The organism is Anaerococcus vaginalis ATCC 51170, from assembly GCF_000163295.1.
Taxonomy (GTDB): Bacteria; Bacillota; Clostridia; order Tissierellales; family Peptoniphilaceae; genus Anaerococcus; species Anaerococcus vaginalis.
In genome coordinates, this window is sequence record NZ_GG700527.1 from 376,343 (window position 1) to 434,013 (window position 57,671).

General features: G+C 30.3%; 51 protein-coding genes and 3 pseudogenes (2 of these 54 running past the window's edge). 53 read left to right on the top strand and 1 reads right to left on the bottom strand.

All coding sequences use genetic code 11. The annotated features are described in order from the left end of the window. From HMPREF0078_RS01870 to HMPREF0078_RS02040, 35 genes and pseudogenes are all read left to right on the top strand, one after another. Positions 1–1,459, top strand: partial view of an ABC transporter ATP-binding protein gene (locus HMPREF0078_RS01870; protein WP_004838399.1) — the 3' portion only. 251 nt of this gene lie to the left of the window's left edge; only the last 1,459 of its 1,710 coding nucleotides appear in the window; its start codon lies beyond the left edge, outside the window; its stop codon occupies positions 1,457–1,459. A gap of 2 nt (positions 1,460–1,461) precedes the next feature. Continuing rightward, positions 1,462–2,967: an ABC transporter ATP-binding protein gene (locus HMPREF0078_RS01875; RefSeq protein WP_002842626.1), complete on the top strand. Its 1,506-nt coding sequence runs from the start codon at positions 1,462–1,464 to the stop codon at positions 2,965–2,967. A 1-nt stretch (position 2,968) separates the two neighbouring features. Further along, entirely contained in the window at positions 2,969–3,673 is a 705-nt protein-coding gene (locus HMPREF0078_RS01880) for an energy-coupling factor transporter transmembrane component T (protein ID WP_025194627.1), read from the top strand. A 10-nt stretch (positions 3,674–3,683) separates the two neighbouring features. After that, positions 3,684–4,268, top strand: coding sequence for an MptD family putative ECF transporter S component (locus HMPREF0078_RS01885; RefSeq protein ID WP_000791747.1), 585 nt, complete (start codon positions 3,684–3,686; stop codon positions 4,266–4,268). Positions 4,269–4,533: 265 nt separating this feature from the next. Further along, positions 4,534–4,950 (top strand): sigma factor-like helix-turn-helix DNA-binding protein, encoded by a 417-nt coding sequence (locus HMPREF0078_RS01890; protein ID WP_001074477.1) that lies wholly within the window; start codon positions 4,534–4,536, stop codon positions 4,948–4,950. Between the two features lie 83 nt (positions 4,951–5,033). After that, positions 5,034–5,363, top strand: coding sequence for a DUF3847 domain-containing protein (locus HMPREF0078_RS01895; protein WP_009346081.1), 330 nt, complete (start codon positions 5,034–5,036; stop codon positions 5,361–5,363). A gap of 244 nt (positions 5,364–5,607) precedes the next feature. Next, positions 5,608–7,260: a MobQ family relaxase gene (gene mobQ, locus HMPREF0078_RS01900; RefSeq protein WP_004838400.1), complete on the top strand. Its 1,653-nt coding sequence runs from the start codon at positions 5,608–5,610 to the stop codon at positions 7,258–7,260. Between the two features lie 2 nt (positions 7,261–7,262). Further along, a complete protein-coding gene (locus HMPREF0078_RS01905; RefSeq protein WP_002843606.1) occupies positions 7,263–8,015 on the top strand; it encodes a phage replisome organizer N-terminal domain-containing protein in 753 nt (250 codons plus the stop codon). A gap of 173 nt (positions 8,016–8,188) precedes the next feature. Next, on the top strand, positions 8,189–8,512 hold the full coding sequence (locus tag HMPREF0078_RS01910) for a hypothetical protein (RefSeq protein ID WP_004830093.1): 324 nt from the start codon (positions 8,189–8,191) through the stop codon (positions 8,510–8,512). A 71-nt stretch (positions 8,513–8,583) separates the two neighbouring features. Beyond that, a complete protein-coding gene (locus HMPREF0078_RS01915; protein WP_002843613.1) occupies positions 8,584–9,591 on the top strand; it encodes an ORF6N domain-containing protein in 1,008 nt (335 codons plus the stop codon). A 109-nt stretch (positions 9,592–9,700) separates the two neighbouring features. Continuing rightward, positions 9,701–9,886, top strand: coding sequence for a transposon-encoded TnpW family protein (locus tag HMPREF0078_RS01920; RefSeq protein ID WP_002843609.1), 186 nt, complete (start codon positions 9,701–9,703; stop codon positions 9,884–9,886). Between the two features lie 11 nt (positions 9,887–9,897). Further along, a pseudogene (locus HMPREF0078_RS01925) lies at positions 9,898–10,713 on the top strand (VirD4-like conjugal transfer protein, CD1115 family); the annotation flags it as partial. 18 nt (positions 10,714–10,731) lie between these two features. Next, positions 10,732–11,007 carry a hypothetical protein gene (locus tag HMPREF0078_RS01930; RefSeq protein ID WP_004838402.1) on the top strand — a complete coding sequence of 92 codons (276 nt, stop codon included), beginning with the start codon at positions 10,732–10,734 and terminating at the stop codon, positions 11,005–11,007. 190 nt (positions 11,008–11,197) lie between these two features. After that, positions 11,198–11,509 carry a single-stranded DNA-binding protein gene (locus HMPREF0078_RS01935; protein ID WP_004838403.1) on the top strand — a complete coding sequence of 104 codons (312 nt, stop codon included), beginning with the start codon at positions 11,198–11,200 and terminating at the stop codon, positions 11,507–11,509. 1 nt (position 11,510) lies between these two features. Beyond that, complete coding sequence (locus HMPREF0078_RS01940) at positions 11,511–11,726, top strand: Maff2 family mobile element protein (protein ID WP_000394204.1); 216 nt, start codon at positions 11,511–11,513, stop codon at positions 11,724–11,726. A gap of 10 nt (positions 11,727–11,736) precedes the next feature. Next, positions 11,737–12,600, top strand: coding sequence for a VirB6/TrbL-like conjugal transfer protein, CD1112 family (locus HMPREF0078_RS01945; RefSeq protein ID WP_000466918.1), 864 nt, complete (start codon positions 11,737–11,739; stop codon positions 12,598–12,600). Between the two features lie 9 nt (positions 12,601–12,609). Beyond that, entirely contained in the window at positions 12,610–12,900 is a 291-nt protein-coding gene (locus tag HMPREF0078_RS01950) for a hypothetical protein (protein ID WP_004838404.1), read from the top strand. Between the two features lies 1 nt (position 12,901). Beyond that, entirely contained in the window at positions 12,902–13,312 is a 411-nt protein-coding gene (locus tag HMPREF0078_RS01955; protein WP_004838405.1) for a PrgI family protein, read from the top strand. After that, on the top strand, positions 13,203–15,626 hold the full coding sequence (locus HMPREF0078_RS01960) for a VirB4-like conjugal transfer ATPase, CD1110 family (protein ID WP_155811427.1): 2,424 nt from the start codon (positions 13,203–13,205) through the stop codon (positions 15,624–15,626). Before HMPREF0078_RS01955 ends, HMPREF0078_RS01960 begins: the two co-directional genes overlap by 110 nt. A 7-nt stretch (positions 15,627–15,633) precedes the next feature. After that, positions 15,634–18,213 carry a CD1108 family mobile element protein gene (locus HMPREF0078_RS01965; RefSeq protein WP_004838407.1) on the top strand — a complete coding sequence of 860 codons (2,580 nt, stop codon included), beginning with the start codon at positions 15,634–15,636 and terminating at the stop codon, positions 18,211–18,213. 14 nt (positions 18,214–18,227) lie between these two features. Continuing rightward, positions 18,228–18,467, top strand: coding sequence for a hypothetical protein (locus HMPREF0078_RS01970; protein WP_002839226.1), 240 nt, complete (start codon positions 18,228–18,230; stop codon positions 18,465–18,467). After that, positions 18,454–20,808: a leucine-rich repeat protein gene (locus HMPREF0078_RS01975; protein ID WP_004838408.1), complete on the top strand. Its 2,355-nt coding sequence runs from the start codon at positions 18,454–18,456 to the stop codon at positions 20,806–20,808. The genes HMPREF0078_RS01970 and HMPREF0078_RS01975 overlap by 14 nt, the downstream gene beginning before the upstream one ends. Positions 20,809–20,822: 14 nt before the next feature. Further along, the gene (locus HMPREF0078_RS01980; protein ID WP_004838409.1) at positions 20,823–21,689 is read left to right on the top strand and encodes a CD1107 family mobile element protein; all 867 of its coding nucleotides are present in this window, start codon (positions 20,823–20,825) and stop codon (positions 21,687–21,689) included. Between the two features lie 63 nt (positions 21,690–21,752). After that, positions 21,753–23,474, top strand: a complete 1,722-nt coding sequence (locus tag HMPREF0078_RS01985; protein ID WP_039920388.1) for a DNA topoisomerase 3 — start codon at positions 21,753–21,755, stop codon at positions 23,472–23,474. Continuing rightward, positions 23,467–24,429, top strand: coding sequence for a DNA cytosine methyltransferase (locus HMPREF0078_RS01990; protein WP_004838411.1), 963 nt, complete (start codon positions 23,467–23,469; stop codon positions 24,427–24,429). Before HMPREF0078_RS01985 ends, HMPREF0078_RS01990 begins: the two co-directional genes overlap by 8 nt. Positions 24,430–24,464: 35 nt before the next feature. Next, on the top strand, positions 24,465–26,678 hold the full coding sequence (locus HMPREF0078_RS01995) for an ATP-binding protein (RefSeq protein WP_004838412.1): 2,214 nt from the start codon (positions 24,465–24,467) through the stop codon (positions 26,676–26,678). Between the two features lie 1,876 nt (positions 26,679–28,554). Continuing rightward, positions 28,555–34,404 (top strand): annotated as a pseudogene (locus HMPREF0078_RS02000) (helicase-related protein); the annotation flags it as partial. A 43-nt stretch (positions 34,405–34,447) separates the two neighbouring features. Continuing rightward, positions 34,448–35,107 carry a hypothetical protein gene (locus tag HMPREF0078_RS02005; RefSeq protein ID WP_004838414.1) on the top strand — a complete coding sequence of 220 codons (660 nt, stop codon included), beginning with the start codon at positions 34,448–34,450 and terminating at the stop codon, positions 35,105–35,107. 323 nt (positions 35,108–35,430) lie between these two features. Next, positions 35,431–35,643, top strand: a complete 213-nt coding sequence (locus HMPREF0078_RS02010) for a helix-turn-helix domain-containing protein (RefSeq protein WP_004838415.1) — start codon at positions 35,431–35,433, stop codon at positions 35,641–35,643. A gap of 20 nt (positions 35,644–35,663) precedes the next feature. Next, positions 35,664–36,362, top strand: a complete 699-nt coding sequence (locus HMPREF0078_RS02015; RefSeq protein ID WP_004835594.1) for a response regulator transcription factor — start codon at positions 35,664–35,666, stop codon at positions 36,360–36,362. 3 nt (positions 36,363–36,365) lie between these two features. Continuing rightward, positions 36,366–37,274 (top strand): sensor histidine kinase, encoded by a 909-nt coding sequence (locus HMPREF0078_RS02020; protein ID WP_004835597.1) that lies wholly within the window; start codon positions 36,366–36,368, stop codon positions 37,272–37,274. A 119-nt stretch (positions 37,275–37,393) separates the two neighbouring features. Next, positions 37,394–38,161: an ABC transporter permease gene (locus HMPREF0078_RS02025; RefSeq protein ID WP_004835628.1), complete on the top strand. Its 768-nt coding sequence runs from the start codon at positions 37,394–37,396 to the stop codon at positions 38,159–38,161. Positions 38,162–38,175: 14 nt separating this feature from the next. Beyond that, complete coding sequence (locus tag HMPREF0078_RS02030; protein WP_039920391.1) at positions 38,176–39,099, top strand: ABC transporter ATP-binding protein; 924 nt, start codon at positions 38,176–38,178, stop codon at positions 39,097–39,099. Beyond that, the gene (locus HMPREF0078_RS02035; RefSeq protein ID WP_004835604.1) at positions 39,092–39,823 is read left to right on the top strand and encodes an ABC transporter permease; all 732 of its coding nucleotides are present in this window, start codon (positions 39,092–39,094) and stop codon (positions 39,821–39,823) included. The genes HMPREF0078_RS02030 and HMPREF0078_RS02035 overlap by 8 nt, the downstream gene beginning before the upstream one ends. Then, positions 39,824–40,576, top strand: coding sequence for an ABC transporter permease (locus tag HMPREF0078_RS02040; RefSeq protein WP_004838417.1), 753 nt, complete (start codon positions 39,824–39,826; stop codon positions 40,574–40,576). It abuts the gene before it with no gap. Positions 40,577–40,620: 44 nt separating this feature from the next. Here the strand turns inward: HMPREF0078_RS02040 and HMPREF0078_RS02045 are convergent. Further along, positions 40,621–40,989 (bottom strand): annotated as a pseudogene (locus tag HMPREF0078_RS02045) (mobilization protein); the annotation flags it as partial. Between the two features lie 430 nt (positions 40,990–41,419). On the opposite strand from HMPREF0078_RS02045, the gene HMPREF0078_RS02050 reads away from it, so the two are divergent. The 18 genes from HMPREF0078_RS02050 to HMPREF0078_RS02135 form a co-directional block, all read left to right on the top strand. Next, the gene (locus tag HMPREF0078_RS02050; RefSeq protein WP_004838420.1) at positions 41,420–42,967 is read left to right on the top strand and encodes a sensor histidine kinase; all 1,548 of its coding nucleotides are present in this window, start codon (positions 41,420–41,422) and stop codon (positions 42,965–42,967) included. Further along, positions 42,939–43,544, top strand: a complete 606-nt coding sequence (locus HMPREF0078_RS02055) for a response regulator transcription factor (RefSeq protein ID WP_004838421.1) — start codon at positions 42,939–42,941, stop codon at positions 43,542–43,544. Before HMPREF0078_RS02050 ends, HMPREF0078_RS02055 begins: the two co-directional genes overlap by 29 nt. 330 nt (positions 43,545–43,874) lie before the next feature. After that, positions 43,875–44,126, top strand: a complete 252-nt coding sequence (locus HMPREF0078_RS02060; RefSeq protein ID WP_004838422.1) for a hypothetical protein — start codon at positions 43,875–43,877, stop codon at positions 44,124–44,126. Between the two features lie 43 nt (positions 44,127–44,169). Further along, positions 44,170–44,460 carry a CD1845 family protein gene (locus tag HMPREF0078_RS02065; RefSeq protein ID WP_004838423.1) on the top strand — a complete coding sequence of 97 codons (291 nt, stop codon included), beginning with the start codon at positions 44,170–44,172 and terminating at the stop codon, positions 44,458–44,460. 86 nt (positions 44,461–44,546) lie between these two features. After that, complete coding sequence (locus HMPREF0078_RS02070; RefSeq protein ID WP_039920393.1) at positions 44,547–45,524, top strand: replication initiator protein A; 978 nt, start codon at positions 44,547–44,549, stop codon at positions 45,522–45,524. A 14-nt stretch (positions 45,525–45,538) separates the two neighbouring features. Continuing rightward, complete coding sequence (locus HMPREF0078_RS02075; protein ID WP_050756650.1) at positions 45,539–46,396, top strand: ATP-binding protein; 858 nt, start codon at positions 45,539–45,541, stop codon at positions 46,394–46,396. A gap of 14 nt (positions 46,397–46,410) precedes the next feature. Next, positions 46,411–46,902: a PcfB family protein gene (locus HMPREF0078_RS02080; protein WP_004838426.1), complete on the top strand. Its 492-nt coding sequence runs from the start codon at positions 46,411–46,413 to the stop codon at positions 46,900–46,902. 226 nt (positions 46,903–47,128) lie between these two features. Further along, positions 47,129–47,296, top strand: a complete 168-nt coding sequence (locus tag HMPREF0078_RS02085) for a hypothetical protein (RefSeq protein WP_004837288.1) — start codon at positions 47,129–47,131, stop codon at positions 47,294–47,296. Between the two features lie 53 nt (positions 47,297–47,349). Then, the gene (locus HMPREF0078_RS02090; protein WP_004838428.1) at positions 47,350–49,152 is read left to right on the top strand and encodes a VirD4-like conjugal transfer protein, CD1115 family; all 1,803 of its coding nucleotides are present in this window, start codon (positions 47,350–47,352) and stop codon (positions 49,150–49,152) included. Positions 49,153–49,308: 156 nt separating this feature from the next. Continuing rightward, positions 49,309–50,175: an Abi family protein gene (locus tag HMPREF0078_RS02095; RefSeq protein WP_039920397.1), complete on the top strand. Its 867-nt coding sequence runs from the start codon at positions 49,309–49,311 to the stop codon at positions 50,173–50,175. A gap of 190 nt (positions 50,176–50,365) precedes the next feature. Beyond that, positions 50,366–50,689, top strand: coding sequence for a hypothetical protein (locus HMPREF0078_RS02100; protein ID WP_002838912.1), 324 nt, complete (start codon positions 50,366–50,368; stop codon positions 50,687–50,689). Then, positions 50,690–50,905 (top strand): Maff2 family mobile element protein, encoded by a 216-nt coding sequence (locus HMPREF0078_RS02105; RefSeq protein WP_002838961.1) that lies wholly within the window; start codon positions 50,690–50,692, stop codon positions 50,903–50,905. A gap of 1 nt (position 50,906) precedes the next feature. After that, a complete protein-coding gene (locus HMPREF0078_RS02110) occupies positions 50,907–51,770 on the top strand; it encodes a VirB6/TrbL-like conjugal transfer protein, CD1112 family (protein ID WP_004838430.1) in 864 nt (287 codons plus the stop codon). A 17-nt stretch (positions 51,771–51,787) separates the two neighbouring features. Then, positions 51,788–52,045: a hypothetical protein gene (locus HMPREF0078_RS02115; protein ID WP_000702456.1), complete on the top strand. Its 258-nt coding sequence runs from the start codon at positions 51,788–51,790 to the stop codon at positions 52,043–52,045. Then, positions 52,045–52,383: a PrgI family protein gene (locus HMPREF0078_RS02120; RefSeq protein WP_002838958.1), complete on the top strand. Its 339-nt coding sequence runs from the start codon at positions 52,045–52,047 to the stop codon at positions 52,381–52,383. Before HMPREF0078_RS02115 ends, HMPREF0078_RS02120 begins: the two co-directional genes overlap by 1 nt. Further along, positions 52,380–54,875 carry a VirB4-like conjugal transfer ATPase, CD1110 family gene (locus HMPREF0078_RS02125; protein WP_004838432.1) on the top strand — a complete coding sequence of 832 codons (2,496 nt, stop codon included), beginning with the start codon at positions 52,380–52,382 and terminating at the stop codon, positions 54,873–54,875. The genes HMPREF0078_RS02120 and HMPREF0078_RS02125 overlap by 4 nt, the downstream gene beginning before the upstream one ends. After that, entirely contained in the window at positions 54,847–55,812 is a 966-nt protein-coding gene (locus HMPREF0078_RS02130; RefSeq protein ID WP_004838433.1) for a DNA-methyltransferase, read from the top strand. Before HMPREF0078_RS02125 ends, HMPREF0078_RS02130 begins: the two co-directional genes overlap by 29 nt. A gap of 9 nt (positions 55,813–55,821) precedes the next feature. Beyond that, positions 55,822–57,671, top strand: partial view of a C40 family peptidase gene (locus HMPREF0078_RS02135; RefSeq protein WP_004838434.1) — the 5' portion only. 1,117 nt of this gene lie beyond the right edge of the window; the window shows 1,850 of its 2,967 coding nt (coding positions 1–1,850); its start codon is at positions 55,822–55,824; its stop codon lies beyond the right edge, outside the window.

Below are 57,671 nucleotides of genomic sequence, written 5' to 3' on the forward strand. Positions count from 1 at the left end.
TGATATTGTTCAGCAAATCAGAGAACGCATGATTATCAAATTAAAAAAATTCAGCTTAGGATTTTATACCAACGAAAGACTGGGCGAGATCAATACAATTTTACACAAAGATGTTGATAATATGTCCCTTGTTGTAGGACACATGTGGTCAAGAATGTTTGGTGATTTTTTGATAGGTGCAGTCGTATTTGTTGGTCTTGCAAGTATTGATTTCAAACTTGCTATTATTATGGCTGTATCTGTTCCGATTGCACTTATCTTTCTATATCTGACAATTAAGCAATCTGAAAAAATAGAAAATCAGAACAACTCAGCACTTCTTGATATGGTTAGCTTATTTGTTGAATATGTTAGAGGAATACCTGTACTAAAGAGTTTTTCAAACAATAAGAGCTTAGATAATGAGCTTATGAACAAAACGAAAAAGTTCGGAGAAACAAGTAAAGCAGCTTCAAGATTCAAGGCAAAACAGTTATCTATATTTGGTTTTTTACTGGATATTGGATATTTAGTTCTTTTAATTGCAGGAGCAATACTTGTTATAAAGGGAAATCTCGATGTGCTTAATTTTATTATCTTTGCGGTAATTTCAAAAGAGTTTTATAAGCCGTTCGCTTCTATGGAACAACACTATATGAACTATGTTTCGGCGGTAGATAGTTACGAAAGACTTTCAAGAATTTTATATGCAGATGTAATCCCGGATAAAGTGAATGGAATTGTTCCGAAAGATAATGATATAGCTTTTGATAACATTGGATTTTCCTATGAAAAAGATGAATTTAAAATGGAAAAATTGAGCTTTTCTATTGCTGAAAAAACAATGACAGCCTTAGTTGGAGAATCAGGTAGTGGAAAGACCACTATAACCAACTTACTTCTAAGATTTTATGATGTGCATAAAGGAAAAATTACACTCGGAGGAATTGATATAAGGGATATTCCTTATGATGAGCTTTTAGACCGTATTAGCATTGTCATGCAGAATGTTCAATTGTTTGATAACACGATTGAAGAAAATATCAGAGTAGGTAAAAAAGGAGCTACAAAAGAGGAAATCATTGAAGCTGCAAAGAAAGCAAGAATACATGATTTCATTATGAGTTTACCAAAAGGTTATGAAACTGATATTGGCGAAAATGGAGGAATTTTATCAGGTGGACAAAGACAAAGAATATCTATTGCAAGAGCTTTTCTAAAAGATGCACCGATTTTAATTCTTGATGAAATGACAAGTAATGTTGATCCTGTAAATGAATCTTTGATACAGGATGCTATTACAGAACTTGCAAAGAATAGAACTGTACTTGTAGTGGCTCATCATTTAAAAACAATTCAAAAAGCTGACCAAATTCTCGTATTTCAAAAAGGAAATTTACTTGAAAAAGGAAAGCATGGTGAACTTCTTGCAAAAAATGGTTACTACACAAAATTATGGAAAGCTCAGTATGAGGTATAACCATGATTTTGCTAAAAAATGTTTATTATGAATGGGAAGATGGACGAACTGCTTTAAAAAATGTCAATCTTGAAATTAGAAAAGGTGAATTTGTTTTAATTTCAGGGAAAAGTGGAAGTGGTAAAAGTACTCTTGGAAGTGTGATGAATGGTCTTATTCCACATTATTACAAAGGCAAAATGAAAGGGGAAGCCTTTGCGTCCGGAAAAGATATAAGCAAATTATCGCTTCATGAAATAGGGCGTATTGTAGGTACTGTATTTCAAGATCCAAGAAGTCAATTTTTCACGACAACGACAGATGAAGAAATAGCTTTTGGGCTTCAAACTATCTGCAAATCAAGATATGAAATCAAACAGAGAGTAGAAGAAGTATATGCAGAGCTGGATATTGAGGAACTGAAAGGAAAATCTGTTTTTGAATTATCAAGCGGGCAGAAACAAAAGATAGCTATTGCAAGCATCTATGCAATGAATCCGAAAGTTTTAATTTTAGATGAGCCTTCAGCAAATTTGGATATGAAAGCAACATTTGACCTATTTTTAATTTTGGAAAAATTAAAGAAAAAGGGAACAACTGTTGTTCTAATTGAACATCGTTTGTACTATGTAAAATCTTTATTTGACCGTTTTCTTTTGGTTAAAGATGGAGAGATTGCACAGGACTTGAGTCGGGAAGAAGTTATCCATCTTGAAGGGAAGTTTTGGGATGATAATGGACTAAGAACTCTTGAATTAAAAGAATACAGGATAAGTGAGAAGAAAGATTTATATCAATTAAATGATGAAAGTATCAGTGGGAAAGGCTTGAAATTTTGTTACCCAAGTGCAACTAAGGTTGGAAATAAGCAAAATCAATACATCTTAAATCATCTTGATTTCAATATGGAGTGCGGAATAGCCATTGGTCTTATCGGCTTAAATGGTACCGGAAAAACTACCTTTGCAAGAGTGATTTCAGGACTTGAGAAGATAAAAGAGGGGAAGATATGGACGGGGAAAGATAATTCGCTTAATCATAAAGATTTAATGGATATGTCATATTTTGTCTTTCAAGATTCAGACTATCAGTTGTTTTCGGAAAGTGTACTTGATGAAATGCTGCTTGGTATTTCAAGTAAAGATAAAAAAGAAAATACTCAAAAGGCAAAGTCTATTTTGAATGTACTTGGCTTAGATAAATACATTGATAAGCATCCGTTTGCTTTATCAAGAGGAGAAAAACAAAGACTCACAATAGCTTGTGGAATGATGAAACAGGCAAAAGTTTTTATCTATGATGAACCAACATCAGGTTGTGATAAAGACTCAATGCTTTCAGTGGCAAAATTAATTGAAGAACAATTAAAAAATGGAACAACAGTTTTGGTGATAAGTCATGATTTTGAGTTTTTAGCGAACACAGTGAGTAAGCTCTGGGTAATGGGAGATGGAAAAATAGAAAGTGTTTTGAATATGAGTGAAAGTAATAAAATTCTCATATTGGACAAGATGAGAGGAGGTAGATAACTTGATGGATAGAAAAACAGTCGATCCGAGAATAAAACTTACTCTACTTCCAATTGTTGGATTTACGAGCTTTTTTATAAGCGATACAATTCTACTTTTCGGACTGATTCTCTTTGCCTTTTTTCTGTATGTATACAGCAGTATGTGGAAAAGAGCATTACGCTTTATTTTGTTTTTTGTGATTTTATACTGCATAGAGTTATGGCTTGGAAAGTTTTGTGAAGCAAGTATCGTATTTGCAATATATATGTTTATTTACTTTGCATCAAGGATGACCTTAATTGCTATGTTTGGTGGATATATAACAAAGACTACAAGTGTAAGTGAAATGCTTGAAGCATTAAATAGAATGAAAGTACCAAGAAGCATTGGTATACCTTTTAGTGTTTTGCTTAGGTTTGTACCAACTATAAAAATAGAACTCAAGGCATTAAAAGAGAATATGAAGATTCGAGGAATCGTAACAAGTAGATTTTTTCCCTTGCTACATCCAATTAAATATATTGAATATACGCTTGTTCCGCTTTTAATGAGAATGATTAAGATTTCAGATGAACTGTCAGCTTCAGCACTCATTAGAGGACTTGATAGTGATGAGAACAGGGTTACATTAACAAAATTGAGGTTTAGAACAACGGATTTGTTGATTGGACTATTAGGAGCTTTGATGATTGCTCTTGTGATAGTAATACAGAAAATTTATTAGGAGGACTTTTATGAAAAACAAATTAAATGGTCGTGATTTTATTACAATCGGAATCTTTAATGCAATTGGAATTGTCATATACATGGCGGTTGCATTTGCTATGGCAACAACAGTGATTGGAGGATTTATTGCTTCAGGAGTTAGCTTTATGGTAGCTGCTACCGTTTATATCCTTATGGCTTTGAAAGTTAAAAAGAAGGGCGTATTTACAATATCAGGAACGCTTCTTGGTTTAATTGCATTGTCAGGAGGACATTTGCCTCATGCAGTCTTTGCTGTAATCGGTGGAATTATATGTGATTTGATTATAGGAAATTATGAGAGCAAGGGACGAATGATTATTGGATATGGGATATTTGCATTAGCGGATTTTTTAGGGACAGTAATTCCTGTGATTTTATTCGGAACAGCTTCTTTTGTGGAAAGAGCATCAAAATGGAAAATGAGTGAAGCACAAATAAATGAAGCATTATCTTATTTCAAAGTTTCATGGGCAGTAGGCTTTGCCTTGATAACATTTGTTCTTGCTTGCATAGGAGCATTCGTTGCAACAAAGATACTCAAAAAGCATTTTGAAAAAGCAGGAGTGATTTAATAATAAATTTACTTAGGAGGGAAAATAATGGAGGGATAATTATGTCAAAACTTATAGTTTCGGTTTTCACAGAACGATATAATTATCCTTTTTTATTCTTGGAATTGCTTACACATAGCAATAATACTTTACCAGAAACGACCAAATAGAAAATTATATAAAACATTAGTTTTTAAGCCGAGAGGACTTTTTACGCCAAAGTGTAGAAGTCCTCCTTTTTTATTCTCAAAACCAAAACAGAGAACTTAAAAAGGAGGATGACTAAGTGGCAAAGAAAGAATATTACCTTTATGTAAAAGGCAAAGCCGTACCTGTAAGTGAAGAAGTCTACAAAGCCTATTGGAAGATAACAGAGCATGAAAAGTATCTCCAAAGAAAAGATTGGAAGCATAATGTAATACCATTTTCGGCACTGGATCATGATGGACACTTTGTAGATAACATCATAGATGAAAAGATAGACTTAGAAAAAATTGTAGAAGTAAAAATGCGAATTGAAGAACTTCATAAAGCATTAAATACTCTTACAAAAGAAGAACGAGAACTAATGGAAGCCATCTTCTACAAAGAAGAAAGTCTAAGGTCAATCAGCAGAAGAGAGAAAGTTACACATCAAGCAATCAGTGGGAGGAGGGATAGGATTTTAGAAAAACTGAGAAAGATTTTAGAAGATAAAATCTAAAAACTTGGAAAGGTTAAGTGTCAAAAAAGGTGCTTAACCTTTCTTTATGGAAACAAGCAGATACCAAAACGGAGGAATTAAAAATGAAGAAAGAAAAAACATTACAGGAAGTACAGGAACAAATTTCTGAACTTCAGGAAGAAAGAGAAAAGTGCGATGTAAAGCTGAAACAATTACAAAATCAAGGCAAAAAATTAGAAAAACTGGCAAATGAAAAGGAACGAAAAAGAAGAAATCACAGGCTCATACAAAGGGGATTGATAGTAGAAAGGGTCATTAAAAATCCTCTAATATTTACCAATGAGGAGATAGAAAAACTGTTAAATATCTCTACTCACACAGAAGAATACAGACAAGCCTATGAAGAAATGATAAATGGGAAAGATATGGAAGATGAAACAGACATAGAGTAGATAAAATAAAAGACCTTAGTTTTTTCAGAAGCTCCCTGCAAGGGCAAAAAGCTTCGCAGAACGCAAAGCACCCTTTAGGGTGTATAATTGCGCCCTTAGAAAAACTAAGGGATTTTAGCAAGTCTTTAAAAATCCAAAACTTAATAAAAACATACGGATAAAGTAGATAGGAAAAGATACAAAAAATAACCTGTCTGCTTTTTCCTTTACCTGAAAACAAACAAAAAATGAAAGGAGCTTAAAAGTGGCAGAAACATTTCACTTTAATATTTCTATGATAAGCAGAGGAAAAAGTAAATCGGCAGTTGCAAGTGCAGCATATATCTCTTGTGAGAAAATCAAAAATGAATGGGACGGAGAAGTTCACGATTACCATAATAAAAAGGGACTTTTACATTCAGAAATCTTCTTGCCGGAGAATGTTCCCATAGCATTAAAAGATAGAACTACATTATGGAACAGCGTTGAACTAAATGAGAAAGCAAGCAATGCACAGCTTGCAAGAAATTTTATCATTGCTCTACCAAAAGAATTATCCTTTGAAGAAAACAAGAAACTCATTACCGACTTCATACAAGAACATTTTGTATCAAAAGGAATGATAGCAGACCTTGCAATCCATGATGAAAGTGATGAAGAAAATAATAATATCCATGCCCATATTATGACTACTCTTAGACCAATCAATGAAAAAGGAGAGTGGCAGGCAAAAAGCAAAAAAGAATATGTTCTTGATGAAAACGGAGAAAAGATAAAATTAAAAAGCGGTAACTACAAAACAAGAAAAGTAGAGCTGACAGACTGGAACAATAAAGGAAACGCAGAGAAATGGAGAGAGAATTTTGCAAGTCTTTGTAATCAGTATTTAGAAAAAAATCATCAGGAAAAGAGAGTGGATCATCGTTCCTACAAAAGACAAGGGATAGAAGAAATTCCAACCATTCATATGGGAGCAAGTGCAAGTGCCTTAGAAAGAAAAGGCATTGAAACGGATAAGGGAAATATCAATAGAGAAATTAAAAAGCATAACTCCTTAGTAAAAGCCATTAAGAACAAGATAAAAGAAATCACTTTTTGGATAGACTCTTTACTTGGAAATCTGCAAGCAAAATACGATGAGTATAAACAGACCAAAAAAGATGAACTGGAGAACAAAGCAGAACTCTTTAACCTCTATGAGTATATTTCTATCTACAACGAAATACAGGGAGAAAAAACAAAAAATCTATCCTACTATGGACAGATAAAAAAGGGAAATGCAGACCTAAAGAGATTTGTAAAAGCAATCTACTATTTGAAAGATAATCATCTTCAAACCATAGCAGACCTACAAGAAAAAGTCTTTGAACTGGCAAAGCAAAGTAAAAAAATAAGTGGTGATATTCAAGATAAAACACAAAGAATAAAAGACCTAAATCAATGTGTAAGTTGCATAGACTCTATCAAAGAAAATAAAGAAGTCTATCAGGAATACAAAAGCAAAACCATATTCAAAGACAGCTTTTACAATTCTCATAAAAAGGAAATAGATAAGTACCAAAGAGCAAGAAAGATTATAGAAAAATTTACCGGGACATCAGCCATAAAATTAAGTGATTGGCAAAAAGAAATATCAAGCCTTGAAAAAGAGATACAAGACTTAAGCGAAGATAAAGCTAAAGTACAAGATGAATTTAAGCAGATAGACCATATCAAATATGCAGTAAAGATTGTCAATGATGAGTATGGAATAGATTTATCCATAGAGATAGACAAGGCAATTAAGAGAGGAGATAAACCAAGCGTAATTGCACAACTGAAAAAATTCCAAGAGCAAGAGGAAATAAAGAGGCAGTACAAACAAAAAGCCAAGGAAAAGGCTAAAGAAAATTATAAAAATAAAGGGGAGGAAAGATAAAAATGGCAGACAACAGAAGATACTATTGGTTAAAATTGAAAGAAGATTTTTTTACAGATAAGAGAATCAAAAGGCTAAGAAAAATATCAGGAGGAGATACCTATACAATCATTTACCTCAAATTGCTTTTACTTAGCTTAAAAGATAGTGGGAAGCTGTATTATGACGGAGTAGAAACAGACTTTATCAAGGAGCTTGCATTAACGATTGATGAAACGGAAGATGATGTAATGGTTACAGTAAATTATCTTGTAGCACAAGGATTGATGGAGATAATCACAGAAAATGACGAGTATTTTTTAACAGAAATCCCAAGTCTTATAGGTTCAGAAACAGCTTCTACAAGGCGTTCAAGAAAATCGAGAGGACAAAAAGCGTTGCAATGCAACACCAGTGCAACACCTTGCAACCTTTTGCAACAAAACTGCAACGGAGATATAGAGATAGATAAAGAGATAGATATAGAGTTAGAGAAAGAGGGGGAGATAGAAAAAATATCCCCCTCCCTTTATGGAGAATATAAAAATGTTTCCTTAACCGATGAAGAATATGGGAAGTTAAAGGATAAAATGCAAGGTCATAGGGAAGAAATGATAGAGAAGCTGTCAACCTATATGCAAAGCACGGGAAGAAACTATAAAGATCATTATGCGACCTTAGTTCATTGGTATGAGCAAGATAAAGGTAAATTAAAAGAAAGCCATAAATCAAAAGTATATACCTTTGAAGATTATGACAAGGGGGAACACTTGTAGACCTCGTATAAGACGGTGGAAAGGTGTTTTTAGAGCGTTAATGATAAAATAGGTATCAGACTATAGCTAAGTGTAAAATAGGGCTTAAAATTGCAGTATGAAAAAAATATCGTATTTATGATAAAATGATAGTGATATGGTAATAAACTCAGTTATAAGGAGAGGATATATAAATGCGAATTCAATTTACTGTAACCGATGAAGAACTTGAAATTTTAACTAAAAAAGCAATAGAGGGAGGTTTCCCAAGCGTTACTGAATATTGTAAGTGTAGCAGTTTACAAGAAAATACAAGCTATGCTGACCTATATACTACCTTATTAAACAAAATTAGCTCTTTACCGAAGGGCAAAGAATTTGTTTTGAGAGAGTTAATCGCAACACCGCCGGCATTGATTGGCAGATGGTTTTATGAAAATGTAAATAAGGGACTTGTAAAAAATGTGGAACACATCGGAAAAGCTGAAGGCGGAGTAGAAAAATATAAAAGAATATAAGACTTATTCAAAAAGCTACGCAGTGCGTGGCGAATTGGAAAAGAATTTAGATAATGTTGGAGGTGCATTTCATGGCAGAAGAAAATAAAGAGATAGTTATTGTAGATGATAAAACTATACAAGAAAAAATATATCTTATTCGTGGGCAAAAAGTAATGCTTGATGCAGATTTAGCTGAAATATATGGTTATGAAACAAAAAACTTTAATAGACAGGTGAAAAACAACGCAGAAAAATTTGAAGGTGAAGACTTCATGTTCCAATTAACGGACGAAGAAATGGTAGAACTTTCAAGGTGCAAAAATTTCACCTTGAACAGAGGGACTGGTAGAGGAAGTAATATTAAATACAATCCTTATGCCTTTACAGAACAAGGTATTTATATGCTGATGACTGTATTAAGAGGTGAACTTGCTGTTAAGCAAAGCAGAGCTTTAGTTAGAACATTTAAGCAAATGAAAGATTTTATCATTGAAAACCAAGATTTTATCGGTTCAAAAGAATTAGTTCAAATAGCAGTACAGACAAATCAAAATACAAAGGATATAGCTGAAATAAAGTCGCAAATGGCTACAAAAGAAGATTTGAAAAAGGTGATGGATAATTTTATAGATCCAGACACTTACAAGCATTTCCTTTTAATGAATGGAGATAAGATTGAAGCAGATGTTGCTTATACAAAAATATATAAGTCTGCAAAGAAAAGCATTTATGTAATAGATAACTATATAGGCTTGAAAACCTTAGAATTATTAAGGGCTGCAAAAGACAATGTTGAAATTATAGTCTTTAGCGACAATGTGAAGAACAAGGATATGCTTACAAAAAATATCCTTAACGATTTTAGAAAAGATTACCCTAATATCAATCTTAAGATGAAAGTCGCAGGGGAAAAATATCACGATAGGTATATTGCTATTGACTATGGAACAGAAAATGAAGCCTTTTATCTTTGCGGAGCATCATCAAAAGATGCAGGAAATAAAATATCAAGTATTACAAAGATAGAGGAATCTTCCAAGGATATGTATCATACGATGTTTGGCGGAATGCTGAACAATAAGGATTTGAAAATTTAATATGTAAATGGTAAAGCGTTATTCAGTGAATAGCTATAAAACTTGTGAAAGGCGGTAGAAATAAAACTCTATCGTCTTTTTTAATTGCAACTAATAGGAGGAAAATAATATGCACGAAAATAGAAATGAACAAAATACTGGAACAAAGACCATAAAGAAGATAGGAAAGGCAACTTACGAGGTTGTAGTCCATTTTAATGAAAATGTGACTGAAACCATGCAAGATAAATTGAAAAGGATAATGCTTAGGGAAATGGAGCAAGAAAAAGATAAAAAAACCCATAAAAATGATTAGAAAGTCCTTGACAAGTTGTTACAGGAAAAACTGCTAAGTCAATTCTAATATCTTGTGGAGCAAGACTTGCACCTTTTGATATAAGAGAGCTTAGAGAACTAATGAGTGAAGACGAATTAGAGCTTGATAAAATTGGAGATAGGAAAACTGCTTTGTTCGTAATAATATCAGATACTGATGATACCTTTAACTTTGTAGTATCAATAATGTATTCCCAATTATTTAATCTACTATGTGATAAGGCAGATGATGTGTATGGTGGAAGACTTCCAGTTCATGTTAGGTGTCTACTTGATGAGTTTGCCAATATAGGATTAATTCCTAAATTTGAAAAATTGATTGCAACAATTCGTTCAAGAGAAATATCAGCAAGTATAATACTGCAAGCACAATCTCAATTAAAAGCAATTTACAAAGACCATGCAGATACAATAGTTGGTAACTGCGACTCTACACTCTTTTTAGGAGGAAAAGAAAAAACAACAGTAAAAGAATTATCAGAAACCCTAGGAAAAGAAACCATAGACCTATATAACACATCAGAAACAAGATCAAACCAGAAATCTTTTGGTCTAAATTATCAAAAGACTGGCAAGGAACTTATGAGCCAAGATGAAATAACTGTAATGGATGGCGGTAAGTGTATATACCAGCTAAGAGGAGTAAGACCTTTCTTATCAGATAAATTTGATATTACAAAGCATAAGAATTATAAGTTATTGGAAGATTATGATAAGAAAAACTTGTTTGATGTTGAAGAGTATCTAACAAATAGAGATAAGGTAAAGTTAAAATCAAGTTATAAAATAAATAGGTTAAACATTTGATTTTATGGAGAAAGCAAAATGTGTAAAAATAGAAAAACATCTTTAATTATATTAAATATAAATGGTGAGCAGTTTATTCTAGAAAGTGATACAGAACTCACTATGGATAAGAAAAATTATATTGAAGCAATATGCGAGACAATGTACGATGAAAGTAATGAATGGTATGAAGATATTTACGATATGTCACCATATGATATAGCTGAGCTATTCGAAAAAACAGTAAAAGAAGAAGTAGGAATAACTGTTACATTTAAAGCGATAGACCTTGAAGTATCGATTTTAGAAGACTAGAAATAAGGTATTAATAGGCGATAGAAATTAAAAACTCTATCGTCTTTTTTTATACTCAAAATTAGGAGGTTAAGATGGTAAGGATAAGAAGTCCCACTTAAAACAATTTAATAAATAAGACGTTTAGCGATTGAAATATAAGTTCAGTCGCTTTTTTAATTGAAATTTATAAACTAAGGAGAAAAAATTAATGGATAGAGAAATGATAAATATTAACGCAAATTTAGTTAAGGAAGCTGAATTTTCAGAATTTGAAAAAGATGGAGAAAATGTTCAAGTAACAAATTTTGCTCTTGTCAAAAAATATGGAAAAGGCAAAGAATATACAAATTGCTCAGTATATGGAGAAAAGGTAGAAATTGTAAAAGAATTTGAAAAAGGAGATCTAATCCATGTCTTTGGATATTTCAAAGAAAACAAAAAAGGAGATAAGGTCTACAAAAATTTTATAGTTAAATCACTAAACAAAATAGAAAATAAGAAAGAAAACGAGGAGGAATAATATGGAATTTTTTACAGCTGGAGTTGGAGTTTTAAAGACACTTGTAACTGCAATTGGTGCAGGTTTAGGAGCATGGGGAGTTATTAACTTAATGGAAGGTTATGGTAATGATAACCCTGGTGCTAAATCTCAAGGTATTAAGCAGCTTATGGCTGGTGGAGGAATTGTACTAATCGGTATTAAATTAATTCCACTACTTGCAAATGCTTTAAATTAGGAGAAAGTCTATGTTTGGTATCTTTGACAAGCTAACTGAATTTTTTAAGGATATGCTACTCGGAGGTATCAAAGCAAATCTTGAGTCCATGTTCTTAGATATAAATGACAAGGTAGGAGTTATTGCTACTGATGTTGGTAAAACACCAATGGGTTGGAATGGAGAAGTATATAACTTCATAAAAAACATTAATGATAATGTGATCGTTCCAATAGCAGGTCTTATCATAACAGCAGTATTATGTATCGAACTCATAAATATGGTTATGCAAAAGAATAATATGCATGATACAGATACTTTTGAGTTTTTCAAATATATTATAAAGATGTTTATAGCAGTCTACCTTGCAAGCCATGCCTTTGAATTTTCAATGGCAGTCTTTGATGTGGCACAAAATCTTGTAAACAAAGCGGCAGGGGTAATCACTACTTCTGCCACTGTTTCAGGAGATCAGATAGTTGCAATGGTTGATACATTAAAAGAAAAAGAAATAGGTGAGCTTTTAATGATATTAGTTGAAACAAGTCTAGTGAGGATTGCAATTCAATGTATATCTTTAACTATTACCTTAATAGTATATGGGCGTATGTTTGAAATATATGTCTACTCATCAGTATCATCCATACCATTTGCGACTATGGGAAATAAAGAATGGGGTCAGATTGGAACAAATTATATCAAGGGACTTTTTGCCTTGGGACTACAAGGTTTGTTTTTGATGATATGTTTGGGTATCTACACCGTTTTAATTAGAACGGTACAGGTTACAGATATTCACGCAAGCTTGTTTAGTATATTAGGATATGCTCTACTACTTGGACTTATGATGTTTAAGAGTGGAACAGTTGCAAAAAGTATTATGAATACGCACTAGGAGGAATAAATGTTAAAAAAGAAAAATTGTGCTTTATTGGGACTTGGAATTTTATTGGGAGGAACTTATGAAATCTTAAAAGAGAAGAAAAGAAATGAAGAAATTAGAAACTTAAAGAAAAGATTAAATAGACTCGGAAGATGTCATAATGAATTTGTTATGTATCAAGGAGAATATAATGACAGAAATGAAGAAAAACAAGAAGAATTAGAAGAAAGAATTAGCTACCTAGAAGAAGAAACAACATCTAATTATGACCATATACTTGAACTTTACAAAGAAGAAGTAGAGGGAGATTAAAATGGCGTATGTACCAATACCAAAAGATTTGGACAAGATTAAAACAAAGGTTGCCTTTAACTTAACCAAAAGACAACTTATAGGTTTTTCTGTGGCAGGACTAATTGGCATACCAACCTATATATTTATGAAGAAATATCTACCTAATGATATTTCAATCATTGTAATGCTAATAGTAACCCTGCCAATCTTTTTTATAACCTTATATGAAAAAGACACCTTAACCTTTGAAAAGTATTTTAGATTTTTCTATCTTCATAAGTTTTATCAACCAACTAAGAGAATAAGAAAGGAGGCATATCTTGAAGCAAAGAAAAAAGCAAATCAGCGACTTAAATCTAAGGGAAAAACAATTAAAAAAAGACCGAAAGGAAGTAAGAAGGCTAAAAACAAAGAAAGATCCAACAAATAGTCTTCTAAGTGTAATTTTAAAGAAAGAGAAAAAGAGATTTACTGTTGAGGATACAATTCCCTATATAAGAATGTTACCAGAGGGCATTTGCCAGTTAGATGAAAAAAATTATTCAAAGACAATATCATTTCAAGATATAAATTACCAGTTGGCATTGGAAGAAGATAGAGATTTAATCTTTAACCAATTTGCCAACTTTTTAAATTCTTTTGATCCAAGTGTCCACATTGAACTATCATATGTAAATCAATTAGGAAGAAATAAGGACTTACAAGACGCAATTAAAATTGCTGATAAGGGAGACTTTTATGACGATGTAAGAAAAGAGTTTAGGGAGATGTTAAAGCTTCAACTTGCTAAGGGCAATAACGGACTTAAAAAGATGAAGTATATAACCTTTACAACAGAAGCTGATAACCTAGAACAAGCAAGAGCAAAGCTAAATAGACTTGAAGTAGATATTTTATCTAACTTTAAATCTATGGGAGTAAGAGCAGAAAGTCTTGATGGCGAAGAAAGGTTAAGACTTGTTCACGACATGTTAAATCCAGATAAGAACTTTGGTTTTTCATATAAGAATTTGAAGAAGAAAGAGTCTACAAAATCACATATAACTCCCAATATCTTTAATTTTGCACCAGCAAATAATTTTAAATTTGGGAAATTCATTGGAGCAGTAAGTCATTTTCAAATACTTGCAAGTGAGCTATCAGACAGAATGTTATCTGAGTTTTTAGATATTGATGACAATATTTATGTAGCTTTTCATATAGATGTAGTTGAACAAGCAGAAGCTATTAAACTTATTAAGAGAAAAAATACAGACCTAGATAGAATGAAAATTGAAGAACAAAAGAAAGCAGTTCGTGCTGGATATGATATGGATATTATTCCTTCAGATATAAATACTTTTGGGGCTGATGTTAAGTCCATGTTATCTGACTTACAAAATAGAGATGAAAGGCTCTTTGTAGTTACCATAGTAATGATGAATTTTGCAAGGACTAATCAAAAATTAGAAAACACCATTGCACAAATCTCATCAATTGCAAATAGACATAATTGTCAGGTAAAAAGATTATCTCATCAGCAAGAACAAGGACTTGTTTCTGCCTTACCTCTAGGAGTTAACCAAGTCGAAATAAAAAGATTTTTAACTTCATCATCAACGGCAGTTTTTATGCCTTTTACAACAGAAGAGCTATTTATTGATTCGGCAAATTCTTTGTACTATGGATTAAATGCCCTTAGCCAAAACTTGATTATGGCAGATAGGAAGAAACTTAAGAACCCTAACGGACTAATATTAGGAACACCAGGTTCTGGTAAATCTTTCTCGGCAAAGAGAGAGATGGCAAATGCAATTCTTGTTACAGACGATGATGTAATTATTTGTGATCCTGAGGGCGAGTATTCAAACCTTGTAAAACAATTTAATGGAGAAGTTATTAAAGTTTCAGCAAAGTCAAGGGACTACCTAAATCCATTAGATATTAATATGAACTATGGAGATGGGGACGCACCTTTAAAAGATAAGGCAAATTTCATAATGTCTATGCTTGAACTTGTAGTAGGAGGATCTGGTCTTACTGCTGCAGAAAAATCTGTTATAGATAGGTGCTTACCGAAGATATATCAAAAATATTTTGAAGACCCAAAACCAGAAAATATGCCTATATTAGGAGATTTATACGATATGCTCCTATCTCAAGAAGAGGGAGTTGGTAGGAAGCTCGCAACAGAAATGGAAATTTATGTTAAGGGAAGTCTTAATGTATTTAATAATAGGTCAAATGTTGACCTAAATAGGCAACTGCTCTGCTTTGATATAAAAGAGCTAGGAACACAACTTAAAAAAATAGGTATGCTTGTAATTCAAGACCAAGTTTGGAACAAGGTTTCCCTAAATAGAGGAAGCAAGTCTACAAGATACTATATAGATGAGTTCCACCTTTTATTAAAAGACCCACAAACTGCTTCATATTCAGTAGAAATCTGGAAAAGATTTAGAAAATGGGGAGGTATTCCAACAGGTATAACTCAAAACGTAAAAGACCTTTTAACAAGTCAGGAAATTGAAAATATCTTTGATAATACAGACTTTGTTCTAATGTTAAATCAAGCGTCTGGAGATAGAGATATTCTTGCTAAGAAATTAAAAATATCGCCTTATCAGTTAAACTATATTACTAATTCAAATGCAGGTGAGGGACTCTTATTCTTTGGAAATACTATTGTTCCCTTTATAGATAAATTCCCTAAAGACACCATGCTATATAAGTTAATGACAACAAAACCAGAAGAAGCTAAGTAGGTGTGATATGGATAAAAAACTAAAAAAAGATTTTCAAAAGAAAATTATACGAAATAGGGACGCTCCTGAAAAGAATCTTGAAAGTAAACTTGTACATTCAGATGATTATACCAATAAGATTATTAAGACTAAGGATAGGTTCGGAGATAAAATTTCAGAAAAAGAATCTAAACTTATCCATGAGAATGTATTAGCTAAAGATCAAAAACAAAATAAACTAAAAGACTTTCAGAAGGCTAAAAACAAAGAAAGAATTAGAAAAGATGTTTTAGATAATAAATATAAGACTGAAGAAACAAAACAAGCTAATCTTGAAATAAGGACAGATGAAAACTTTAAACTTGATGAAGACTTAGGTGTAGACTTCAAAAAGGTGAACTTTGATAGTGAAAACAGTAGAAATATTAATTCTAATAAACTAACAACAGATGATATCTCAGCTAAGGCTCAACCAATAAGCAATAAGACGGCATCAAGTAAAAGACAAGTTCTTAAAAATTATGAGGATAAACTTATTCATAGTAAGGATAAATTTCAAGACAAAATCAACGAGAAAGAGTCTAAGCGAATCCATACAAGTGAAGATAAACCTATTGAAGCGAAGAAAAGTAAGAGAATATATAGAAAAGATAAGCTTGTTAAAGATGAAGTAAGTAAGAACGAGAGTAATACTAATATCGATAAAAAGCAAAAGCAGAAGCTTTATCAAGAAAAGAAGTTTAGAGATAAGGAAAAATTTTCTAAAGAGATAGATAAAGAAAATAAGCTAAGCGAAGTTGATACAGATAAGACTTTTGAAAATTCTGAGCTTAAAGATAATAATCAAGAATTTATAAAAGATGAAAAGGAAACAAGCCTTAAACCTTCAGAACAAAAGAAAGTTAATAAAAAGAAGACTTACTACAAAAGAAAAAATTATGAAAGTGATAAATTCACTCGAAAGAAAATTGATGACTTAAAAAATGAATCTAAGAAAGTTACAACTAAAGATTCTAAGAAATCACAAGATGTTAAAGATTTTATCTCAGATAAAAAGATTGGAGAGCTTGAAAAGTCTAAAAGCAAGCTAAAGGATAATATTTTAAAGAATAAAACTAAAGGAAGTCTATCTTCTGGGGTTTTATTATCTGGAGCTAAGTCATCAGAGTTAGTGAGAGATTATTTAAGTTCAGGATCTGACAATACTGGTGTAGAATCTGGAGAAAAGGCCGCTAATGTAAGCTCTAAACTCCAGCATGGAATAAGGAAGTATAAGCTAGACAAAAAGAAAAAGTCCTTAAAAAAGCTATCTAAACTTGATAAGAAAATAAGAAAGAGAAAAAGCAAGTTGGAGTTTAAAAGTGGTTTGGAAGATTTAAAAAAGTCAGACGCCTATATAAAGAAAAATAGATTTAAGAAGTTTTACCAGAGAAAACAAATGAAAAGCATGATAGCTAAAAAGCACGAAACAAGACTGGTAGATAGAGTTAAAAAAGCTATTTTAAGTTTAGGTAAGGCTTCTAAAGAGCTAATCGTAAGAAAAAGTAAGATGGTTTTATTTCTAGTAATAGGACTAGGTCTTATGCTATCAATCATGATTGGTGGTGGAAGTGTTGGTATGAGTGGACTAAGCAACTCAGTAAACTCAGTAATGACAACAACATACCTATCACAAGATACAGTTCTAAGTGAAGTTAATCAAGAATTTTCATCAATGGAATATGACCTACAATCACAAATAGAAAGTGTAAAAACAAGTCATCCTGGATATGACGAATATATCATAAATAAAGAAGGAGAAATTGGTCATAATACCCATGAACTTTTATCCTATATAACTTCAAGATGTGGAGAAGTAAAATCAGCATCTGAAGTAAAAGGAATTTTAAAAGAACTTTTCGACAAGATGTATAAGCTTGACTTTAAAGAAGAAATTGAAATTAGAACAAGAACAGTAGCAAGAACAAGATATGATAGTCGTGGTAATCCTTATACTAGCTATGAAAAAGAAGAGTACGAATATAAAAAGTTAATTGTAACTTTAAAGAAAAAAGAAATGGATGAAGTAGTTAGGGAAATATTTAAAGATTATCCAGACAATGTAGTTCATTATGAAGCTCTTCTTGAAGCTAAGGGGAATATGGGTGATGTTTTTGGATCAGGTAATGGGGACTTAGGAGAAATAGTAGATAATCCAAACTTTGGAAATCCTGGTCTTGCTTTTGATTCAGCTACTGCAAAAGCCTTATTTAATGAAGCAGAAAAACATATAGGCAAAAGATATGTGTTTGGAGCAAGTGGACCATCTAACTTTGACTGCTCAGGATTTGTATGTTGGTCATTTACTAAGTCTGGTGTAAAGAGAATGCCAAGAACAACTGCATGGAGAATATACAAAGACTATTGTAATCCAGTAAGTCCAAGTGAAGCTCAACCTGGAGATATTATATTTTTCCATTCAACATATAACAGTGGAACACCAATATCTCACGTAGGAATATACGCAGGTAATGGAATGATGATTCACGCAGGAGATCCAATTCAATACACATCAATAAATTCAAAATATTGGAAATCACACTTTTATGGTTTTGGAAGACCTAGATAGAAGGGAGATATTATGTGAACAGAAAACTTATAAGTATTAGAAACAAAAAGAAAAAAATAGAAGATAAATTGAAAGATTTAAATGCAAAATACAAGGAAATTTGCGATGAAGAAATACAAGTTGAAAATGAAGAAATAATTGTAACTCTTAGGAGGAACAATATCAGCTTGGAAGAATTAATGGAGAAAATCAATGATAGAAAAAGAGAAGAAAAATTAAAAGAAAAGGAGAACATTCATAATGAAGAAATTTAATACAAACAGACTAAGAGCCTTTTTTATGGCTCTTTTATTAGTTTTAACATCAACTGTGCATACAAGTGTATTTGCAAAGTCTGATGTTACTTGGACGGAAGATGATTTTATGTATTCCTCTGAGGGAAATATAATCGCTTTTAGTGATAAGGGCTTAGAAAAGAAAGAAAAGACAAATATTCTAGTATTTCCTGAAGGAACGAAGTCTATAAATGGAAATTATTCTTTAAGTCATTCAAACGATGAACTTAGATTTAAAAGAGAATTTGGACGTGGCAAACATTGGGATAAAGTAATTATTCCTGATTCTGTTAAGCATTTAGGCTATGCTGCCTTTTACGATGCAAGTATAGACGAGGTAAAACTATCAAATAGTCTAACTTATCTTGGTGGTTTAGCATTTTTCAATTGTGGACTTAGAGAAGTGACTTTACCTGATACTTTGGTAAATATTGAACATAATACTTTTGAAAGAAATAACCTCCAAGAAATAACTATACCGAAGTCTGTGAAGACAATTGAACAATACGCTTTTTCAAGAAATAAATTGCACACTATAAAAGTTTTAGGCAATCCAAATATTAACAGTAAGGGAGTATTCCATAATCAAGAAGTTGAATATAGACCAAAACAAAATCCATTTTACGAAAATCATTTTGGTTTCAAGGGAAATCAAGGATTCAAATCTATTCCTAATGGATTGAGGTATGAAAATGGAGAGTTTGTCTTTGATAAGAATGTAGATAGTGTAGAACTTGAATTTGATTATAACAATGATATGTATCAAGGAAAGATGACTATTTACAATCCAAATAAATATTCCATTGATACTCAAACTGATTTAACAGGTCAAGATATTGATGAAAAGGACAATAAGATTGATGATTTAACTAAAAATATTAAGGACTTAGAAAATCAGATCAAAGACTTAAATGATAAGAAACAAGAAGACCAATCAAAGATAGATGAATTAAAGAAAAAGTTAGAATCTTGCAAAGATAATGGAGAAAAACTAAAACAAGAAAAGTCTAAGCTAGAAGAAGAGATTAGAGATAAAGATAATAAGATTGCTCAATTGAATAAAGAAATTGAGGATCTTAAAAATTCTAATAATAATGATGAACTAATAGCAGAAATTACTCAGCTTAAAGATGAACTAAAAAGATTACAATATGAAAATGCAAAGCTAAAAGAAGATTATTCATCTACAAAATGGGAGTTAGAAGCTGAGAAAGAAAAGACTGGTAAAAACGAAAATAAAATTAAAGAAATGCAAGAAAAGCTCGAGTCTTTAGAAGGAGAACTTGCAAAGAAGACTAAAGAAATTGAGGATAAAGACAATAAAATTAAGGACTTAGAAAAAGCTCTTGATGAAAAAGATACTAAGATAAAAGACTTAGAGTCTAAAAAGAAAGAGACAGAAAATTCTAAGTCAGAATGCTGTAAGAAAATTGAAGAGCTTCAAAAGGCTATTGATAGTTTAAAAGAATCTTCTGAAAATACAAAAAAAGAATTAGAAGATAAGATTAAAGGACTAGAAGAAAAACAAAAAGCTTCTGAAGAAGAAATTAAAAAGCTAAAAGAAGAATTAGATAAGAAAATCGAAGAAGCAAAGAAGTTAATCGAGGAAGCAAATAAAAAATCGAAAGAAGAACTTGAAAAACAAGCTAAAGATGAAAAAGACAAAAATCTAAATCAAGACTTATCTAAAAAATTAGATGAACTTCTAAAACTCCAAAAAGAAAACAAAGAAAAGAAAGAAGATAAGAAATCTCAAGATAAGAAGTGGGACGAACTTTTGAAAGCTGATGACAAGAATATCCTAAATCAATTTGATCTTAACAAGATGAAAAAGCAAGAGGAACAGCAAGGCAAAAAACAAGTTAAAAATGAAAAAGAATTTGCAGTTTTCCAAGTAGACAAAAACTTTTATAACATTATTAACAAAGATGGTAAGACAACAGTCTATATGGATGTAAAAACTTATGTAGACCAAGGAAGAACTATGATTCCAGTAAGATATATTGCTTATACTCTAGGTTTTAATGTTGAGTATGACAACTCTACTCGTGAAGCCATTTTCTCAAATAAAGAGAATAATATCCTAGCTAAAAAGACATTAAGACTAAATATTGATACTGGTGTTATGAAAGATTCAGATGGAAAGGTCTACAATTCAGATGTTAAGCCAGTGATTATAAATGGAAGAATTCATGCTTCAATTTCAAATATTGCTAAAGCTTTTGGGGCAAGTCATGGAGATATTAAAGATGGTAAAAACCAAACAATAGAATGGGACAATGCTAGAAAAGCAGTCTATGTATTTAAAAATGTAAAATAAGAAAGGATAGAAAAATGAATAAGAGCATTAAACGAGGAGTAGCCATAGCGTTACTCCTTTTTACATTTACAGTACCAGCAACTACATTTGCGATGACAAATGAAGGGCAAATAGAAAGTCAAAACGAATCAATCTATGAACCACAAAAAGAAGAATTTGAAAAAATGTTGAAAGATGATGTTTTTACACCGTCAAAAGAAGAAATTCCTTATCAAGATGTTCCAAGAATACCAGGAAATACAAGTGAAGCAAATAAGCCTTCAAATAATCCTCCAAAGAAAACCCCACTTGTAAAAGGTGGTAATACAAAGGCAGTAAATAGTCTAGCAACACAGGAAAATAAGGCAAGAGGTTCAGTAATTGAAAATGTAGATAGGAATGGAAAAGATATTACACCAAGTGGAGATACAGAAAAAGATAAAGAAAATCCAGTAGATGTAAGACAATTTTTAACATTTCAAACTAAAAGTGGAAAAACTATGCACCTAATAGTGGATCACTCATCAAATCAAGATAATGTAAGATTATTAACAGAAGTAGGAGAACAAGACCTGTTAAATATGATTGAATCAGAAGATAAAAATACTATAAAGGTTGAAGAGCCTAAGAAAGAAGAAGTAAAAAAAGAAGAACCTACTGTTGTTCCAGTAAAAGAAGAAAAGAAAAGCGGAATAGGTTCATTTCTAATTATTGCACTTGTAATTGGAGGAGTTATAGGGGCAGGATATTATTTTAAAGTAGTCAAAGCAAAAGAAGATAGAATGTTGGAAGACTTTGAAGAAGATGATGAGGATTATATTAGTGAGTCAGAAGATGAATCTGACAATGATGAAAGTCATGAAGAATCATCAGAAGATGATGAAGATGATGAACTATTATAATAATTTTTAAAAGCTTGAGCGAGAGAGAAATCTTTCGCTCTTTTTTTATTTATGGAGGTATTAATGAAGTTAGTAATAGCAGAAAAACCAAGTGTAGCAGTTACGATTGCAAAAGTAATTGGAGCAAGAACAAGAAAAAGCGGATATTATGAGGGAGGTGGCTACATTGTTTCTTGGTGTGTAGGTCATTTAATTCAAATGGCAAGTCCAGATAAGATTGATGAAAAATGGAAGAAATGGTCAATAGACACTCTTCCTATAATTCCAGAAGGATATATTTATGAAGTATCTAAAAGCACTAAAAAACAATATGGAGTTTTAAAGAAACTTTTAAACGATAAGAACATCGACACAGTTATAAATGCTTGTGATGCTGGAAGAGAGGGAGAACTTATTTTTAGGCTTGTATATAATCAAGCTAAATGTAAAAAGAAGATTCAAAGACTTTGGATATCTTCAATGGAAAACAAAGCTATTGAAGATGGTTTTAGAAATCTTAAAAATGGAGAAAACTTTGAAGGCTTATATAGATCGGCAAGTGCAAGAGCAATTGCAGATTGGCTGGTGGGGATGAATTTAAGTAGGCTTTATTCTTGCATTTACAAGGAAACATATTCTGTTGGTAGAGTACAAACACCAACTCTATATTTAATAGCCAAAAGAGATAGTGAAATAAACCTATTTAAGAAGCAAAAATATTATACAGTTGACCTATCTTATGAAGGATTGAAACTTGTATCAGATAGGATTGATAAAATTGAAGTTGCAGAACAACTATTAAATCTGCTAGAAGACGAAATAGTTATTACAGAGGTAGAAGACAAAGAAATAAGCACAAAACCAGATAAGCCTTATGATCTCACTACCTTACAAAGAGAAGCAAATAAATATTTTGGGTATTCAGCAAATGATACTTTAAATCTGGCACAAGCTTTATATGAAAAAAAGCTAATCACATATCCAAGAACGGATAGCAGGTATTTAACCGATGATATGGTTAATACTATGAAAGAATTATTAGAAGGACTTGAAGATGATTTTAAAATCAATGAATCAAACTTTAAGTCTATTTTTAATTCATCTAAGGTTACAGACCACTATGCAATTATTCCTACTATATCAGGTATTGGAAAAGCCAAAGATTTATCTGACAAAGAAAGCAAAATCTATAATCTAATCAAGAATAAATTACTTGCTTCATGTTCGGATAACTTAAAGGAATCTAGTAGAAAAATCAGATATGAATATGATAAATTTAACTTCAATGCAAGTGGTAAGACTATAAACTATGAAGGTTATACCAGGTATCTAAAGCCTTATGGAAAGGAAAGACAAGAAAATGAATTACCAGATGTAAAGACTGGAGATAAAATTAAGCTAACTTCTAAAAATATATCAGAGAAATTTACCAAAGCTCCAAGTCATTATAACGAAGATACACTTTTAAAGGCTATGGAGAATGCAGGGATTGAATCACTGGATAAAGATATAGAAGTGGAGAGAAAAGGCTTAGGAACACCAGCTACAAGAGCAGGAATTATTGAAAATCTTATCCATAAGGATCTTATAAGAAGAGATAAGAAAAATCTAATTGTAACAGAAAAAGGCAATAGACTTGTATCAATTGTAGAGGATAAGTTTAAATCAGCAGAAACAACATCTGAATGGGAAATGAAACTTGCAAAGATTAGCTCTGGTGAAGTAGATAAAGAAGACTTTTTAAGAGAAATTGAAGATAGTATAAGGGAGCTTGTAGATAGGTACAAGAATAATCTAAATGAATAAGGTGAAAATATTAGAGCTTTTCGGCGGCATAGGTGCTATTAGAAAGGCTTTTATTAATTTAAAGATACCTTATGAAGTTGTTGATTATGTAGAAATAGATAAGGCTTGTGTTAAATCATACAATGCACTTTATGGAGAAGATTATAAGCCAAAATCAGTAGTAGGATATAAAGCACCTAATGAGAAGATAGACTTAATTATGCATGGAAGTCCTTGCCAAGACTTTTCAAGAATTGGAAAAAAGCAGGGAGGAGTAAAAAACTCAGGAACTAGATCAAGCTTACTATTTGAAACAATTAGAATAATAAAAGAAATGAAAGAAAAACCTAAATGGATAATTTGGGAAAATGTAAAGGGAGTCCTTGATAGAAATATGAGGGACTCCTTTTTTATTTATCTAAAAGAACTAGAAAACCTTGGATATGAAAGCAAGTATGAAATATTAAATGCAATGGATTTTGGAATACCTCAAAAAAGAGAGAGAATTTTTGTTGTTTCTTGTCTTGGAGCAAATAACTTTTCTTTTAATAAATTGGAGAGGAAAGAAACAAGACCACTAAGTGATTTTTTAGAAAAGGATGTAAGTGAACTTTATACAATGACCCAACCTTATATGCTCAAATTTTTAAATAAAGGCATAGATAATAGTTTTAGAGGGCGACTCAAAGTGATTAAAGATTTTTCTTATACTATTTCTACAAAACAGATGAGAGTACCTAATTCTGGAATAATAGATATTGGAAATGGTCAGTATAGGTATTTAACAGAAAGAGAATGTTTAAGACTCATGGGTTTTGATGATAGCGATATAGACAAATTAGAAGAAGTATATCCAAGAAGAAAAAATTGCACCTCAAGTAAACTATATAAACAGGCCGGCAATTCTATTGTGGTTGATATTTTAATGTGCATTATTAGTTCACTAATGCATGTTAGTGCAAACTTATTATTGTAAATGATATAATAAAATAAAAGACTGGAGGGCATGATATGGATATTCTAGAATGTAAATTAAAGAATTGTTATGGAATAGATGAGTTTAACCATGAATTCGATTTTACAAATACAAATGTGATTACAGTATATGCAAAAAATGGATTAATGAAAACTTCTTTTGCAAAAACTTTTAAGAAAATTCAAGATGGTAAAGCTGACGAAATACGTGATGAAATATTCGATATAAAAGCAGAAGTTAATGTTAGCGTAGATGGACAAGATATAAGAAAAGAGCAAGTGTTTGTAATAAAAAGCTTTGAAAATTATTATGAATCTAATAGTATAGCGGATTTATTAGTAGACGAAAAAACAAAAAAATCTATCACAACTTTATTAAAGCAAAAAAATAATTTTTTAAAAAAGTTAGTGCAATATTCAGGACTAAAAATTGAAAAAACACAACAAGGAAGAAAAATTTATGAATTAGAGCCTACAATAGTTTCTGAAATGAATTTAAGTGAAAAAAGCTTTTTATTAAGCTTGAAAGAATTAGGTGAAGTTGAAAATAAAACGTATTTACCTAATGTTAAATACTCGACAATTTTTGATAATAGTGTAATTAAAAAAATAAAGGACAGTAGTTTTCAAAATAAAATAAAAGAGTTTTGTGAAGCTGCTGAAACTATATACAGTAGTTATACTTTTTTTGAAAAAGGTAAGTTCACATTTCCAAAATTGAAAAACGTTGCAAAAAATTTAGATTCAGATAATTTTTTTGTAAGAGATAATAAACTTAATTTAAATAATAGCATAGTAATTGGTAATAATGATGAACTACAAGAGAAATTATATGAAATAGAAGGGAAAATTAAAGATATTCCAGAGTTTCAACAGATAGAAAAGTTACTAAGTGATACAAAAGGCATATTATTAAGAGATACAATAGAAAATAATCCTGAGCTAATAGAGTTTTTAAAAATAGAAAATTTAGACAATTTAAAAAAAGAATTATGGACTTCCTATATAAAGAAAGAAAAGAAATCTTTTGATGATTTATTAGAGATATATAAAGAATTAGAGGAGAATGTTAAAAATCTCAATATAGACAATACATTGTGGAATCGTTCTTTAGAAATATTTGAAGATAGGTTTACTGTTCCATATAAGATGAAAATATCAAATTTAAAGGGAGCGATAATAGGAGAAAACCTCCCACGTGTGGAGTTTATATTTGAGAAGGGTGAAAATCAAGCAAGCTTAGATAGATCAAATTTAGAAAAATTAGACGTGTTAAGTCAAGGAGAAAAAAGATCTTTATATTTGTTAAATATAATATTTGACATAGAAAAAATAAGAAAAGAAAGCAATGAAATCCTATTTATAGTAGACGATATAGCAGATTCTTTTGATTATAAAAATAAGTATGCTATTGTAGAATATTTGTATGAAATGGCAACAATTGATAATTTTAGAATGATAATTTTATCTCATAATTTTGATTTTTATAGAACAATTTCTTCTAGACTCAATGTACCTCGTAAATCTAGATTTATCGTTGAAAACAAACAGGATTTAAATTTGATAGAAGAAAAATATCAAAAGCAACCTTTTATAACATGGAAAAGTAAACCAGATAAATATTCTTTATTTGCACTTATACCATTTGTTAGGAATCTAATTGAATATAGTTATGATAAATATGTTAATGATTCAAATTATTATGATAGCGATTATGAGCTATTAACTAATTTACTACACAATAAAGATAATTCAGGAACTATTACTTTTAAAACTTTAGGGAAAGTATATAAAGAATATTTAGGGAAATTTGATATACCAAGTGAATTTAAAGAGGATGATCTGGTTATAGAAAAGCTTTATGAAACTACTGAAAACTTAAGTAATAACTTAAATTTACTCGAGCATAAAGTTTTATTATCAATGGCTTGTAGACTTAAAGCTGAGGAAATAATGTTAGATAAAATTAATAATTATAATGGGATGCTCAATTGGAAAGTGAAAAATAATTTGAAAACAGGAGATAAAGCGGAATTTCTGAATCATGTAGATAAAACTAATAATATGACCAGGGTATTATTTGATGCATATAAGCAGATTGCGAATGAAGAACAAATTAATATTGTTAATGAAGTTAATATAATGACTCCAGAAAATATTCATATAAACTCTTTTATGTATGAGCCTATAATGGATATGGATATTAACGAATTATTGAACTTATATAAAAAACTTAAAAAATTAATATAGGTCATTTAATTATATTACATTAAAGACGGTAGATTATTTAAAATCTATCGTCTTTTTTATTACTCTAAAAAGGAGGTAGAAAATGCAAGTAAATGATTTTAAGAATATACAAGAAGCAATAAAGTATGAAGTTTTACAAGATGAAAAAGAATATTTAAAGCTCTTAAAGGTTATAGGTAATAATCAGAAATATGATTTTTCTAGCCAACTAAGTATATACAACAAAGAACCTGAAGCTAGAGCTTGTGCGACCTTTGATATGTGGAAAAAATATTTTGGTCGAGTTGTTATGAGAGGTCAAAAGGGTATTCCAATTTTAGTTGGAAGTAATGTAAATCAAAAAATTTCATACATTTTCGATATTAGTCAGACAACATCAATGGATAGGAATATCAATGAGGTTAGCTTATGGCAGTTTGATCACGAAAACCATAATGAGGCTTTAAAAGAAATAATAAGAGATTTTTCATTTGAAGCTAGTGATTCACTCAATGAAAATATATTTTCTTTGAGCCGAATTTATGGAGATAAATACATTAACTTGGCTCTTGCTGATTTAAGGATAGATATAGAGGATAGACTTAGCTTTGAAAAGTTTATGAGAGACTCAATATCCTATGCGGTAGCTAATAGGTTTAATACAGTCTATCCTATGGATATGGAAAATTTAAAAAATAATTTTTCTAGGATTAATACAATTTCTTTAGAACAGATAGGTCTTGTAATATCAAGGGTTAGTGAAGATATTATAGATAGCACAATAGAAAAATCTAAGGAAATAGATCGTGCTAGGCTGCTGACAGAAAGGGCTGCTGCCGACTATAATAGAGATATAGAAAATACAAATGAAGATAGAGGAGGTCAAAATGATTTATATAGACGAGATGATAGGTCAAGAAGTAGAGATGGACGAGTTTTCACAGATGGAAGCGACAGAGGAAATAGCGATGAAGATCGAAGAGAAAACCTTGGACATGATGGAGAAGGATATGGAATTTATGGAGAGATTTCCGAATCCGACTTACGCAGTTCTAAGACTGTCTTATCTGGTAGGCAGCGAGGACATGGAGAACTGGAAGAAACTTCAGGAAATGTACGAGGAGAAAACACTTTTGAATCATCTGAAGGAAATTCAGAATCAGGCAGTGGACTTTATCAAGAGAGAGAAAGTGAAAATGATGAAAGCCCAAGGATTGACAGAGAAGATGATGAAAGAGAATCCAGAAGAATACCAAGGACAGATGAACAACTTGATGGCAACAGTCAGGAGAATGGCAATCAAGGAATACGTGGAAGCTTAGAAAATGAAATAAGCCAAGAAAAGGAAGCTGATGAAGCTTCTTTTTTTGATGATAAAAACATTGAAAATAGAAAAGATTACTGGATTGTAGAATTTAATGAAAACCACGAATTAGTTCCTGATTATAGTGGGCAGGTAGTAACAAAAGACTTAATCGATATCCTAAGACAAAAGGATATTGATGTTAAAGACCATAATCAAACTCTTGGAGAAAATGAATTTGGAGAAATGACTGATGATTATATCGGGTATTTCAAATTCTATTTTGACCACTATATAGATGGCGAAGTTGTCGAGCATTATAGGATTGACCTTGGTGATGGTGAAGAAGTAAATGAGCGTGATTTTTCATATTTAGAAGAGCAAGTTGAACTAAGCGAGGAAAAATCATTACAAGAAGAAGTTAAGGAAAAGATAGAATCTAAATTTAAGATAGGTGATCAGGTTAGATATAAAGATAAGGACTTTACCATTACAGATTTTGATGAACTAAGTGGAGGACTTAAAACTGTCACTATCAGAGATAATATGGAGTATATGGGAGGTATGATTAGGGGTTCGGAAGTAATTCCATATAGAAATGATTTATACCTTGAAGAAATCTTTGAAAATCTAAGTCAAACATCAGAAAAACTAGCAGTAAAAGTTGGTAAGGAATTTATTTTAGAAGATGAGAATACCTTTGATGGAATTAACTTAATTGAAACTGAAACTAAAGTAGAAGTTAATGGAGAAGAATTTCCTTTATATAAGGGTGAAACATTTGAAGAAAGTAGAAAGATTGATGACCTTTTAGATAGTGGAAACTATGAGATATACAAATTATCTGAGCATGAAAAACAAATTGAAAGACAAGTAGAACAAGAAAGCTTTATAGATAACCACAATCCTGAAATTGACCAAATGATGGATAGGTACAATGTGCCTAGGGAAGCATCCGAAAACTTATTGAGGGGTAAAGAAGATTTAAAGAATCTAGACTATGAACCTAATAAGGAAAGGCTAAGTTTTGCTAGAAATTATGACTTAAAAAATCATATTTACTCAGAATACCTAACACCATCAGAAAGACTAGATAAAAATATCAAAGCTATTAAAATGCTAAAAAGACTTGAAAATGAAAATAGGAGTCCAAGAGAGTATGAACAAGCCTATCTTGCTGATTATTTAGGTTGGGGTGGTCTTGCCGATGTCTTTGATGAAGAAAAGGGAGGGCAATGGCTTGAAGCAAGAAATATTTTAAAAGAAAATCTATCAAATGAAGAGTATTTGAATGCCAAAGAGTCCACTCTTACATCATTTTATACACCTAGAGAGGTAATGGATGGAATATATAAGACTCTAACAGATATGGGATTTAAGACTGGAAATATCCTTGAACCGTCTGCAGGGGTCGGTAATTTTATTGGTAATATGCCAAGTGAAATACAAGGCTCTAAAGTCTATGGAGTAGAAAAAGATAGCCTAAGCGGAAGAATAGCAAGAGAGCTTTATCCTGAAGTTAACATTCAAATTAAAGGCTTTGAAGAAACAAACTTCTCAAATAACTTTTTCGATTTAGTTATAGGAAATGTTCCCTTTGGAGATTTTAAAGTTAACGATCGTGAATATAACAGAAATAACTTTCTGATTCACGATTATTTTTTTGCAAAGTCAATAGATAAGGTTAGGAATGGAGGAATTATTGCCTTCATAACTTCATCTGGAACTATGGATAAAAAAGATGAATCTGTTAGAAAATATATTAATGCAAGATGTGAGTTTTTAGGAGCTATGAGGCTACCTAATACAACATTTAAAGGACTTGCTGGTACAGAAGTTACTTCAGATATTATTTTCTTAAAGAAGAGAGATTCAGTTATAGAAAGAGATGACGATTGGATACACCTATCAACTGATAAAAAGGGTTTGACTTATAATAAATACTTTGTAGATAATCCTCAAATGGTATTAGGGGATATGAAAGAAGTATCTGGTAGATTTGGAAATACTATTACTTGTGATGAAAAAGAAGACGAAAATCTAAAGGATTTAATGGATCTTGCAAGTAAGGAAATATCTTCAAATTCAAAATATGAAGAGGTTGAACTATTGGAAGATGAAGAATTAAGTCTTCCAGCAACAGATGATGTTAAAAACTTTTCTTACACTATTATTGATGAAGAGGTCTACTTAAGAGAAAACTCAGTCTTAATTAAGCAGAATATATCAGATAAAAACAAAGAAAAGATAAAAGATTACCTTGATGTAATGAATGCTTTAAAAGATGTAATAGAAAAACAAAAGGAAGATTTTTCTGATGAAGAAATAAAAGAATCACAAGCAAAGTTAAATGAAGTCTATGATAACTTTTCAAAGAAACATGGCTTTATTAACTCCCTATCAAACACTAGAGCCTTAAAGGAAGACTCGAACTTTCCTTTGGTTTCATCAATAGAAATACTTGATGATGAGGATAATTTCAAAGCTAAGAGTGATATATTCTCAAAAAGAACAATAACAAAGGCAAAAGTAGTAGACCATGTAGACACTTCTCTTGAAGCTTTGGTTTTATCAGTTTCACAAAAGGGATATGTAGATTTTGAATATATGGAATCTATCACAAGTAAAGATAAGGACACCTTAATTGGTGAGCTTGAGGGCGAAATATTTTTAGATATTAAGGATACAGACCTAATAAATAACAGAATGCCCTTTGAAAACTTTAATAATGACGATCCATTTCATTTTTCATATGTATCGGCTGATGAGTATCTAAGTGGAAATATTAGAGAAAAGATTGGTTATCTCAATTCATATATCGGAGAAATTGAAAATGTAATAGATTTAGCACCTTCTGAAAAGAAAGACACATTATTAAACGAGTTAGGCAAACTCAAATATCAAAGAGAAAAATTACAAGAAGTTATGCCTGAAGAACTCACTGCTTCTGACATAAATGTAAGGTTAGGAGCAACTTGGATACCTCAAAAAGATATAGAAGACTTTACTTTTAATCTTTTAAAAACACCTGGTTATGATAGGTGGAATATTAATGTTAGGTTCTCACCACATACAAGTGAATGGAACATTGAAGGTAAAAGTGTTGACTCAACTAATGATCTTGCTAACATGACTTATGGTACAAGTAGAGTGAATGCCTATAAGCTAATTGAAAATGCCCTTAATCTAAAAGATACGAAGGTATTTGACCAAGTAATAAATGATGATGGTTCTAAGACTTCTGTATTGAATAAAAAAGAAACCATGCTTGCAAGTCAAAAGCAGGAACTGATTAAAGAAGAATTTAAGAATTGGATATTTGAAGATCCTAATAGAAGATATAGGCTAGAAAAGATTTATAATGAAAAATTCAATTCAATTAGAAATAGAGAATTTGATGGTTCTAACTTAACTTTTGATGGAATGAATACTGAAATCAGACTACGAGAACATCAGAAAAACGCCATAGCAAGGACTCTTTATGGTGGAAATACACTACTTGCCCATGTAGTAGGAGCAGGAAAAACTTTTGAAATGGTAGCTTCTGCTATGGAATCTAAAAAGTTAGGACTTACAAGTAAGTCATTATTTGTAGTTCCTAACCATTTAACCACTCAAATTGGTAGGGAGTTTATGCAATTATATCCGTCAGCAAACATTATGGTGGCCGATAAAAAAGACTTCCAACCTAAAAATAGGAAAAGATTTATTGGTAGGATTGCAACAGGAGAATATGATGCGGTCATCATAGGACACTCTCAATTTGAAAAAATACCAATGTCTAAGGAATACCAGGTAAGGCATATACAAGACCAAATAGATGATATAGTTTCCTTTATTGATGAGAACAAAAGAAATAGAGGAGAAAATTTCACAGTAAAACAACTAGAAAAGACAAAGAAGAAGCTTTTGGTAAGACTGGAAAAACTAAATGATGACTTTAAAAAAGATGATGTAATAACCTTTGAAGAACTAGGAGTAGATAAGTTATTTATAGACGAAGCTCATAATTACAAAAACTTATTTTTGCATACAAAGATGAGAAATGTTGCGGGTATCGGTCAGAGTGAAGCCTTTAAGTCTTCGGATATGTATATGAAATGTAGGTATATGGACGAAATGACAGATGGAAAGGGAGTTGTATTTGCTACTGGTACACCAATATCAAATTCAATGACAGAGCTTTATACTATGCAAAGATACCTTCAATATGACGATTTAAAGGCAAGAGGATTAGAACATTTTGACGCTTGGGCTTCTACTTTTGGAGAAACAGAAAACACCTTTGAATTATCTCCAGAAGGCACTGGATATAGGCAAAAGACAAGATTTTCAAAGTTTTATAACTTGCCAGAGTTGATGTCTATGTTTAAAGAAGTAGCAGATATAAAGACTTCAGATATGTTAAATTTGCCAGTACCAGAAGCAAATTTTGAAGTTATTAAAACAAAACCTACTGAGGAACAAAAAGAAATATTAGAAGCTATTTCAGAAAGAGCAGACGCAGTTAGAAATAACCAAGTAGAGCCAACAGAAGATAATATGCTAAAGATTACAAATGATGGTAAAAAACTTGCCCTTGACCAAAGATTAATAAATCCACTACTTCCAGATGATCCTAATTCAAAGGTAAATGTATGTGTTAAAAATATCTTTTCGATCTGGGATAAGACAAAAGAAAATTCATCTACACAATTAGTATTTTCAGATATGTCTACACCAAAAGGAGATGGAGAATTTAATATCTATGATGATATTAGAAATAAGCTAGTAGATATGGGAATACCAAAAGAAGAAATAGCCTTTATCCACGAAGCAGATACAGACAAACAAAAAGATGAACTATTCTCCAAGGTAAGAAGAGGAGAAGTAAGAGTATTATTAGGCTCTACTCAAAAAATGGGAGCAGGTACAAATGTACAGAACAAATTAATAGCCTTACACGATTTAGACGTCCCATGGAGACCGTCTGATCTAGAGCAAAGAAGTGGTAGAATTGTTCGTCAAGGCAATGAAAATGATAAGGTAAATATCTTTAGATATGTAACCGAGAATACATTTGACGCCTATTTGTGGCAGACAATAGAGAATAAGCAAAAATTCATATCTCAAATTATGACTTCAAAAACTCCAGTAAGAGTTGCAGAAGATGTTGATGAAGCAAGTCTATCTTATTCAGAAATTAAGGCTTTAGCTACTGGCAATCCTCTAATTAAAGAAAAAATGGATTTAGATAACGAAGTTACAAAGCTAAAAATGCTGGAAGCAAACTACAAGTCTAATAAATATAAGCTTGAAGATAAGGTAAATAAAATTTATCCTCAAAGTATTTTAAAAACTGAAATGGAAATAAAAGCAGTTAAAGAAGATATTGCAAGTGTAGAGAAATTAGGAGAAGGAGATAGCAAATTTACTTCAATCAGTCTAGGGACAAATAAAATTTTAGATAAGAAAGAAGCTGGAGAGAAGCTATTAGAAGAAATAAAAAAGGTAAAGATAAATGATAGCAAGGTTATTGGTAAATATAGAAATTTAGACTTACAAGTTTCATATAACTTTATGACTAATACTCACACCTTTAAACTTTTAGGAAAAGCAGAATACTTTGGAGAGTTTTCAAACTCTACTGATGGTAATATAACAAGACTTGATAATGCCATTGAAAAAATGCCTGCAAGACTTGAGAGGTTAAATCAAAACCTTGAAAACTATAAAGAATCTTTAGAAAATGCCAAAGTAGAACTGACTAAACCATTTGAAAAAGCAGATGAGTTAAGGGATAAGACACTAAGACTAGCTGAAATTAATAAACTTTTAGATATGGGAGAAGTAGAAGAATTAGAAAACCAATCACCACTATTAGAAGATTTAAAGAGGGCGATAGTTGATTATTCTAACTACGAGTTTTCAGAATCTAATAGCTATGAAGACTTTGACAAATTATATCCTGATTTAAGCCATATAGGACTTGCCTATACAGAAACACCTGATGGGAAGCATTCTATTCAATATGAGGTAAATTTGGAAGAAAAAACATGGACTCAGTATGTAGATAATGTAGCTATTAGAACAGAATCTTTTGTAGAAGAAGATGTATCTAATTCACAAGCTCTTAAAGATATGACTGAAGCCATAAAGATGTCAAGTTTTGATAATCTGGTATCAGTAGATGAAGAAGATTTAAAACAAGCACTAGGATTAGAAATAGATGATGATGGAAACTTCTATGATCCACTAGCAAAAGATCTAGACAATGACGGAATACCAGATAGGTATGACAATGATTTTAAAGATAGTGATTACTTTGAATCAACTTATGATGTAGAGGATAATCTACACGCAAGAGAAGAGAAACCATCAATATTGGGACAAATATCCAAATTTAAATCAGAAGAAGAAAAAGATAAGAATCAAGAAAAAAGTGAAAAAGGACAAGAACGATAGAGGAGGGCTAATAGCTCTCCTTATTTAGTACAAGGAGGAAATTATGGAATACAAAGATATTAGAGAAAATTTAGAAGAAATGATGAATGATAACTACAAGGATTTTATAAAAGCACTTGTGAGCATAGAAAAAGGTGTCAATGATGAAAAGGCACTTGAAGAAGTCTATGTTTTATATATGAACAATGACACAACAGGTCTACTAAGTGATGACTTTGACTATATGATTGATGATATGAAAGAACAAGGAAAGCTCATTGAAAATACCAATGAACTTGAAGAAAAAGACGACCTTATAAATCTCGTGGGTAATATAGCTGGAAAAGTAGAAAATCTTGAACGAGAAAATGCTAATGGAGAAAAATTCAAAGTAAGTAACTTTTCTCTTGTTTCAAAAGATGACGATGGAAATAAAGTTTATACCAATTGTTCAGCATATGGAGATAAGACAAAAGATTTAGAGAACTTAAAACAAGGAGATTTTGTTAAAATATTTGGTCAAGTAAAAACAAGCATTGACAACAACGGAAAGGAACATAAGAATGTCCGTATTTTGTTTTATAAGCTTTTAAAAGCAAAAGAACAAATGAAAGGACAAGAAAAAAAGAAAGAGTCTGTGCTTGGAGAAATCAAAAAATATCAGACTGAAGATAAGGGAAAGCCTAAAGAAAAGAAAGAAACATCAAAAGAAGCTGAAAGATAAACTTATGGTCGGTGTGGTCTTAGTACTGCACCGACTCTTTTTTTGTTTGGAGGAAAAAAGAGGAGAGAACACTATCTCTCCATATCCTTGCCCATATAAATTCCTAGTTTTTTCGTATCCTGTAAAGATCGTCCATTGTTTTTTTGAGGAAGAATACTCTCGCATAAGGGTATTCTTTTTTTGTTCAGTTTATTAAATCTGTATAAAGACAAAATGTAAAAAATGGTTGTAAACAATCTTTTAAAAATCAAATAAAAATTGAATATAATCAATAAAAGTGATATAATTACTCCGAAAATCGTTACAAAGAAAAGAGGATTAGTATGGCATTGAATTATAAACCATTATGGATACTATTGGCGAAGAAAAGTTTGAAGAAAACAGATGTAATAGTTATGGCAGGGATTACCACTAATGTTATGGCACAGATGGGAAAAAATAAGCCTATAACACTTAAAAACTTAGAAAAAATATGTAAGTCTTTAGATTGTACACCGAATGATGTATTTTCCTTTGATGATAATTATATTGAATAAGAAGTATGGAGTTATGAGATATGAGAGAGATAATAATTATAGATGATGATATTGCATTATGTAATTTAATTAAAAAGTGTTTAAGTACTGATGGATATTCTGTTGATATTGCCAATAATGGATTAGACGGATATAAGAAAATACGAAATGCAAATAATTTGTGTCTGATTTTATTAGATATTATGCTTCCTGATTTTGATGGGTTTCAAGTTCTGGAGATGATAAGGGAAGAATGCACTATTCCGGTTTTAATGCTGACTGCGAAGTCTGATGATGATTCAAAAATTTATGGACTTAAACAAGGTGCTGATGACTATTTGACAAAGCCATTTAATATAAATGAACTTAAGGCAAGAGTTGAAGCTATGGTTCGTAGATATATAGATTTCAATCAGAAAAGCACAGACCAGTCTGATATACTCACAATAGATGGTATGCAAATAGATAAGGAAAATAGAATTGTAAAAATAAGTGATAATAACATAGAATTAACAAATAAAGAATTTGATTTATTGTATTTTCTTGCGTCTAATAAAGGGAGGATTTTTACAAAAAAACAAATATATACGAATGTTTGGGAAGAAGATTATCTTTTTGATGATAGTAATATCATGTCTTTTATCAGTAAGCTTCGAAAAAAAATAGAGCCTAACCCTGAAGAACCAACTTATATTTTGACAGTTAGGGGCGTGGGTTATCGTTTTAGTAAGGGGGTATGATATATGGATGTAAAAATCATCATAATCTTATTATTGATATTTGTAATTTTTTGTTTGTTAAAAAAAATTACCAACATAAAAAAAGAAATAAACAGTATTCAGGAAGTACTCGTTGATATAAAAAATGGTGATTACAATCGCAGAATTTTAATTAAGAAAAATGAAACTACAGAAAAGATCTGTCATGATATAAATGAGATAACTCTACAAAGTCAGAACAAGCTAATAGAACAAAAGCAGTCAGAACAGGCGTATAAATCACTTATGACAAGTTTGTCTCATGATGTGAAAACTCCTTTAGCATCTATGGTCGGGTATTTGGAAGCAGTGCAAGAGGGAATTGTTACGGGAGATGAGAAGGAAGATTATATAAAAATTTCTTTAAGTAAGGCACATTACTTGAAGGATTTTGTAGAAAAACTCTTTGATTGGGTAAAGTTGGATTCAGGAGAATGGAAGTTTTCTTTTGTAGATAAAGACCTGAATGAATTAACAAGAAATGTGATAAGCGACTGGATTCCTATTTTTGAAGAAAAACATATAAGTTATGAAATTGAAATTCCGGAACAGGAATTCTATATAAAGATAGATGAAAATGCCTATTTTAGGAGCTTAAACAATATTATAAACAATATTATTATTCACAGTAATTGTGATAGAGTACACTTGAAATTAGAAGAATCGGATACAAAAGCTACTTTGATGATTTTAGATAATGGAAATGGTATAAGTGAAAAGGACTTACCATATATATTTGATAGGATGTATCAGGCAGATAGTTCAAGATTAACAAAAGGATCGGGACTTGGCTTATCAATTGCTAAAGAATTGTTAAGAGTGAATAATGCCAAAATAAGGGTAAGTAGTATACCTAACATAAAAACTGTCTTTACTGTGGAGTTTGCAATGTAAGTAGCTGATTTAGAAAGCCCCTTTTGGGGCTTTTTTTATTGAAACAAGATAAAAACAAGGGTGTCGCAAGATTATGGCAAGGTTAATCATTTATAATATTTATTGTAAGGAGGTGCGATATGTTCTTGATAAAAGCTGAAATAAAAAAATGGAAGAGAAGTAAAATTTTGATAGGTATTATTATACTAACTGTTATCTTGAATTTGTTTGCAATTGAAAGAGCATTTTCAATTTCAAGAGAAAGTCCTATCATGGATAGTTTTGGAGACTTATATTGTTTAGCGTTTAAGAATATAACTTTTGTGTTCTTGCCAATCGTAATTGGAATGATTTCTACAATGTTATTTTTTGACGAAAGGAAGAATGACACTTTAAAGAATGTACTAATAACTTCGGTTAGTAGATTTGAAGTATTTTTTGCGAAATTTATTTTGATAGAATTACTGACTATATTTTTGATGGTATTAACATATATGTCATCAGTTTTGGGTGCAGTATTAAGTGCCGGATTCGTAGATTTTAATTTAATTACATTAAAAGAGGCAGCAATATTATATATGCTTGCAGCTTTATTAATTCCGATTGCAATGCTTCCGGTAATTTATATTGCTACTTTTTCTAAGAGTTATGTTTTACCTATTTCTATGTGCTTGCTTTATTTAGGAATTGGGATATTTGGAGCTTCGATATTAGTTCATATACATCCGCTTGCAAGTTTATTAGGGGTTTATCAAAATGTATCATCGGCTGCCAAAGAAATGGTAGAAAACAGTATAGGTGGATATTCATTAAATGTATCGCAGTTTAGTTGTTTGTTACATATTTTAACAATTGGAACACTATTTTTTGTGTTCTCTATAAAATCTATGAAAAGACAAAATTATTAAGGAGAAAAAAGAAAATGAAAAACTATATTATTGAAACAAAGAATTTAACAAAAATGTATGGAGAACAAAAGGCTGTAAATTCGGTAAATTTACACATTGAAAAAGGTTCTATATACGGGCTATTAGGACGAAATGGAGCAGGAAAGACCACTATTATGAAGATGATACTGGGACTTACTGATATTACGAATGGTGAAGTAAGTGTTTTTAACCAAAATATAAAAGGTAATGAGAAAAAGATTTATCCAAGAATTGGTGCGATTATTGAAACACCCGGATTTTATCCTAATCTTACAGGGACGGAGAATTTGGAAATATTTGCACTGCTTAGAGGAACGGCTTTCCCTGATGCGGTAAAAAATGCTTTAGAAGTAGTTGGCTTACCACATAAAGATAAGAAACTATTCGGAAATTACTCTTTAGGAATGAAGCAGAGACTTGGGATTGCTAATGCAATTTTACATGATCCAGAGGTTTTAATTTTAGATGAACCGACAAATGGCTTAGATCCCATTGGAATAGCGGAAGTTAGAAATTTTATAAAAGATTTAAGTATAAAAAAAGGAAAGACAATTTTAATCTCCAGTCATATTTTATCTGAAATAACACTTCTCGCTGATACAGTTGGCATTATAGATAAAGGGGTTCTTTTAGAAGAAAGCAGCATGGAAGAATTAAATAAAAAAAATAGAAAGTATATTATGTTGGAAGTGTCTGATGTATCAAAGACGACTATTGTGTTGGAAAAAGAGTTCGGAATAACCAACTATTCTGTTGAAGATAATAATCATGTAAAGATATATAGTCACGGATTAGATATGGCAAAAATTAATAAGTCATTAGTTATGAATGGAATATCGGTGGCTTCATCACAAACCTGTAATGATTCTTTGGAAGATTACTTCAAGAAGATAACCGGAGGAGAGGGAATTGCTTAATTTAGTTAAAGTAGAGTTTCTAAAATTGAAAAGGAAAAAGATTGTTTGGATGATGTTTCTGGCAACACTCTTAATGCCATTGCTTGCCACTATATACTTTGGGAATATAGACCTTTCAGACAATGCAATGAAATATTTCAAATGGACAATCTTTAGTTATAATTTATGGCTGATTTTACCAATTATATTAGGAATATTTTCCACAATGATTGTGTCTATGGAGTATGAAAATGACACTTTTAAAGCATTATGGATTGTTCCGATACAAAAGACGAAGCTTTTAATTAGCAAATTTATAATTGTGTTTTTATATACTTTAGTCTTTATGGGTTTATCAATTCTCTTTACACTTCTTTTTGGAAGAATTATTCATCATATAGAGATGGATCACTTTTTGTTGATTTTTCTCATTAGAAAGTGTTTTGAGATTAGTGGACTTTTATCAGTTTCCATGCTGCCTATTTTATCTATCGCATTTTTAACAAAAAAATACATTTTACCGATTTGCATTACGATTGTTTATGCCTTTTCGGGATTTGTAATTTTAATGGTTAATATGTATATACACCCATTATCAAGCTCTACAGCAATTGTTTTGAGGGATGTCCCGGGAATAATATTAAATCAGGATATAAATATATTTTATTCTCTTCTTTGTATAGGGATATGGGTCGTCGGATTTACAATAGTTACAAAATTATTATTGAAAAGGAGAGGATGGTAAATGAAGACACTTTTATTAGCTGAATATAAAAAACTTCACAGATCAAAATTGATATTTTTGCTTGTATTTGCACTCATAATGACTTTGGGAGTTGTTTTTCTTCAAGGACAATTTACATTTAGTGGGGAAAAGTATATAGACACATTTGGATGGTATATTTTACAGGTGCATTCTTTGACCACATATTTTGTCTTGCCAAGTTTGATAGCATTGTTTGGAGGATATATTATTTGTCGTGAGGAACAAGAAGATGTACTGAAATCATTAAGGCTAATACCGATAGACGAGAGTAATATGATTACTGCAAAAATGATAATTACTCTATTAGGTAGTATTTTTGTTTATTTAATACTATTTACGGCATCCTTAATTATAGAAGCGGTATTGCATTTACACGCAGTAAATATGAGTGAAGTAGTTCACTATTTTGTTGTATATGTATTAACTGGAATAAGCGTTTTTATGGTAATATCTCCAATTATTGCACTTATTGGACTTGTTAAAAGGAGCTACTGGATAGCTCTGATTATCGCTGAGATATACTCTTTTGTGGGAATATTTTTTGCCTCAAAGGAAATTGTAAGAGCCATTTATCCAATATCATCTGTGTTTATTTTGTCAGGAGCGTATGAAACATCCATGTTGGAATTTGCGATTAGTGTACTTGTAAATTTTGGTTGTTGCTTTATTTCATATAAAATATTAAAGGGCATGAAAGTTGGCAAAAAGAAAATAATTAGCAAAAGAAAATAGTTGGAAAAATAAGTTGAAAGTAATTTTAAAGAGAGGAGAGGACACTATCTCTCCATCTCCTTATCCATATAAATTCCGTAATTTTTTCGTATCTTATAAAACTCATCCATAGTGGATTTTGAGGAAGAATACTCTTGCATAAGGGTGTTCTTTTTTTCTTGTAATTTATCGAGGTTTGATAGTATTTCTTTTGTGTTTGGCAGTTTTTTATAGTTTTCTAAAATTTCTTTAGCAGCTATTTTGTAGACGGAAAGTTCGCTATAATATTCTTCTGCAAATTGTTTGTCCTCAGGATTTTTCTTGTGGTATTTATATATTTCACGATACTTATTTATAGTATTTACATTTTCCATATCTTGGGATAAACTCTTCATTTCAGTTTCAATTTTCTTTCTTTTGTCTTCTAAGCTCTTAAAAGCAAAAGAACAAGTAAAGAGTCAAGGTAAGGATAAAAAGTCCATATTAGGGCAAATAAAAAGCTTTAAGACAGACGAGAAAGCTAAATCAAATAAGAAAGACCATAGCAAAGGTGCAGAGAGATAAATACCGGCAGTCTTCGGACTGCCTTTATTTTTTTGCTATATTTTAATAGATTGTATAATGACGTTATATAATTATTATAGATATTAATACACAAAAGTTAGCTGAAATTAAATCTTAATGTATCTATAATATTATTGAATGCTGAAGTTAAAATACAAACACAAAAAGTTTACGATACATTAAAATTTGTAATTTGCAATAGGATTTAATGTATAATTTTAATAGATCCTTTTTTCGGAATTAAGAAAATCGAATTGTATATATAAAGATTATCAGATTAAAATTTAAAAGGAGGTCAAGATGAAAAAACAAAATTTAATTTTAATTATTCATATATTATTGCAAGTTGTTTTGTTTATTCCCATAGCAGCACTTATAAGATATCAGCAGACATTAGATATTGGGATTTTAATAGTATTTTTACTAAGTGTTATAAACTTTTTAGCTTATATTATATGCGTGCTAAATACTGAAAAAAATTATATACTGATGCATAGCTTGGTTGTTGAATTATTTATTACTTTCATTTTTTCACAAGATTTAATATTAAGAAATCTTTCGATAGGAAAGTATATCGAACTATTAATCTATAGCTTGATACTATTTGCAAGTTTCAATCTTTTAAGCTCATCGAGTAGAATTAAGTTCGTTCCATTAATTACAACAATGGGGATTATCATATCAATAATAGTGATGAAATTTAATACTTATTTGGCATCTTCAATATTCAATTATATTGTGATTATTTTATTATTGACTCCAATCATATTATATTCAAAGGATAAAAATATTCGAAAATATGAAAGTAAGACAATTATAATATTGCAAACTTTATTTATAATAGCTTTTTTCGTATACAAGAAGTATGAATCTGAGGGACTTATTTCTATAAGTGAGTATCAACTATTTACATGTATCTTCATTGAGTCTATATTACTGTATAGGATTGGTAAGACAAAAATCAAAAGCGGTTTATTATTTTTCTCCCGTTCTTTGAAAAAAATATTTCCTGAATTTATAATTTTGTTTCTAATGCTCTACTTTACATTATTATCTTTTTCGGGAGTTATAGTATTTTCTTTAAGCTTTTTCATGTTTTTGGTATCATTTAGCTTGTTCGAAAAACATAAAAAATCCAATTATATAACTTTTGAGGAGATGTTGGATAACTATTATGTTGAAAAACATAGAAATTTAGAAATTGAAAAACTGAATACTCTAAGGATACAGACATTTTTACATGATGATATTCTACAGATTATAATAGCTATAAGAAGGTGGATAGAGGATAATCTTTCAGGATCTGGCAAAAAATACATTATAGAAAATCTGGATAAGTTAAACAATCTGATTCGCCATGAAATAAATTCATTCAATCCAATGCTAAATGATTATAGCTCTTTATATGACGCATACAACAGACTTATAGTAGATATAGAAAACATGTATTTAGATAATGAAATGCTTATAGAATTTGAATGTGATAGAAACATAGATTTGCCTAGTCCATATGCTGAGTTAATTTATAAATGCATTAATGAATTATTGATAAATTCATTAAAACATTCAAAAGGATACAGTACGGATATTGTTCTTATAAATTTAGAAGATAAAATTTATCTTACCATAAAAAATTATGGAGATTATTTAGAAGATGAAGAAAAAATAGTAGAGGGAAATATAGGATTAAATATATTAAGATTGAACTTAAGAGAATATGATGGAAAATTTGATTTCGATTTTTCCAATAACCAAAATGAACTAGATGAATCGTTTGTAGAATTTAAAATAGAAGTTCCAATAGAGAGGAGTGTAGTAAATGAAAATCTTATTAATAGAAGATCATAAGATGGTTGCAACTTCTTTAAAAATGAGCTTAGAGACGGACGAATCTATTTCTGTAGATATAGTAAATGATGTTAAAGAACTTAGTATAAATGAATCCGTATTTAACTATGACTTATTACTTATAGATATTAATTTGACAGGAATAGAAGGAACAATAAATGGTTTAGATCTAGCTGAAAAATTAATAGAAAAGTATGAGGAAATTAAAATTGTTATCTTAACTGCATATAAATTAGACTTTTATATTAAAAGAGCAAAAAGAATTGGATGTAAAGGATTTATTTCCAAAGAAGAAGAGACATCTAAACTAATAGAAAATATAAAATCTATCGCCTTGAAAGGCAAAGCGATCTTTCCAGAAGATAATCATATGTTAGAACCATTAACAAAAAGTGAAATTCATATAGTTAAACTATATTCAAACGGACTATCAAGGAAAGAGTTAGCTAAACAACTAAATACAAATGTAAGAAGTCTGGCAGTATCTTTATCACGAATATATCAAAAGTTAGGTGTTAGAAATTATCAAGAAATGATAGATAAAGTGCGTGAGTTAGGATATGTTGATTCATTTTAGAGACAAGCATTAGAATTTTATAATTCTAGTGCTTTTTTATTCACAAAAGTTAGCTGAAATAGAATTCAAAAAAATATAAAATTAGGGAAAGGTGGAAATTAATAACATTTAAGGTTGGTAAAGCAATGAATTATTCTAGTAAACTGAAAAAATAAATAAAAATAGTTGGGAATAACTAAAGAATAAGAACTAAAGACTTTAGATTTTAATGAAGTATAAGTTTGTGTCAATGCTGCTGATAGTAAACGATTTATAGTATGTATGATTATTTTGATGATACAATTGTGAATCAACAGATAAATAGATTTTCAAATTTAAGGAGGATGTTTAATGACTTTAATTATAGATAAAGTGAAAAAAATATACAAACAAGGAGAAGTAGAAGTCAAAGCAGTAAATGATGTAAGTTTTACTGTTAAGGAAGGAGAATTTTTATCTATTATTGGAGATAGTGGTTCGGGGGACAGTGATATAATGATGACAGATACAATAAATCCATTAAAATCAAAGTTTAAAGGCTTCCACAAAACTTTTAAACAAGACGATTTAGGATTAAGTCTGTCATCTTTTTTATTAAATTAGCAAAAAAGAAAAGAAAACATAAGTAATAAGGATTGAAGAGAATATGATAATATTTAGAAATTTTTTCAAAATCATATTGTTTCCTATTAGTATAGCGTTAAGTATCATCACTCTATTTTTAACGTTTGTATTAGGACTTAGTACAATATTTTTTAAACTGATTTCATTTATCGCTATTATGGGATTTTTGGGATCTGTTTATCATGGAGAAAAAGCACTCGCTATAGAGGCAATTATACTAGCATATCTTTTTAGTCCTTATGGTTTACCAGTGCTAGGATATTTTATTATAGAAGTGATAGAAGAGGTGAATGAAAGAATAAAAGCAATTTAAATATAAAAATAAATAGATTAAAACGATGAAAAAGAGATAGCAAAATCAAAGCTATCTCTTTTTATATGAAAAGAAAGGGGGTTATGATGAAAGAAATAGTTAAATTTGAATACTATTATGGCAATGAAGCAGAACAATATTCATTTTTTAGGATTCCCAAAACTTTATTTACCGACTTAAATTTTAAAAAACTATCCGTAGAAGCAAAAATTCTTTATGGAATTCTACTCGATAGAATGAGCTTGTCAATTAAGAATAAATGGTTAGATGAAGAAAACAAGGTATACATCATCTATACCATAGAAGAAATTATGGAAGTATTAAATTGGGGGAGAAATAAATCGGTCAAAGTAATGAAAGAAATTGAAGAGATAGGATTATTAGAAAAAAAGAGGTTAGGACTTGGAAAGCCAAATTTACTCTATGTAAAGAACTTTATTTACACAGAAAATAATAAAACTACAGAAGTTTCAAAAGCAAACCTCAAGAAGTTTAAAAAACAAACTTCAGGAAGTTTAGAAAACAAACCTCAAGAAGTTTCAAAAGAGGACTCTAATAATACTAATATTAATAATACTAAAACTAATAATACTGATTTTAATAATACCACCCCCATATCCCCCTTAGAAAAGCTAGGAGAAAAATCAAAAAAAACTTTGGAGGAGGAAGAATTAAAAGAAACTATAAAAAAGAATATATCTTATGAAACCTTTGAAAAAGTAAGAATAGAAGAAAAGAAGCAAGTAGATGTAATGATAAATGTACTTGTAAAGGCATTAACTAGCTTTACAAAGATTAAAATAGGAGGGATGCATATATCCAATGAAAATTTTAAAGAAAGATTTCTAAGTCTTAACTATAAACACATAGACTATGTTTTGAAATACCTAAGAGAAAATGCTCCAAAGGATATTAAAAACATTAATGCCTATCTACTGACTCTCTTATACAATGCAGATGAAAATATTAGAAACATAGAAGTCATAAAGAGAGAAGATCAGAAAAGAGAAAATTATGACTATAGTAATGATGAGGATATCTGGAGAGAAATTTTAAATACTTGATAGGAGATGAGTATATGGAGTTAATAAAAGAAATCCTAGAACAGAAAATAAAAAATGCAGAAACAAATAGTCCATCAAATGATGAAGAAAATAGGAGTTATATAGATCAAGAAACAGGATTAAAATATTGTGCAAAATGTAAAACACCAATTGAAAAAGAAATAGACTTCTTTGGAGAAATAAAAAAAGTTGGTATTTTATGTCAATGCAAAAAAGAAAGACAAAAATTAGAGGAAGAAAAAAGAAAAGAAAATAAAAGGCTTTTAAAAATTGAACACTTAAAAAAAGAGTGTTTTTCTGATCCTATCTTATTAAATTGGAATTTTAAAAATATGGACAAAGATAGTGAGCATGAAAAAGTAGCAAAAAACTATGTGGAAAAATTTGATGAAATATATGAAAATAATATAGGATTAATTCTCACAGGGAATGTGGGATGTGGAAAAACATATCTTGCAAGTTCTATAGCAAATGCTTTACTAGAAAAAGAAATATCAGTTAAAATGACAAATTTTTCAGTAATTTTAAATGATATGACCAACTTTGAGATTGATAAAAGCAAGTATATAGATAACCTAAATCATAAGAAACTATTAATTATTGATGATTTTGGAATGGAAAGAGATACAGATTTTGCAGCTGAGCATATCTTTAACATAATAGATAGTAGATATAGAAGTTGGAAACCTCTAATTATAACAACAAACTTAAATATATCAGCTTTAACTAATCCTGAAACTATAAAAGATAAAAGAATTTACTCAAGGATACTTGAAATATGCAGTCCCATTATATTTACAGGAGAAAATAGAAGAATAGAAAAAATGAAGGAGAAATCAAAATTAGCCTATGAAATATTAAAAAAAGAATGAAAGTAGGTGAGTGAATGCAAAATGATGATATAAATAGCAGAACAATAGCCATAGTAAAAAAAGCAAGTATAGTAACAGCCAAGCAAGTTATAAATTTGATGAAGAAAATATTAGAAATAAATAAACATAAAGCGCAGACAGAACAGTCAAGACCCTTAGAAAAATTTAAAAAAGTAAAAGTAAAAGACCTTGTAAAAAAAGGTAAAGTAGAAACCTTAGAATTAAATGACATAGACTTAAAAGCATTGAAAAAAGAACTAAAAAGATATGGCGTGAAATTTTCCATAAAGAAAGATTTAGAAAATGGAAACAACATTATCTTTTTTCAAGCAAAAGATATAAAAGTAATGGAACAGGCTTTTAAAAAGACAGTCCAGAAATTTACTAAAGATAAGTCAAGAAAAAGGAAATCTGTAATAGAAAGGCTTAATAACTTCAAGGATAAAGTCAAAGATACTATTGACAGTGATAAGGTTAAACATAAGCATCAGGAACAAAGTTTATAATAAAAATACTTGGCTATATATAATATAGATGATGAGAAGGCATGAATAGCCTTATTGTTGGATACTATGAAAAAGAAGATGGGAGCCATCCAGTAGAAGAATTTCTCTTATCTATAGATAAAAAATGAGAGAAGAAGCATTAGGAAAGAAACTAAAAGCTACCTTTGAAAGTAAAGTATAAGTGTATGAAATGAAGAAAAATATTTGCCCAAAATGTAAAAGAAAGATGAAACAACAATTTATAGGATTACTACATTGCAAGTGTGGTATAAGCTATCATAAAGATTTAGGATATTTTAAAAGAAATGAAAATATGATGTTTGTCTTGGAAAGAAAAAAGATAGGTAAAAAAATAAAACAAGTTCCAGTAATAAGATATAAAAAAGATAAATAGGATAAATAAGATGCTAATGGGTAGAGAAATCTACTCTTTTTTATGGAGAGGAAGTGATTGATTCGAAAATACTAAATGAAATAATAAAAGATATAAAAAATGTTTTTAAGATAAGAGATAAGAAGAAATTTGTATTAGAAAATTTTCCTTACCTCTTATTTTTTTATATAGGAAATATCTTTACAAGCCATGTCAACTCTTATATAGGAGGAGATATAATAGATAGAATTCTAGTAGCTTTTAGTCAAATAGATACTTTAAACTATATTCCATCATTAAAAATAAAAAACCTGATACCTGGTCTAATTCTATCAGTAGTTATTAAGATAATCCTTATACAGAAAAAGAAAAAAGCAAAAAAGTTTAGAGAGGGCAGAGAATATGGATCGGCAAGATGGGGAAATGAGAAAGACATTGAGCCATACATTGACAGGAAGTTTGAAAACAATGTGCTACTAACTCAAACTGAAAGACTTACCATGAACAATAGACCTAAAAATCCAAAATATGCTAGGAATAAAAATGTATTGGTAATTGGAGGTTCTGGTAGTGGTAAAACAAGGTTCTTTGTAAAGCCAAATCTCATGCAAATGCACTCTTCATATGTAGTGACCGATCCAAAAGGAACATTAGTCCTAGAATGTGGGAAAATGTTGGAAAGAAATGGATATGAGATAAAAATACTAAACACAATAAACTTTAAAAAATCCATGAGATATAATCCCTTTGCATACTTGAAAAGTGAAAAAGATATTTTGAAATTAGTACAAACAATAATCGCAAATACCAAGGGAGAAGGAGAAAAATCAACTGAGGATTTTTGGGTGAAAGCTGAAAAACTCTATTACACAGCACTTATAGGATATATCTGGTATGAAGCTCCTAAAGAAGAACAGAACTTTACAACTCTACTTGCTATGATAGATGCAAGTGAAGTAAGAGAAGAAGATGAAAATTTTAAAAATGCAGTAGACTATATGTTTGAAGCATTAGAAAAAGAAAAGCCAAACCATTTCGCAGTAAAACAATATAAGAAATACAAACTTGCAGCAGGAAAAACTGCCAAATCAATCCTTATATCCTGTGGAGCAAGGCTTGCTCCTTTTGATATTGAAGAATTAAGGGATCTTATGAAAGAAGATGAGCTGGAGCTTGATACACTTGGAGAAAAGAAAACAGCTTTATTCGTTATAATATCAGATACAGATGATACATTTAACTTTGTAGTATCAATAATGTACTCACAATTATTTAATCTATTATGTGATAAAGCAGATGACGAATACGGCGGAAGACTTCCAGTTCATGTGAGATGCCTACTTGATGAATTTGCAAATATCGGCTTAATTCCTAAATTTGAAAAGCTTATTGCAACTATTAGAAGTAGAGAAATATCAGCTTGTATAATATTACAAGCACAATCACAACTAAAAAGCATCTATAAAGATAATGCCGATACTATAGTTGGCAATTGTGACTCAACACTCTTTCTAGGAGGAAAAGAAAAAACAACATTAAAAGAATTATCTGAAAGTTTGGGAAAAGAAACAATAGACCTATATAACACATCGGAAACAAGATCAAATCAAAGGAGTTTTGGTTTAAACTATCAAAAAACTGGAAAAGAATTAATGAGTCAAGATGAGATAACTGTAATGGATGGTGGGAAATGTATTTACCAATTAAGAGGAGTTAGACCATTTCTTTCAGATAAATTTGACATAACCAAACATAAGAATTATAAGTTCCTTGAAGATTATGATAAGAGAAATATATTTGACATAGAGAAATACCTACAGAGAAAAGATGAGGTTAAGTTAAAAGAGAGTATGGTAGTTGAAATATTAGATGAATAAATTTAAAATTAAATAAGAAGTAAGATAGATATTTAGGAAAGATTAAAAGAAAATACTTGACAAAAAATATTTTATAACATATAATAATTTCAACAGCACCCGACACGCCTCTTAACAATGCGGACCAAGTCGGGTCATTTGATTTTAGGAGAAAAAATGAAAAAAATTCATCAAGAACCGATTAGTATAGAAAATCAAGTAAAAAATTTAATAGACTTAGGACTTTTAGTAGAAGATAAAACTTATGCTAAGAAAATTCTTGGAAGAATATCCTATTACAGGCTGATTAAAGCTTATAGTATCACATTAAAAAAAGATGGAAGATATATATCAGGAATAAGTTTTGAAGATATTGTAAGTTTATATAAATTTGATAGAGAACTTAGACAACTCATATTTGAAATAATAGAACATATTGAAGTTTCTTTAAGAGCAGTTATCACAAACTATTTTTCTTTAAAATATGGAAATTTTGGCTACAAAGATTTGTCAAATGTGGGAAAATATAAAAACAGATATAAAGAAGCATTAAATGATTTAGAAAGAGAAACAAAAAGAAATAGACGCTCACCATTTATAAAAAACTTTAAAGACAATTATGAAGGTGGAGAAATTCCGCTCTATGCAGTGATAGAAGTAGCAAGTTTTGGAACTTTATCTAAAATGTATAAAAATATGAAAAATGAAGATAAAAGTAAAATTGCAAAAGTCTTTCATACAGACTACCATTACTTTGAATCTTGGATAGAAAATTTTGCCTATATAAGAAATATATGTGCCCATTATGGCAGGCTATATGGAGCAAAGCTTACAAAATCACCAAAGCTATATAAAGAATATTTAAAAAAGAATATTTCAAACAATACAATATTTGCTACATTAGTTAATCTTAAAATAGTTTCTGAAGAAGAAAATTACAAAAAATTTTATCATGATCTAACGGAACTAATAGCAAGATATGAAAATATTGAACTAAGGCATGTTGGCTTTATAGAAAACTGGAAAGAATTACTAAAACCATAAAATTAAATAGAGAAATTTACACCGAAAAAAACATTTCGGTGTTTTTTTATTCCCAAAGGAGGAAGAATGAAATATATACGAGATGAGCCGAAAAAATAAGATACAGAGAAAAATGAAATATTAATGAATTAGAAGTAGAAGCGATAGAGAAAACTATCGCTTTTTTTATGGAATAAAGGAGATAGAACAAATGGAAAGAGAAATGCTAAATATTAATGGAAATCTAGTAGGAGAAATAAAAACAACTGCAATAGATACAAAGGAAGGAGAAAAAGAGGTAGCTAACTTCACAATAGTTAGGAAGAACAAAGAAGAAGGAAAGGTTAAAAAAGAATATATCTACTGTAATCTCTACGGGGAAAAGGCAAAAAGTGTGAAGGAATTTAAAAGTGGAGAATACATCCATATTTTTGGATATTTTAAGGAAACAAAAAAAGAAGACAAGACATTTAAAAATTTTATAGTAAAGCACATAAATAAAATTGAAAAAGAAGAAAAAGAGGAGGAAATATAAATGGAATTTTTTACACAAGCAGTAAATGTATTAAAAATATTAGTTACAGCAATTGGTGCAGGACTTGGAGCATGGGGTGTTATCAACCTGATGGAAGGTTATGGGAATGACAACCCTGGTGCTAAATCTCAAGGTATAAAGCAGCTTATGGCTGGAGGGGGAATTGTACTCATAGGTTTAAAACTAATACCGCTATTAGCAAACGTGTTAAAATAAAATGTTTAATATAGTAGATAAGATCAAAGAGTTTTTTTCGGAGATACTTATTGATATGATCAAGGAAAATTTAAGCGGAATGCTCCTTGATATAAATGACAAAGTATCAACGATAGCAAATGAGGTAGGAAAGACTCCGAGTGGATGGAACTCGGAGGTTTTCCACTTCATAAAGTCTATTTCAGAAAATGTTATACTTCCCATAGCAGGTCTTATCATAACGGCTGTACTATGTATTGAATTAATTCAAATGGTAATGAACAAAAATAATATGCATGACACAGATACCTTTGATTTTTTTAAATATATGATAAAAATGTGGATAGCAGTATGGCTTGTATCTCATGCTTTTGACTTTTCTATGGCAGTATTTGATGTGGCACAGAATTTAATAGGAAAGGCAGCAGGTGTGGCAAATGCTAGTGCAAAAGTTTCTCCAGGTGATATAGCTAATATGGTAGATAGCCTAAAAGGAGAGTCAATAGGAAAATTAATGACTATAGTACTAGAGACATCAATTGTAAAGATGATAATTCAAGGGATATCAATACTAATTACAGTTATTCTATACGGCAGGATGATAGAAATATATATTTATACTTCAGTTTGCGCCATACCTTTTGCCACAATGGGTAATAAAGAATGGGGAAGTATTGGAACAAACTATATAAGAGGGCTCTTCGCACTTGGCTTGCAAGGTTTATTCCTACTTATATGCGTAGGAATTTATGCCGTACTTGTTAAGACTTTAAATATATCAGACATACACAAAAGTATTTTTGAATTACTAGGATACACCTTAATACTTGGTATAACTATGATGAAATCAGGAAGTATTGCAAAATCAATTTTAAATGCTCATTAATAAAAAAGGAGAAGATGATGAAAATTAGAAGAAAAAAGGACAAAAAAATTAATTTAAAAACACTTGGAACAATAGGACTCCCAATACTTTTAATAGGGGGATATATTACAAGAGAAATACAAAATAGAATGATTATAAGAAAAACATTGGAAGTTTTAGATAATAGAGAAGAAACGAATGAAAAAGTCTTAGAAATAGCAGTGAATATGGGAAAATCATTAGAAGATCTGAACAGAGAAGACATATATGGCTTTTACTTAGAGGGTTTAGAATAATGGCTTATGTAAATGTCCCAAAGGACTTAACAAAAGTAAAAACAAAGGTAGCTCTAAATCTAACAAAAAGACAATTAATTGGCTTTACAATTGCAGGTCTAATAGGCTTTCCAGTATATTTAATGGTAAAAAAAGTGCTGCCTAATGACCTATCTATGTTAATTATGATAGGTGTGTCTTTTCCTATAATATTTGCAACTCTTTATGAAAAGGACGGGATCTATTTTGAAAAATATTTAAAGTATATTATAGATAAGAAAAGACAGACAAGTATAAGGATATACAAGACAGAATGTATTTATGATATAAAGAAACAAAGAAAGGAAAGGAGTAAATGAATCAAATACAGAAAAAACAACAGAAAAAATTAAATCAAGAAAAAAGAAATTTAAAAAAACAAAAAGAAGATTTAAAAAGCATTAGTATAAGTCAAAAAAAGATGAAAAAAGCAAATATTTCTAAAGAAAAAGGAAAGCCCAAAAAGAAGCTTTCCTTTTTTGGTGGGAAGAAGAAAAAGAGCGTTCAGGAAACAATCCCTTATTTAAGAATGTTGAGAAATGGGATTTGCCAAGTTGAGAAGAACAAATTTAATAAAATGATACGTTTTTTAGATATTAACTACCAGCTTTCAACAGAAGAAGATAAGGAAAGTATATTTAATGAATTTTCAAGTTTTTTAAACTATTTTGATCCAAGTGTTGATATAGAACTTTCATATATTAATCGCATAGGAAAAAATGAAGAAGTAGAAAAAAACATCAATGTTCCGGATAGAAACGATTCATATAATGAAATACGAAAAGAGTACAGGGAAATGCTAAAAAATCAGAGTCAAAAAGGAAATAATGGACTTACTAAATATATGTATATAACCTTTAGCTTACAAGCACAAGATTTAAAAGAGGCAACTACAAGACTTGAAAGAATGGAAATGGATATATTAAATAACTTTAAGCAGATGGGAGTAAAAGCTTATGTATTAAGTGGATATGAAAGGTTAAAGGTTATTCACGATATCTTAAATCCAAATAAGAATTTTGTTTTTTCATTTGAAGACCTAAAATATAGTGGACTATCTACTAAGGATTATATAGTACCAGCATCATTTAACTTTTCATCTAACAATCAATTTAAAATTGGAGAATACTTTGGAGAAGTAAACTTTCTACAAATTCTAGCACCTGAATTATCAGATAGATTATTATCAGAATTTTTAGGAGTTGAAGAAAATATGATTGTAACATTTCATATAAATTCCATTGATCAAACAGAAGCTATAAAGATGATTAAAAGAAAAATAACAGACTTGGATAAAATGAAAATTGAAGAAAATAAGAAGGCTATAAGATCAGGATATGATATTGATATTCTTCCAAGCGATTTAATTACCTATGGTAATGATGCTAAGAAACTGTTAGTAGAACTTCAAAATCATAATGAGAGAATGTTTGTCATAACTATTTTGTTTACAAATATGGAAAAAAGTAGAAAGAAATTGAGTAATATAATTTTTCAACTAAATTCAATAGCAGGTAGACATAATTGTGTATTGAAAAATCTTAACTATAGACAGGAACAAGGACTAATTTCCTCCCTGCCACTCGGAAAAAATGAAATCGAAATAAAAAGAGGACTTACAACTAGCTCTACAGCAGTCTTTATTCCTTTTACAACAGAAGAGCTGTGCTTAGAAGGAGAGAGCTTATACTACGGATTAAATGCTTTAAGTCGTAACATTATTATGACAGATAGAAAGCTTTTAAAGAATCCAAACGGTTTAATACTTGGAACGCCTGGTAGTGGTAAATCTTTTTCGGCTAAAAGAGAAATTACCAATGCTTTTTTAATCACACAAGATGACATCATTATATGTGATCCGGAAGGGGAGTATGGAAATTTAACTAAGGCACTAGGTGGAGAAGTTATAAAAATATCGCCAACAAGTAAGGATTATATAAACCCGTTGGATATAAATGTAGACTATGCCGATGAAGACAATCCCTTATCTTTAAAGTCTGACTTTATTCTTTCACTGTTTGAACTTGTAGTAGGAAAGGAAGGGTTAAGTGCAGAAGAAACTTCAGTAATTGATAGATGTCTTCCAATATTATATAAGAATTACTTCGACAATCCTATTCCTGAAAATATGCCAATTTTAGAAGATTTATATAATTTACTTTTAAAACAAGAAGAAAAGGTAGGGAAAAAATTAGCAGTAGAAATGGAAATTTATGTCAAAGGTAGTCTTAATGTATTTAACCATAGGACTAATGTAGATACAGGCAATAGAATTCTTTGCTATGACATTAAGGAATTAGGAAAGCAACTTAGAAAAATAGGTATGTTAATTGTTCAAGATCAAGTATGGAACAGAGTAACTATTAATAGGAATAAGAAGGAAACCAGATATTACTGTGACGAATTCCATTTGCTTTTAAGAGAAGAACAAACAGCCTCATATTCCATAGAAATCTGGAAAAGATTTAGAAAATGGGGTGGGATTCCAACAGGATTAACACAAAATGTAAAGGACCTTTTAGCCAGTCCTGAAATAGAAAATATATTTGATAACACAGATTTTATCTTAATGCTTAATCAAGCTAGTGGTGATAGGGAAATTTTAGCGAACAAGTTAAATATATCTCTTTATCAGTTATCCTATGTAACAAATTCCAATGAGGGAGAGGGATTACTATTCTACGGAAACACAATAGTACCTTTTGTAGATAGATTCCCTAAAGATACAAAATTGTATAAGTTAATGACAACTAAACCAGAAGAATTAAAGGAAGGGATAGAAATTGATAGACAGAGAGAAGTTAAAAACTAACTATATTATTAATTTAGATGCAATTTCTGCTCTAAAGGAATTTCCAGATAAAATATTTGATTGCTGTATTACATCTCCTCCATATTATGGACTTAGAGACTATAAAGCAGAAGGACAAATTGGAAGAGAAGAAAGTCCGGAGGAATATTTAAATAAATTAATTGAAGTCTTTAGAGAAGTAAAAAGAGTATTAAAAAAAGAAGGAACACTTTGGGTAGTTATTGGAGATTCTTATGCAGGGACAAGAAGCAAAAAAGAATATAAAGATCCTAAAAACATAGAAGGAAGAAGTGGTCAAAAAGAGTTTATTACAGAAAAACTCAGTGGCTACAAGGCAAAAGATTTAATGGGGATACCTTGGCAACTAGCTTTAAAATTAAGAGAGGACGGTTGGTATTTACGAAGCGATATTATTTGGCATAAGGAAAATGCCATGCCTGAGTCTTGTAGAGATAGACCATCAAGGTCCTATGAACATATCTTCCTACTATCAAAAGCAAGAAAGTATTTCTATAACTTTGACGCGATGAAAGAACCAATAAAAGAAATAAGCAAGAAAAGATATATGAGGGCAAGAGGAAAAGATAATAAGTATTTACAAGAAGGTACAGGAGCTAAAAGACAGAGCATAAATGAAGCAAGAGAGTATGGAGAATATATAGGAGATAATGTCCCTAAGTTTAGAAACAATAGAGATATTTGGACTATTAACACCAGTGCATTTAAAGGAAAACACTATGCTGTATTTCCACCAAAACTGGTAGAACTTTGTATAAAAGCAGGATGTCCTAAAAAAGGCTTAATTATTGATCCCTTTATGGGTTCAGGAACTGTTGGAATGGTAGCTATTAGGATGGACAGAGAATATATTGGAATTGACATAAACAAAGACTACTGTCAAATAGCTAAAGAAAGGATTGAAAAAAATATGAAATAGGAGGTATATATGAAAAAGAAAGGGAAAGTAAACCCAAGAGATGTACCAAAGACCAAGCTTATATCAGGAAAGAAAGAAGAAAGTAATGAAAAATTCAGTGATACAGAGAGACCATTAGATTTTTCAAAAAAAGAAATAAATAAAGTAAAAAGCAGGAACAACATAGACAATAATGTTGAAAACTCTAAATATTACTCAGATCATTTGCAAGAAAATAGTCAGGATTTATTCAAAGAAAAAGAAAAGCCAAATAGAGAAAGAAGACAAAGAAAAATCCATGAGGAAAAATTTGCAGAATCCTCCTATCATAATGAATATCAGCCGGAATATTCGCAATGGCAGCATAGAAAAATGGAAGAAAATGAGGAAAGTAGATATGGTGAATATCACGGGCAAGAAACAGAATATAGGCTAAGTAATTTTAAAGAAGATTTTAATAATGGAGTAATTTCAACTAACTCTAATATAAAAAGTAGCATTTCTCCCCAAAAAAATTACAAGGGGAATAGTAATTTAAAATTGAAGAAAAACGTTGAGAGTGAAAGTTTTAATGATGTGCCAGATAAAAAAATAAGGAGATTTAGAAAAGAAGAAGATAAGAATTTTAATATAGAGGTAAGTTCAACATATGATCCCTTATCGCAGGACTCAGATAATGATGGTGTCATAGATCGCTATGACATGAACTTTAGTGATAGCAATGTATCATATAGGGACACAAGAGATGACTATAAGTATTTACCATCTTCTGATGTGCAAAGAAAAAATTGGGATGGTTCTTCTATTCTTGGTAATAAAGGGAAAGAAAGCTTTCAAAAAAACACCTTAAAAAAACTTTATCAATCTCAAAGTCAGTTTAAGGACAAAGGGGAAAAAGCAGAATTAAAATCTTTAAATGGGAAGTTTAGAAGAAAAGACTTATCATATAAGGCAAATGAAGAAGATAAAAAAATAATTCAAGATCTGAATACTAATAAAAAACAAAATAGCAAATATTTCAAAGGCAAAGTTAGAAATTTAGAAGAAAAAAATATGCTAATGGGTAGGGTTTCTAGTGGGAAATTTAGACAGGATAGCCTATCTGAAGGATTTAAAAGTGAATCTGAAAAAAATAAAGATAAATATAATATAAATAAAAAGAATCAAGAAAAAATAGGCACGAAAAAAGAAATCTTCAAACAGGAAAAAAACGTAATAAAAAATGAGAATCTTGAAGTAGATGAACTTGATTTAAATCATAGTGGAATTTCTAATAAAAACAAGGGAAAGAAAAGACAAATAAAAGACGCTTTTGATAATACTATAAAGAAAAGCAACTTTGATCCAAAGAAAGAATACACCAGGACAAAAAAAGAAGTACAGGATTCTAAAAATGTATCTGAAGAAAATAAGGTAGATACAAAAAATAAAACTAAATTCCATTCTAAAAAAGATAACAAAAGTGAAAAAGATAAGTTTTATAAAAAGGAAGATAAAGTATCAAAACTATATGAGAAAAAGAATAAAAAGGAAAAAGAGTTAATTAAGGATAAGAAAAAGTCAAAAAAAGCGGGTTTAGAAAAACCTATTACTTTTGCGAGTGCTATGACGGCAAACTATCTATATAGTGGGAAAGATGATAATGCAGGCGTTAACGCTGCTTATAAGCTTAGTAGAACTACCGAAGTTGTAGGCAGAGAAATTAGCCATTTTAGAAGAAAAAAACCTTTAAAAACTCAAAGAAAAATAAAATCTTTAGAAGGAAAAATTTATAAGAAAGAAAGTAAACTCCTCTTTCAAAGAAATTTTGAAGAATTGAAGAAGACTAAAGCTTATCAAAACTCTAATAAATTGAATCGATTTTTTATGAAAAAGAAGTT

What these genes read in the sequence shown, in the direction of transcription:
- HMPREF0078_RS01875 (WP_002842626.1), top strand. Translation starts at nt 1,462, where the DNA reads ATGATTTTGCTAAAAAATGTTTATTATGAATGGGAAGATGGACGAACT.
- HMPREF0078_RS01885 (WP_000791747.1), top strand. Translation starts at nt 3,684, where the DNA reads ATGAAAAACAAATTAAATGGTCGTGATTTTATTACAATCGGAATCTTT.
- HMPREF0078_RS01895 (WP_009346081.1), top strand. Translation starts at nt 5,034, where the DNA reads ATGAAGAAAGAAAAAACATTACAGGAAGTACAGGAACAAATTTCTGAA.
- HMPREF0078_RS01905 (WP_002843606.1), top strand. Translation starts at nt 7,263, where the DNA reads ATGGCAGACAACAGAAGATACTATTGGTTAAAATTGAAAGAAGATTTT.
- HMPREF0078_RS01910 (WP_004830093.1), top strand. Translation starts at nt 8,189, where the DNA reads ATGCGAATTCAATTTACTGTAACCGATGAAGAACTTGAAATTTTAACT.
- HMPREF0078_RS01915 (WP_002843613.1), top strand. Translation starts at nt 8,584, where the DNA reads ATGGCAGAAGAAAATAAAGAGATAGTTATTGTAGATGATAAAACTATA.
- HMPREF0078_RS01920 (WP_002843609.1), top strand. Translation starts at nt 9,701, where the DNA reads ATGCACGAAAATAGAAATGAACAAAATACTGGAACAAAGACCATAAAG.
- HMPREF0078_RS01930 (WP_004838402.1), top strand. Translation starts at nt 10,732, where the DNA reads ATGTGTAAAAATAGAAAAACATCTTTAATTATATTAAATATAAATGGT.
- HMPREF0078_RS01935 (WP_004838403.1), top strand. Translation starts at nt 11,198, where the DNA reads ATGGATAGAGAAATGATAAATATTAACGCAAATTTAGTTAAGGAAGCT.
- HMPREF0078_RS01940 (WP_000394204.1), top strand. Translation starts at nt 11,511, where the DNA reads ATGGAATTTTTTACAGCTGGAGTTGGAGTTTTAAAGACACTTGTAACT.
- HMPREF0078_RS01945 (WP_000466918.1), top strand. Translation starts at nt 11,737, where the DNA reads ATGTTTGGTATCTTTGACAAGCTAACTGAATTTTTTAAGGATATGCTA.
- HMPREF0078_RS01950 (WP_004838404.1), top strand. Translation starts at nt 12,610, where the DNA reads ATGTTAAAAAAGAAAAATTGTGCTTTATTGGGACTTGGAATTTTATTG.
- HMPREF0078_RS01955 (WP_004838405.1), top strand. Translation starts at nt 12,902, where the DNA reads ATGGCGTATGTACCAATACCAAAAGATTTGGACAAGATTAAAACAAAG.
- HMPREF0078_RS01965 (WP_004838407.1), top strand. Translation starts at nt 15,634, where the DNA reads ATGGATAAAAAACTAAAAAAAGATTTTCAAAAGAAAATTATACGAAAT.
- HMPREF0078_RS01975 (WP_004838408.1), top strand. Translation starts at nt 18,454, where the DNA reads ATGAAGAAATTTAATACAAACAGACTAAGAGCCTTTTTTATGGCTCTT.
- HMPREF0078_RS01980 (WP_004838409.1), top strand. Translation starts at nt 20,823, where the DNA reads ATGAATAAGAGCATTAAACGAGGAGTAGCCATAGCGTTACTCCTTTTT.
- HMPREF0078_RS01985 (WP_039920388.1), top strand. Translation starts at nt 21,753, where the DNA reads ATGAAGTTAGTAATAGCAGAAAAACCAAGTGTAGCAGTTACGATTGCA.
- HMPREF0078_RS01990 (WP_004838411.1), top strand. Translation starts at nt 23,467, where the DNA reads ATGAATAAGGTGAAAATATTAGAGCTTTTCGGCGGCATAGGTGCTATT.
- HMPREF0078_RS01995 (WP_004838412.1), top strand. Translation starts at nt 24,465, where the DNA reads ATGGATATTCTAGAATGTAAATTAAAGAATTGTTATGGAATAGATGAG.
- HMPREF0078_RS02005 (WP_004838414.1), top strand. Translation starts at nt 34,448, where the DNA reads ATGGAATACAAAGATATTAGAGAAAATTTAGAAGAAATGATGAATGAT.
- HMPREF0078_RS02010 (WP_004838415.1), top strand. Translation starts at nt 35,431, where the DNA reads ATGGCATTGAATTATAAACCATTATGGATACTATTGGCGAAGAAAAGT.
- HMPREF0078_RS02015 (WP_004835594.1), top strand. Translation starts at nt 35,664, where the DNA reads ATGAGAGAGATAATAATTATAGATGATGATATTGCATTATGTAATTTA.
- HMPREF0078_RS02020 (WP_004835597.1), top strand. Translation starts at nt 36,366, where the DNA reads ATGGATGTAAAAATCATCATAATCTTATTATTGATATTTGTAATTTTT.
- HMPREF0078_RS02025 (WP_004835628.1), top strand. Translation starts at nt 37,394, where the DNA reads ATGTTCTTGATAAAAGCTGAAATAAAAAAATGGAAGAGAAGTAAAATT.
- HMPREF0078_RS02030 (WP_039920391.1), top strand. Translation starts at nt 38,176, where the DNA reads ATGAAAAACTATATTATTGAAACAAAGAATTTAACAAAAATGTATGGA.
- HMPREF0078_RS02040 (WP_004838417.1), top strand. Translation starts at nt 39,824, where the DNA reads ATGAAGACACTTTTATTAGCTGAATATAAAAAACTTCACAGATCAAAA.
- HMPREF0078_RS02050 (WP_004838420.1), top strand. Translation starts at nt 41,420, where the DNA reads ATGAAAAAACAAAATTTAATTTTAATTATTCATATATTATTGCAAGTT.
- HMPREF0078_RS02055 (WP_004838421.1), top strand. Translation starts at nt 42,939, where the DNA reads ATGAAAATCTTATTAATAGAAGATCATAAGATGGTTGCAACTTCTTTA.
- HMPREF0078_RS02060 (WP_004838422.1), top strand. Translation starts at nt 43,875, where the DNA reads ATGACTTTAATTATAGATAAAGTGAAAAAAATATACAAACAAGGAGAA.
- HMPREF0078_RS02065 (WP_004838423.1), top strand. Translation starts at nt 44,170, where the DNA reads ATGATAATATTTAGAAATTTTTTCAAAATCATATTGTTTCCTATTAGT.
- HMPREF0078_RS02070 (WP_039920393.1), top strand. Translation starts at nt 44,547, where the DNA reads ATGAAAGAAATAGTTAAATTTGAATACTATTATGGCAATGAAGCAGAA.
- HMPREF0078_RS02075 (WP_050756650.1), top strand. Translation starts at nt 45,539, where the DNA reads ATGGAGTTAATAAAAGAAATCCTAGAACAGAAAATAAAAAATGCAGAA.
- HMPREF0078_RS02080 (WP_004838426.1), top strand. Translation starts at nt 46,411, where the DNA reads ATGCAAAATGATGATATAAATAGCAGAACAATAGCCATAGTAAAAAAA.
- HMPREF0078_RS02085 (WP_004837288.1), top strand. Translation starts at nt 47,129, where the DNA reads ATGAAACAACAATTTATAGGATTACTACATTGCAAGTGTGGTATAAGC.
- HMPREF0078_RS02095 (WP_039920397.1), top strand. Translation starts at nt 49,309, where the DNA reads ATGAAAAAAATTCATCAAGAACCGATTAGTATAGAAAATCAAGTAAAA.
- HMPREF0078_RS02100 (WP_002838912.1), top strand. Translation starts at nt 50,366, where the DNA reads ATGGAAAGAGAAATGCTAAATATTAATGGAAATCTAGTAGGAGAAATA.
- HMPREF0078_RS02105 (WP_002838961.1), top strand. Translation starts at nt 50,690, where the DNA reads ATGGAATTTTTTACACAAGCAGTAAATGTATTAAAAATATTAGTTACA.
- HMPREF0078_RS02110 (WP_004838430.1), top strand. Translation starts at nt 50,907, where the DNA reads ATGTTTAATATAGTAGATAAGATCAAAGAGTTTTTTTCGGAGATACTT.
- HMPREF0078_RS02115 (WP_000702456.1), top strand. Translation starts at nt 51,788, where the DNA reads ATGAAAATTAGAAGAAAAAAGGACAAAAAAATTAATTTAAAAACACTT.
- HMPREF0078_RS02120 (WP_002838958.1), top strand. Translation starts at nt 52,045, where the DNA reads ATGGCTTATGTAAATGTCCCAAAGGACTTAACAAAAGTAAAAACAAAG.
- HMPREF0078_RS02125 (WP_004838432.1), top strand. Translation starts at nt 52,380, where the DNA reads ATGAATCAAATACAGAAAAAACAACAGAAAAAATTAAATCAAGAAAAA.